The sequence below is a fragment of the Nocardia sp. NPDC058658 genome (genome assembly GCF_042716665.1).
In the GTDB taxonomy this organism is placed as follows: Bacteria; Actinomycetota; Actinomycetes; order Mycobacteriales; family Mycobacteriaceae; genus Nocardia.
Window position 1 is genome coordinate 1 of sequence record NZ_JBHXRR010000018.1, and the last position, 55,817, is coordinate 55,817.

General features: G+C 66.0%; 57 protein-coding genes (1 of these 57 running past the window's edge). 25 read left to right on the top strand and 32 right to left on the bottom strand.

Annotated features, from left to right (window positions below):
* The first annotated feature begins 512 nt into the window (after positions 1–512).
* Genes ACFWUP_RS22265 through ACFWUP_RS22280 form a run of 4 tightly spaced genes read left to right on the top strand, consistent with a single transcriptional unit; the run spans position 513 to position 3,493 of the window.
* Positions 513–1,178: a hypothetical protein gene (locus tag ACFWUP_RS22265; RefSeq protein ID WP_379237205.1), complete on the top strand. Its 666-nt coding sequence runs from the start codon at positions 513–515 to the stop codon at positions 1,176–1,178.
* Positions 1,175–2,386 (top strand): L-2-hydroxyglutarate oxidase, encoded by a 1,212-nt coding sequence (gene lhgO, locus ACFWUP_RS22270; RefSeq protein ID WP_379237207.1) that lies wholly within the window; start codon positions 1,175–1,177, stop codon positions 2,384–2,386. Before ACFWUP_RS22265 ends, lhgO begins: the two co-directional genes overlap by 4 nt.
* Positions 2,387–2,433: 47 nt before the next feature.
* The gene (locus ACFWUP_RS22275) at positions 2,434–2,913 is read left to right on the top strand and encodes an SRPBCC family protein (protein WP_379237209.1); all 480 of its coding nucleotides are present in this window, start codon (positions 2,434–2,436) and stop codon (positions 2,911–2,913) included.
* A 10-nt stretch (positions 2,914–2,923) separates the two neighbouring features.
* Positions 2,924–3,493, top strand: coding sequence for a ribonuclease H (locus tag ACFWUP_RS22280; protein WP_379237211.1), 570 nt, complete (start codon positions 2,924–2,926; stop codon positions 3,491–3,493).
* 87 nt (positions 3,494–3,580) lie between these two features.
* On the opposite strand, the gene ACFWUP_RS22285 is transcribed toward ACFWUP_RS22280, so the two are convergent.
* The 10 genes from ACFWUP_RS22285 to ACFWUP_RS22330 form a co-directional block, all read right to left on the bottom strand.
* Entirely contained in the window at positions 3,581–4,246 is a 666-nt protein-coding gene (locus ACFWUP_RS22285; RefSeq protein ID WP_379237213.1) for a hypothetical protein, read from the bottom strand.
* A gap of 70 nt (positions 4,247–4,316) precedes the next feature.
* Positions 4,317–5,138 carry a hypothetical protein gene (locus ACFWUP_RS22290; RefSeq protein ID WP_379237215.1) on the bottom strand — a complete coding sequence of 274 codons (822 nt, stop codon included), beginning with the start codon at positions 5,136–5,138 and terminating at the stop codon, positions 4,317–4,319.
* 145 nt (positions 5,139–5,283) lie between these two features.
* Positions 5,284–6,453, bottom strand: a complete 1,170-nt coding sequence (locus ACFWUP_RS22295; RefSeq protein WP_379237217.1) for an MlaD family protein — start codon at positions 6,451–6,453, stop codon at positions 5,284–5,286.
* The gene (locus ACFWUP_RS22300; RefSeq protein WP_379237219.1) at positions 6,450–7,544 is read right to left on the bottom strand and encodes an MCE family protein; all 1,095 of its coding nucleotides are present in this window, start codon (positions 7,542–7,544) and stop codon (positions 6,450–6,452) included. The genes ACFWUP_RS22295 and ACFWUP_RS22300 overlap by 4 nt, the downstream gene beginning before the upstream one ends.
* A gap of 5 nt (positions 7,545–7,549) precedes the next feature.
* Positions 7,550–8,635 (bottom strand): MCE family protein, encoded by a 1,086-nt coding sequence (locus tag ACFWUP_RS22305; protein ID WP_379237221.1) that lies wholly within the window; start codon positions 8,633–8,635, stop codon positions 7,550–7,552.
* Positions 8,632–9,627, bottom strand: a complete 996-nt coding sequence (locus ACFWUP_RS22310) for an MCE family protein (RefSeq protein WP_379237223.1) — start codon at positions 9,625–9,627, stop codon at positions 8,632–8,634. Before ACFWUP_RS22310 ends, ACFWUP_RS22305 begins: the two co-directional genes overlap by 4 nt.
* On the bottom strand, positions 9,627–10,652 hold the full coding sequence (locus ACFWUP_RS22315) for an MCE family protein (protein WP_379237225.1): 1,026 nt from the start codon (positions 10,650–10,652) through the stop codon (positions 9,627–9,629). The genes ACFWUP_RS22310 and ACFWUP_RS22315 overlap by 1 nt, the downstream gene beginning before the upstream one ends.
* Positions 10,649–12,139, bottom strand: a complete 1,491-nt coding sequence (locus ACFWUP_RS22320; protein ID WP_379237227.1) for an MCE family protein — start codon at positions 12,137–12,139, stop codon at positions 10,649–10,651. The genes ACFWUP_RS22315 and ACFWUP_RS22320 overlap by 4 nt, the downstream gene beginning before the upstream one ends.
* Positions 12,140–12,145: 6 nt before the next feature.
* On the bottom strand, positions 12,146–13,009 hold the full coding sequence (locus tag ACFWUP_RS22325) for an MlaE family ABC transporter permease (RefSeq protein WP_379237229.1): 864 nt from the start codon (positions 13,007–13,009) through the stop codon (positions 12,146–12,148).
* Positions 13,010–13,012: 3 nt separating this feature from the next.
* Positions 13,013–13,867 (bottom strand): MlaE family ABC transporter permease, encoded by an 855-nt coding sequence (locus tag ACFWUP_RS22330; protein ID WP_379237231.1) that lies wholly within the window; start codon positions 13,865–13,867, stop codon positions 13,013–13,015.
* A gap of 488 nt (positions 13,868–14,355) precedes the next feature.
* On the opposite strand from ACFWUP_RS22330, the gene ACFWUP_RS22335 reads away from it, so the two are divergent.
* Positions 14,356–15,024 (top strand): S1 family peptidase, encoded by a 669-nt coding sequence (locus ACFWUP_RS22335; RefSeq protein ID WP_379237233.1) that lies wholly within the window; start codon positions 14,356–14,358, stop codon positions 15,022–15,024.
* A 58-nt stretch (positions 15,025–15,082) separates the two neighbouring features.
* Here the strand turns inward: ACFWUP_RS22335 and ACFWUP_RS22340 are convergent, their stop codons facing one another.
* Positions 15,083–15,712 carry a hypothetical protein gene (locus ACFWUP_RS22340; RefSeq protein WP_379237235.1) on the bottom strand — a complete coding sequence of 210 codons (630 nt, stop codon included), beginning with the start codon at positions 15,710–15,712 and terminating at the stop codon, positions 15,083–15,085.
* Positions 15,713–15,820: 108 nt separating this feature from the next.
* On the opposite strand from ACFWUP_RS22340, the gene ACFWUP_RS22345 reads away from it, so the two are divergent.
* From ACFWUP_RS22345 to ACFWUP_RS22375, 7 genes are all read left to right on the top strand, one after another.
* Entirely contained in the window at positions 15,821–17,023 is a 1,203-nt protein-coding gene (locus tag ACFWUP_RS22345; RefSeq protein WP_379237237.1) for a serine hydrolase domain-containing protein, read from the top strand.
* Between the two features lie 32 nt (positions 17,024–17,055).
* Positions 17,056–18,384 (top strand): cytochrome P450, encoded by a 1,329-nt coding sequence (locus tag ACFWUP_RS22350; protein WP_379237239.1) that lies wholly within the window; start codon positions 17,056–17,058, stop codon positions 18,382–18,384.
* Between the two features lie 351 nt (positions 18,385–18,735).
* Positions 18,736–19,611, top strand: coding sequence for an Ig-like domain-containing protein (locus ACFWUP_RS22355; protein ID WP_379237241.1), 876 nt, complete (start codon positions 18,736–18,738; stop codon positions 19,609–19,611).
* Between the two features lie 144 nt (positions 19,612–19,755).
* Complete coding sequence (locus ACFWUP_RS22360; RefSeq protein ID WP_379237420.1) at positions 19,756–20,667, top strand: carbohydrate ABC transporter permease; 912 nt, start codon at positions 19,756–19,758, stop codon at positions 20,665–20,667.
* Positions 20,664–21,530: a carbohydrate ABC transporter permease gene (locus ACFWUP_RS22365; protein ID WP_379237243.1), complete on the top strand. Its 867-nt coding sequence runs from the start codon at positions 20,664–20,666 to the stop codon at positions 21,528–21,530. The genes ACFWUP_RS22360 and ACFWUP_RS22365 overlap by 4 nt, the downstream gene beginning before the upstream one ends.
* A gap of 21 nt (positions 21,531–21,551) precedes the next feature.
* Entirely contained in the window at positions 21,552–22,880 is a 1,329-nt protein-coding gene (locus ACFWUP_RS22370) for an ABC transporter substrate-binding protein (RefSeq protein ID WP_379237245.1), read from the top strand.
* A 64-nt stretch (positions 22,881–22,944) separates the two neighbouring features.
* Positions 22,945–24,021 carry an ABC transporter ATP-binding protein gene (locus tag ACFWUP_RS22375; RefSeq protein WP_379237247.1) on the top strand — a complete coding sequence of 359 codons (1,077 nt, stop codon included), beginning with the start codon at positions 22,945–22,947 and terminating at the stop codon, positions 24,019–24,021.
* Between the two features lie 55 nt (positions 24,022–24,076).
* Here ACFWUP_RS22375 and ACFWUP_RS22380 read toward each other — a convergent pair whose 3' ends face one another.
* Both ACFWUP_RS22380 and ACFWUP_RS22385 read right to left on the bottom strand, forming a co-directional pair.
* On the bottom strand, positions 24,077–24,376 hold the full coding sequence (locus ACFWUP_RS22380; protein ID WP_379237249.1) for a type II toxin-antitoxin system PemK/MazF family toxin: 300 nt from the start codon (positions 24,374–24,376) through the stop codon (positions 24,077–24,079).
* Entirely contained in the window at positions 24,373–24,609 is a 237-nt protein-coding gene (locus ACFWUP_RS22385) for an antitoxin (RefSeq protein WP_379237251.1), read from the bottom strand. Before ACFWUP_RS22385 ends, ACFWUP_RS22380 begins: the two co-directional genes overlap by 4 nt.
* A 102-nt stretch (positions 24,610–24,711) precedes the next feature.
* Here ACFWUP_RS22385 and ACFWUP_RS22390 point away from each other — a divergent pair, with 102 nt between their 5' ends.
* Together ACFWUP_RS22390 and ACFWUP_RS22395 are read left to right on the top strand one after the other, a co-directional pair.
* Positions 24,712–24,951 (top strand): CopG family transcriptional regulator, encoded by a 240-nt coding sequence (locus ACFWUP_RS22390; RefSeq protein ID WP_379237253.1) that lies wholly within the window; start codon positions 24,712–24,714, stop codon positions 24,949–24,951.
* Complete coding sequence (locus ACFWUP_RS22395) at positions 24,948–25,379, top strand: type II toxin-antitoxin system VapC family toxin (protein ID WP_379237255.1); 432 nt, start codon at positions 24,948–24,950, stop codon at positions 25,377–25,379. The genes ACFWUP_RS22390 and ACFWUP_RS22395 overlap by 4 nt, the downstream gene beginning before the upstream one ends.
* Before the next feature lie 46 nt (positions 25,380–25,425).
* On the opposite strand, the gene ACFWUP_RS22400 is transcribed toward ACFWUP_RS22395, so the two are convergent.
* Genes ACFWUP_RS22400 through ACFWUP_RS22410 form a run of 3 tightly spaced genes read right to left on the bottom strand, consistent with a single transcriptional unit; the run spans position 25,426 to position 31,609 of the window.
* Positions 25,426–28,878: a DEAD/DEAH box helicase family protein gene (locus ACFWUP_RS22400; protein ID WP_379237257.1), complete on the bottom strand. Its 3,453-nt coding sequence runs from the start codon at positions 28,876–28,878 to the stop codon at positions 25,426–25,428.
* A 5-nt stretch (positions 28,879–28,883) separates the two neighbouring features.
* Positions 28,884–30,080 (bottom strand): restriction endonuclease subunit S, encoded by a 1,197-nt coding sequence (locus ACFWUP_RS22405; protein WP_379237259.1) that lies wholly within the window; start codon positions 30,078–30,080, stop codon positions 28,884–28,886.
* Complete coding sequence (locus ACFWUP_RS22410) at positions 30,077–31,609, bottom strand: N-6 DNA methylase (protein WP_379237261.1); 1,533 nt, start codon at positions 31,607–31,609, stop codon at positions 30,077–30,079. The genes ACFWUP_RS22405 and ACFWUP_RS22410 overlap by 4 nt, the downstream gene beginning before the upstream one ends.
* Positions 31,610–31,963: 354 nt before the next feature.
* Here ACFWUP_RS22410 and ACFWUP_RS22415 point away from each other — a divergent pair, with 354 nt between their 5' ends.
* Positions 31,964–32,953, top strand: coding sequence for an Rpn family recombination-promoting nuclease/putative transposase (locus tag ACFWUP_RS22415; protein ID WP_379237263.1), 990 nt, complete (start codon positions 31,964–31,966; stop codon positions 32,951–32,953).
* Between the two features lie 258 nt (positions 32,954–33,211).
* On the opposite strand, the gene ACFWUP_RS22420 is transcribed toward ACFWUP_RS22415, so the two are convergent.
* The gene (locus ACFWUP_RS22420) at positions 33,212–33,388 is read right to left on the bottom strand and encodes a hypothetical protein (RefSeq protein ID WP_379237265.1); all 177 of its coding nucleotides are present in this window, start codon (positions 33,386–33,388) and stop codon (positions 33,212–33,214) included.
* A gap of 7 nt (positions 33,389–33,395) precedes the next feature.
* On the opposite strand from ACFWUP_RS22420, the gene ACFWUP_RS22425 reads away from it, so the two are divergent.
* Entirely contained in the window at positions 33,396–33,698 is a 303-nt protein-coding gene (locus ACFWUP_RS22425; protein ID WP_379237267.1) for a DUF433 domain-containing protein, read from the top strand.
* A 20-nt stretch (positions 33,699–33,718) separates the two neighbouring features.
* Entirely contained in the window at positions 33,719–34,045 is a 327-nt protein-coding gene (locus tag ACFWUP_RS22430) for a hypothetical protein (protein WP_379237269.1), read from the top strand.
* 210 nt (positions 34,046–34,255) lie between these two features.
* Here the strand turns inward: ACFWUP_RS22430 and ACFWUP_RS22435 are convergent, their stop codons facing one another.
* The 3 genes from ACFWUP_RS22435 to ACFWUP_RS22445 form a co-directional block, all read right to left on the bottom strand.
* Positions 34,256–35,434, bottom strand: coding sequence for a Fic family protein (locus tag ACFWUP_RS22435; RefSeq protein WP_379237271.1), 1,179 nt, complete (start codon positions 35,432–35,434; stop codon positions 34,256–34,258).
* A 129-nt stretch (positions 35,435–35,563) separates the two neighbouring features.
* Entirely contained in the window at positions 35,564–36,316 is a 753-nt protein-coding gene (locus tag ACFWUP_RS22440; RefSeq protein ID WP_379237273.1) for an MBL fold metallo-hydrolase, read from the bottom strand.
* Between the two features lie 71 nt (positions 36,317–36,387).
* Positions 36,388–38,403, bottom strand: coding sequence for a M13 family metallopeptidase (locus ACFWUP_RS22445; RefSeq protein WP_379237275.1), 2,016 nt, complete (start codon positions 38,401–38,403; stop codon positions 36,388–36,390).
* Between the two features lie 73 nt (positions 38,404–38,476).
* On the opposite strand from ACFWUP_RS22445, the gene ACFWUP_RS22450 reads away from it, so the two are divergent.
* Positions 38,477–38,716: an antitoxin gene (locus ACFWUP_RS22450; RefSeq protein WP_379237277.1), complete on the top strand. Its 240-nt coding sequence runs from the start codon at positions 38,477–38,479 to the stop codon at positions 38,714–38,716.
* On the top strand, positions 38,700–39,113 hold the full coding sequence (locus tag ACFWUP_RS22455) for a type II toxin-antitoxin system VapC family toxin (protein WP_379237279.1): 414 nt from the start codon (positions 38,700–38,702) through the stop codon (positions 39,111–39,113). The genes ACFWUP_RS22450 and ACFWUP_RS22455 overlap by 17 nt, the downstream gene beginning before the upstream one ends.
* 74 nt (positions 39,114–39,187) lie before the next feature.
* Here the strand turns inward: ACFWUP_RS22455 and ACFWUP_RS22460 are convergent, their stop codons facing one another.
* Both ACFWUP_RS22460 and ACFWUP_RS22465 read right to left on the bottom strand, forming a co-directional pair.
* Positions 39,188–39,553, bottom strand: coding sequence for a DUF397 domain-containing protein (locus ACFWUP_RS22460; RefSeq protein WP_379237281.1), 366 nt, complete (start codon positions 39,551–39,553; stop codon positions 39,188–39,190).
* Positions 39,554–39,563: 10 nt separating this feature from the next.
* Positions 39,564–40,418, bottom strand: a complete 855-nt coding sequence (locus ACFWUP_RS22465) for a helix-turn-helix domain-containing protein (protein WP_379237283.1) — start codon at positions 40,416–40,418, stop codon at positions 39,564–39,566.
* Between the two features lie 221 nt (positions 40,419–40,639).
* On the opposite strand from ACFWUP_RS22465, the gene ACFWUP_RS22470 reads away from it, so the two are divergent.
* A complete protein-coding gene (locus ACFWUP_RS22470; RefSeq protein ID WP_379237285.1) occupies positions 40,640–41,170 on the top strand; it encodes a hypothetical protein in 531 nt (176 codons plus the stop codon).
* 4 nt (positions 41,171–41,174) lie between these two features.
* Here the strand turns inward: ACFWUP_RS22470 and ACFWUP_RS22475 are convergent, their stop codons facing one another.
* Positions 41,175–41,894 carry a pirin family protein gene (locus tag ACFWUP_RS22475; protein WP_379237422.1) on the bottom strand — a complete coding sequence of 240 codons (720 nt, stop codon included), beginning with the start codon at positions 41,892–41,894 and terminating at the stop codon, positions 41,175–41,177.
* 155 nt (positions 41,895–42,049) lie between these two features.
* Between ACFWUP_RS22475 and ACFWUP_RS22480 the strand changes: the two genes are divergently transcribed.
* Complete coding sequence (locus ACFWUP_RS22480; protein ID WP_379237424.1) at positions 42,050–43,363, top strand: MFS transporter; 1,314 nt, start codon at positions 42,050–42,052, stop codon at positions 43,361–43,363.
* On the opposite strand, the gene ACFWUP_RS22485 is transcribed toward ACFWUP_RS22480, so the two are convergent.
* On the bottom strand, positions 43,332–43,559 hold the full coding sequence (locus ACFWUP_RS22485; RefSeq protein WP_379237286.1) for a hypothetical protein: 228 nt from the start codon (positions 43,557–43,559) through the stop codon (positions 43,332–43,334). The two genes, ACFWUP_RS22480 and ACFWUP_RS22485, sit on opposite strands and share 32 nt — an antisense overlap.
* 92 nt (positions 43,560–43,651) lie before the next feature.
* Between ACFWUP_RS22485 and ACFWUP_RS22490 the strand changes: the two genes are divergently transcribed.
* Positions 43,652–45,166, top strand: coding sequence for a DUF4185 domain-containing protein (locus ACFWUP_RS22490; RefSeq protein WP_379237287.1), 1,515 nt, complete (start codon positions 43,652–43,654; stop codon positions 45,164–45,166).
* Here ACFWUP_RS22490 and ACFWUP_RS22495 read toward each other — a convergent pair.
* From ACFWUP_RS22495 to ACFWUP_RS22525, 7 genes are all read right to left on the bottom strand, one after another.
* Complete coding sequence (locus tag ACFWUP_RS22495) at positions 45,135–46,013, bottom strand: biotin-dependent carboxyltransferase family protein (protein ID WP_379237288.1); 879 nt, start codon at positions 46,011–46,013, stop codon at positions 45,135–45,137. The two genes, ACFWUP_RS22490 and ACFWUP_RS22495, sit on opposite strands and share 32 nt — an antisense overlap.
* A gap of 70 nt (positions 46,014–46,083) precedes the next feature.
* Positions 46,084–46,758 carry an allophanate hydrolase subunit 1 gene (locus ACFWUP_RS22500; protein ID WP_379237290.1) on the bottom strand — a complete coding sequence of 225 codons (675 nt, stop codon included), beginning with the start codon at positions 46,756–46,758 and terminating at the stop codon, positions 46,084–46,086.
* A gap of 15 nt (positions 46,759–46,773) precedes the next feature.
* A complete protein-coding gene (locus ACFWUP_RS22505) occupies positions 46,774–47,523 on the bottom strand; it encodes a LamB/YcsF family protein (RefSeq protein WP_379237292.1) in 750 nt (249 codons plus the stop codon).
* 98 nt (positions 47,524–47,621) lie between these two features.
* Positions 47,622–48,839: a sulfate/molybdate ABC transporter ATP-binding protein gene (locus ACFWUP_RS22510; RefSeq protein WP_379237294.1), complete on the bottom strand. Its 1,218-nt coding sequence runs from the start codon at positions 48,837–48,839 to the stop codon at positions 47,622–47,624.
* Positions 48,840–48,985: 146 nt separating this feature from the next.
* Entirely contained in the window at positions 48,986–49,813 is an 828-nt protein-coding gene (locus ACFWUP_RS22515) for an ABC transporter permease (RefSeq protein ID WP_379237296.1), read from the bottom strand.
* 153 nt (positions 49,814–49,966) lie between these two features.
* Complete coding sequence (gene modA / locus ACFWUP_RS22520) at positions 49,967–50,710, bottom strand: molybdate ABC transporter substrate-binding protein (RefSeq protein ID WP_379237298.1); 744 nt, start codon at positions 50,708–50,710, stop codon at positions 49,967–49,969.
* Positions 50,707–51,105, bottom strand: coding sequence for a molybdopterin-binding protein (locus ACFWUP_RS22525; RefSeq protein ID WP_379237300.1), 399 nt, complete (start codon positions 51,103–51,105; stop codon positions 50,707–50,709). The genes modA and ACFWUP_RS22525 overlap by 4 nt, the downstream gene beginning before the upstream one ends.
* Before the next feature lie 138 nt (positions 51,106–51,243).
* On the opposite strand from ACFWUP_RS22525, the gene ACFWUP_RS22530 reads away from it, so the two are divergent.
* Entirely contained in the window at positions 51,244–52,059 is an 816-nt protein-coding gene (locus ACFWUP_RS22530) for a hypothetical protein (protein WP_379237302.1), read from the top strand.
* A 60-nt stretch (positions 52,060–52,119) separates the two neighbouring features.
* Here ACFWUP_RS22530 and ACFWUP_RS22535 read toward each other — a convergent pair whose 3' ends face one another.
* Positions 52,120–53,583, bottom strand: coding sequence for a CCA tRNA nucleotidyltransferase (locus ACFWUP_RS22535; RefSeq protein ID WP_379237304.1), 1,464 nt, complete (start codon positions 53,581–53,583; stop codon positions 52,120–52,122).
* Positions 53,584–53,994: 411 nt separating this feature from the next.
* Between ACFWUP_RS22535 and ACFWUP_RS22540 the strand changes: the two genes are divergently transcribed.
* Entirely contained in the window at positions 53,995–54,450 is a 456-nt protein-coding gene (locus ACFWUP_RS22540; RefSeq protein WP_379237306.1) for an NUDIX hydrolase, read from the top strand.
* Positions 54,451–54,494: 44 nt separating this feature from the next.
* Positions 54,495–55,817, top strand: the 5' portion of a protein-coding gene (locus ACFWUP_RS22545) for a DUF6049 family protein (RefSeq protein WP_379237308.1). It continues 1,131 nt past the right edge of the window; 1,323 of the gene's 2,454 nt are visible here — the first part of the coding sequence; it begins with the start codon at positions 54,495–54,497; its stop codon lies beyond the right edge, outside the window.

Genomic DNA, 55,817 nt, shown 5'->3' on the forward strand with positions numbered 1-55,817 from the left:
CCGTTGCGTCGAGGCGCAGCCTCTAGCAACGGCGGCTAACTCGCGGCCCCCAGGGGGCCGCGCTCGAGCGCGCCAGCGCTCCAATAAACACAGCCCCAAACCATCTGGGACAACTCAAACCCCGAAGCTCTGCCAGACATCCCGCCCGCAGCTACCAAACCCCGAAGCTCTACAAACAACCACCCCGAACAGGCGAGCGCCCTTCCCTGAGCGCCATCCGAGCCGACTGCCCCGGACTTCATTGGCCGGGGGTAAGACCGCCGTGGCAGTCGTGAATGACGCTCGCCTGCTCCCATCAAGTACCCGTTACCCAGTGTGAGAAACACTCGAGCGCGCGAAAACCCACTCCCACTAGGAGTGATGCGGCGTCGTTTCATATGTGGTTCTGATCTCAGCCGCGCGAAGCTGTCACCGCGCGCGGTACTCGGTACCGTGGGTATCAGCACGTGGCTTTCAACGATGCGGGCCCGTTCATCTCGGGTATACCCACAGCCACAGAAGGGAACCGCATCGTGACCGCACATCGACCTGCTCAGATCGTGCGCCTGTCCGCGATCGTCTTCTCCGGTGCCGCCAGCCTCTGCCTCACCGTGGCCGCGGGCGCCTACATCGTCAATCACATGCCCGAACTCGCGCCGCGACCCGCGCCGGCCGTCACCGAACCCGCCGCCGCGCCGAATCCCGGCCACCCGCGTACCTTCTCGATCGACGACTCCGCACCGCACCACGGCGTGGAGTTGGCCATGTCCTTCGGGACACCGACGCTCACCGCCGAACGCGCCGAACCCGCCGCGACGCGCACCCCGATCACCGCGCAGCAGTCCGGTGTCGGTGCGCGACCGGACAATTCGCCGCTGGCGGGCCGGCTCGGGATCGGCGGCACCTATGTCGGTGCGCAGGTGGCACCGGCGCCCACCGATACCGTCGCGTTCACGGTCGACACCAATCTCGTGACGGTGGCGGCGAAATACCTGGGCCTGACCCCTGATCCGGCCGCGGTGACCGCCTTGCACACCGAATTCGACTCGCGCCGTGGACAACTGGTGTTCGAGCTGTCGGACCCCGGCCTCGGCCGCCATACGCTGCGCGTCGACGCGCCCGCGCACACCGGGGCTCCCCGCACCGAGCCCGCTCCGGAGTCGCTGCCCGACCGGCCGCCGACTACCGTCGGCGTGTGACTCCCACCTCGAACCGCACCTACGACTTCTGTGTGATCGGCGGCGGCATCGTCGGCGTCGCCACCGCGCACCGGTTGCTGACCCGGCATCCCGGCGCGAGTCTGGTGCTCATCGAGAAGGAGTCAACGCTCGGCGCGCATCAGACCGGGCACAACAGCGGCGTCATCCACTCCGGGATCTATTACCCCCCGGATAGTTTGAAGGCGCGGCTGTGCCGGGCGGGCGCGCAATGGACGAAGGAATTCGCTGCCGCCCATGACATTCCGTTCCGCGAGTGCGGAAAGTTGCTGGTGGCCACCGACTCCGCCGAACACCAACGAATGCTGGCGCTCTACGAGCGGTCGATCGCCAACGGGGTCGAGGTCGAGGCGATCGACGCGGCCGAGCTGAAGCGGCGAGAGCCCCGGATCACCGGTGTCGGAGCGCTTTTCGTGCCTGCCACCGGCATCATCGACTACACGCTGGTCGCCGCGGAGCTGGCCGCGCAGATCCGGTCGATGGGCGGGGAGATCCTGCTCGACACGCCGGTCGACGCGATTACCGAAAATGTCTCAGCCGTCACGGTTTCGGGTCCGCGAGGCGCCGTCACCGCCGACACCCTGATCGTGTGCGCGGGACTGCAGGCCGACCGGATGGCTCGTAAAGCGGGAATCGACACCGACTTTCGCATCGTCCCGTTCCGTGGCGAGTACTACCGGCTGCCCGCCGAACGGTCGGATCTGGTGCGCACGCTGATCTATCCGGTACCCGACCCCGCGCTGCCGTTTCTCGGCGTCCACCTCAGTCCCACCATCGACGGCGAACTCACCGTCGGCCCGAACGCCGTGCTCGGACTCTCCCGCGAGGGCTACCGCAAGGGCAGCGTGAACCGGCGCGACGCCATCGACGTGCTGAGCTTCGCCGGCGTGCGCCGGGTAGCCCGCGACCATCTCGCCACCGGCATCCGCGAGCTCCGCAACTCGGTGTTCAAGCGGGGATACCTCGCCGAATGCCGCAAATACTGCCCCGAACTGACCACCGCGGACCTGCTCCCACACCGCGCGGGAATCCGGGCGCAGGCGGTCCTTCGCGACGGAACCCTTGTCCACGACTTTCTGATCGAACGCACGCCGCGCTCGATCCACGTGCTCAACGCGCCATCACCGGCCGCCACCTCGGCGATGCCGATCGCGGAGTACCTGGTCGAACAACTCTATTCCGCTAAATAAACAGGATATCTATAGTACTTTTGGCCCATCCGGATCAGGGAGGGCCGATGGGCCACATCAGGTTTGCCAGTGACGTCGGCGCACCACCCGACGCCGCCTTCGCCTACGCCGCGGATTTCCAGCACGGACCGCAGTGGATGTTCGGCGTCACCGACGTCGCCCCGCTCGGCGACCCGGATCAGGGCCTCGGCGCCGCCTTCGCGGTGAAAGTCCGGTTGTTCCGGGTGATTCCGCTGCGCTCCGCAGTGGAGATCACCGAATATCGGCGCAATGCCGTGATCGGGTATACCCTGCGTGGGCGGGTATGCGGAACCGTTACCCTGCGTTTCGATCCACTCGGCTACGAACGGTCGGTGCTGACCTCCGAAGCCGACTATCCGCCACCACGCGGCATGTTCGCCCGCCTGTGCCACCGCCTCGGCCTCGCCGACGCGGCCGCGAGATCGGCACTGCGTGCGACGGAATCGCGGTTGCGAAGGGAGATAGAGGCATTCCACGGTACCGATCTTGTCGGCCGCATCGCCTAGGGTGGCGGTCATGATCATCGTGAGCACCGACGGGTCCTGCCTGCGCAACCCTGGTGGTGCCATCGGCTGGGCGTGGGTGAATCATGCCGGGCCCGCCGACAGCGGTGGCGCGGCCAGCGGCACCAACCAGATCGCCGAGCTGCGCGGGGTACTCGAAGCCATCCTCGCCCACCCCGGCGCCGAACCGATGCTCATCGAGAGCGACTCCCAGTACGCCATCAAATGCGCCTCGGAATGGATCACCAGCTGGCGGCGCAACGGCTGGCGCACCTCCACCGGCGGTGCGGTGAAGAACGTCGAGATCATCAAGCAGATCGACCGCGCCATCACCGGCCGCGAAGGACCGGTGCGTTTCCGCTGGGTGCGCGGCCATGTGGGCAACTACTTCAACGAACAGGCCGACAAACTCGCGGGCGAGGCCGCGCGGGCGGTCCGCGAGAACCCGGAGCTCGGGCGCGAGGCAGTGCCCGTCGAGCCCGAACCGGCGAGGCCACGGCGCCCCGCCCCCACGAACACGGTCTCCACAGGGAAGTCGGTCGCAACAGAGGCGCCGGTGGCAGGGACTCTTACCCTGTTCTGAGCGTTTTGCGACCGGAGTGGGACCGCACAACGAAACGCCGCGGGCGATGAATCTGCCCGCGGCGTTTCGGTTGTCTCTGTCAGCGGATCAGTTTCCCGGGGCGGGGGCCGGGGCCTGCTCCGGGGCCGGGGCGGGCTGACCGCCGAGTGCGCCTCCGGTGAGATCGCCACTGTAGTCGAGCAGCGGTGAGTCCAGCCTGTTCACCAGCCATTTGTCGCCGGTACGCACGAGGCTCATCTCGATCGGGAACATCATCCGTTGCGGCTCGGTCTGGGTGATGTTGATGCGGGACTGGGTCATGGTGACCATGGCCTTCGCCTCGTCGGTGTTGCCCGACATGTACGCGCACTGCACGTCTTCACCGGTCGAGGAGATCTGTGCCTGCACCATGGCGACCCGGAGCTCTTCGCTGGCGACGCTGAACTCCTTCAGGAACTCACCGGTGGCGCCGGCCTTCATCGCCGCGATGTAGCCGTCGAGGTCCTTGGCGTAGTCGTAGTTGACCAGGACGGCGGCGTAATCGCAGGCGGCCTTGGTCGAGTCCGCGATGGCGTCGAGTTTCTCGGCCTTGCTGCTGTTCTGCAGGAAGAACACCACGGCCGCGGCGATCGCGCCGACCGCGATCACACCCGCCACACCCGCGGCGATCCAGCCGGTCGGGCCCGAGGCGGCGGCCGGAGCCTGCGCCTCGGGTCCCACCGAATCGGGCTGGTCGGCGCCATCGGATTCGAGCTGGGCATCGTCGCTGGTCATCGAATCAACCCCGTTCTCTCCCGGTGACTATCGCACCGATTCCGATGTGCCGGTCATGACGCGATCAGATTCAGTTGCCGGGCGCCGGGGCGGGCGCGGGCACCTGGGTGCCGGGGTCGGTCGGTGCGACGCTGCCCAGCGGGCTGCCCATGCCGAGACGATCGAGAATCGGCGACTTCATCATCGACACCAGCCACTTGTCGTCGACCCGGTCGACGGTGATCTTCACCGGGAAGATCATCGGCCGGGTTTCGGTGGAGAGCTTGTTGCCCTGGTACTGGATCCAGGTGCCCTGGACCATCACCTGATCTTCGGTGCTGGAGAGCGGGGAACACTCGAGGTCCTCGATCGTGGACTTCGCGCCGATCTCGACCATGGCCGCACGCAGGCCGTCGGCACCGGCGCGGAAGTTGGTCTGCAGCTCGCCGGTGGTCTTGGCCTCGACCTCGGTGAAGTACGGCTCCAGCTGACCGGTGCCGTCGAACACCGACACCGTGCGCACGAAATCGCAGGCCGCGGCGGTGGCTTCCTTGGTGTCGTCGATCTTCTCGCCCCGCTGCGCCCACAGCACGACGAACACGGCAAGGGCCGTTCCGAGTGCCACCGCGGCGACGCCGGCGGCGGCAGCGGCGAACCACGGCCCACGCGAACCGGCCGGCTTCGCCTCGGCAGCGGCAGGAGCGGCGACAGCGGCAGGAGCCTTCTCGGTGGCCTTCTCGATCTTCACGGTCTGCTCGGCGTCCGTGGACTTCGTCGTGACGACCGCGGCCTTCACCGTGGCATCGACGTCTTCGCTCTTCGGGGCCGGATCGGGCGAGGGCGTACTGTTCGTCGCTTCCACGTCCTCGGGCGTGGGCTTCGTCGAATCGTTCGCGGTGTCGTCCGTTGCCATGAAAATCAAATCCTTGTTTCTGTTTCGCGCGGCTGCGCTTCGATGGGCGTGACGGTAGCTCCGGTCACACTCCGTGTGCGCCCGGTCACTACTGCATGGTAGGCCGGGCGCCCACGGTACCGTCTCGGCGGCTCGGTCGCTGCGCTCAGTTGACCGGCTTCAACGTGCGCTCGTTCGGGTCCACGCCGGGCGGCATGAACGAACCGTTGTCCGGCACGTTCGGTCGTGGCGCGTTGGCCGCGCCACGAATCTGCTGGCCGGGGGGCGGGTTGGTGCAGTAGTTCCACTTCGGGAACGTACCGTCCTGTACCTGCCAGAAGGGCTCCGGCTTGGTGTCGTACTTGCACACCGGACGCGGCCAGATGTCGATCATCGCGTGGAACTCGCCGTCGTAGGCCGGGATACCGAAAGCGCCGATACCGTGGCCGAGCGACGGGAACAGCAGCCGCAGCGCGGGCGCGCGAAGGGTGGCGGCACGTGTGATCGCGGTCATGTTGGTCGCGATCGAGGTGATCGGATCGCGGTTCTCGTCGAGTACCGCGCCGAGGGCCTGGAACTGCTGGGGCGCCACCTGCAGAACCTGCTGGAGTTCACCGTCGGCCTTGTTGAACTGGTCGAGCAGCGAACCCGAATTGCGGGTGAGCGTCTGCAGGTCGGGCTGGGCGTGCGAGGTGGTCTCCATGATCACCTGCAGGTTCTTGATCAGGTTCACCGTCTGCGGCAGCAGGTTGTGCAGGCCCGCGACGGCGATGCTCGTGCCCTCGACCAGGGCCCGCAGCTGGTCGGGACCGGCGCTCAACGCGATGTCGAGCTGATCGAGAATGACCTTGAACTGCTTCGGGTCCACCTGCGAGACCAGCAGGGTGGTGTCGTCGAGCACCTCCCACACCGGGGTGGGCGTGCGCACCTTGCCGTCGTTGTAGTCGATGACGGCGCCGTTCTTCAGGAACGGGGCACTGTCGGTGTTGGGCTTGAAGTCCACGAACTGCTCGCCCGCGGCCGAGAGCGCCTGCACCGTGACGAGCGTGTCCTGCGGAACCTGGAACCGGCGATCGATCTTGGCCACCGCGGCGATCGACCCGCCACTGTCGATGATCTTGATCGAGCTGACCTGACCGATGCGGTAACCCCGCATCGTCACGTCGTTGCCCTCCTGCAGACCGCCGGAGCGGTCGAGCTTCACGGTGACCTCGTAGTGACGCTGCAAGGGGTTGTACCGCATGACGTCGATCGCCAGGTAGGTGGCACCGAACAGGAACACCAGCACCAACGTGCAGTTCGCCAGCAGGAGCTTGTGTTTGAACAGCTTGTTCATCGGTGGCCTCCCAGCCGGCCCTGAACGACCAGCAGCACCTGGACGAAGCTGCCGACGAAATCGTTCGCGTCTTGCATATTGGGCAGCCGGGCAGTACCCGGCGCGGTGATCAGCGGAATGTCGAGGTTGGTCACATTCGCGTACGGAATCAGACCTTTGCCCTTCATGGTCTGCTCGACACCAGGGCGGAGAATGGCCAGCTGATCGAGCAGGTAGCCCAGGCGATCCCCGGTCGAGGAGATCTGGCTGGTCAGGCTCGTGACGCTGTCGAGCAGGGTTCCGAGCTGATCGGTGTTGGTCCTGGCGTAGTCACCGAGTGCCTCGGAGGTGTACGAGAGCCGGGCCAGCATATCGGTGAGCGCGTTGGTGTTCTCCGCGATCGCGCCGATGGCGGTGGGCAACGTGTCCGCGACCTGGCCCAGTTCGCCACGCTTGGCGCTGATCGTGCCCGCCAGGGTGCTGAACTCGGTGAGCACCGAGTCGATCTGGGCGCTGTTGGCATTGAGGTCGCCGAGCACACCGGTGAGTTGCGTTGTCAGGTGGCCCAATTCGCCGCCGTGCCCACCGAGGATGGACCCGAGTTCGGTGCCGAGCCTGCTCAGGCTGGCAAGACCGCCACCGTTGAACAGCATCGTCACCGACAGCAGCAACTGCTCGACGGTCGCACCCGCGGAAGTGAACTGACGGGTGATGGTCTCGCCATCGCTCATCATCCCACCGCTGGGATTGGTCGGCTTGACCACCGCGACGAACACGTCACCCAGGGGCGTGGCCTGCCGGAGCTCGGCCACACTGCCCTTGGGCAGCTCGATGTCCTCGCGGATCTGCATGTCGATCACGGCCTGGAAGTTCTTGGTCGAGATCTTGGAAACCACTCCGATATCGGAGCCACCGATCTTGACCTTGGCCTGGTTGGGCAGGTTGAGGGCGTTCTCGAATTCGGCGTGCAGCGTGTAGGTCTCACCGCCGACACCCGGCTCGGGCAGCGGCAGGCTCTCCACGGTCAGCCCGCAGCTGGAGACGGCCAACGTCACGGTGGTCAGCGCCGCCGCGGCCAGCACCGCCTTGGCGCGGCGAGTCTTTCGATTCATCGACATCATTTCGTCAGTCCAAGCATCGCGGCGGTCAACCCATAGTCCGGACCGAAGTCCTGCATCTTTCCGGTGCGGCAGCCCTCGCCGCGCATCTGAATCCGTTCGCAGAAGGTGATCACCAACTCGCTCGACACCGACTCACCGATCAGCGCGTGCAGTCGCACGTAGCGGCCGTTGCGGTCCACCGCGTTGCTGAGGTTCTGCATCGTCATCGGCAGCACGTCGACGATCTCGGTGAGGCTGCGCGAGTTCGACCGCAGCTGCTGGGTCACGTTGGTGAGACCCGACAGCGTCACCGCCAGGTCGGAACTCTTGTTGCCCAACGTGGTCGACGTGTTCGCCAGCACCGCGTTGAGGTTGTCGAGGGTGGCCTGCAGGCCGGGGGCCTGCTCGTTGAGCATCCCGGTCATCTGGGTGACCTGGTTGCTGAAATCGCGCACCGACTGGTCGTTCTCGGCCAGCATCGTGGTCAGCTCGTTGAGCTGGATGATGATGTTGGCGATCGCGTCCTTGTTGTCGGTACCGACCTTCAGCGCCACCGAGAGCGCACCGAGGGTGTCGCGGATCTTCTCGCCGTTGCCGTTGAGAATCGGGTAGAGCGCGCGGCCCGACAGCGGACCGAGGCCCTCCTGGCCCGGCTCGGGACCGAGTGCCTTGGCGAAGTTGTCGATCGTCTCGATCATCTTCTCGAGCTCGATCGGGGTGTGGGTGCGCTGTTCGGGCAGATGGCTACCCGACTTCAGCGTGTCGCCACCGGTGAAGGGCGGGGTCAGCTCGATGTGGCGATCGGTGACGACCGACGGCGAGATGATGGCCGCCTCGACATTCGACGGCACCTCGACCCCGGCGTCGACGGTCATGTGCACCTCGGAGTACAGACCCTTCGGCACGATCTTGTCGACCGTGCCGACCTTGATGCCGAGGACCATCACATCGTTGCCCTCGTACATGCCCGCCGCGCTGAGGAAGTCGGCGGTGATCTTGGTCTGCGAACTGAACGGCCCCGGCAGCGAGCAGCTGCCCAATGCGAGCACTGCGGCACCCGCGACGATCGATCGCGCTACGCGCGTACGGATTCTCGCGTTCATTGGCATCCTTCAACGAGGTTCACGGCACACAGCCAGTTGTCGGGGAACAGCCACGGCAGCGCCAGGTTCGCGTACGGACCGTCACCGGTCGCGTTGCCGAGGTAGCGCGCGGTCGGGGCGCCGACCGACAACAGGATGTCGAGGTTTTCCTTGTTCTTCTGCAGGCCTTCCGACATCGTCTTCAGATTGTCGATCGTCTGCGAGAGCTGGTTGTTGTCGTCGAGGCCGAGCTCGTGCAGCTGACGGGTCAGCGAGGCGACACCGTCGAGCAGCTGACGCAGCAGCTCCTGACGCTGCATCACCCGGCTGGCGATGGCCTCACCCTGGGTGATCACCAGCAGTACGCTGTTGCGGTTCTCGCCGAGGATCGTGGTGACCTGGCTGAGATCCTTGAGCAGCTGATCGACCTCGCCACGACGGCGTTCGATCACCTTCGACACCGCGCCGACGCTGTCGAGCGCCTGGGCGACGAGTTCGGGCGAACCGCTCAGCTGCGAGTTCACCGCGTTCAGCGACGCCGCGAGCTGCTTGGTGTCGAGCTGCTGGAACTCCGGGGTACCGCGCTGGATGACGTCGGCGAGGTCGTAGGGGACCGTCGTGTTCGCGATCGCGATGCGGTCGCCCTTCAGGTCCTCACCGTCGCCGGGGTCGAGCTCGACGTAGCGAGCACCGAGCAGCGTCGCCATCTTGATGGTGGCGTGCGCGTTCTTCTTGAGGTCGACGTCGCCGTCGATGTTCATCTCGAGGACGACCTTGTCGCCGTCGATGCGCGCACCGCTCACCGTGCCGACACCGACGCCCGAGACCGCTACCCGGTCACCGGATTTGATGCCGGCGGCCTGCTTGAACTCGGCCTCGATCGACTGCTTGCCGATGCCGAGAACGGTGAAGATACTCGCCACCGCGACCAGCACCGCGGCCAGCGCGGCGCCGACGACGCCGAGCCAGAAGTTTCGGTTGCCATTGAACCGCTGTCGAAGTTTATTGACCATTATCTGCACACCGCCGACTGCTTGTTTCCGCCGATCTGACTGAAAATGCCGCGAGGGAAGAGCACTCCGTAGAGCGAGAGATCCATCCGACAGAACCCTGAATTGGCGTACGCGCCCTCCGAGGTGACCCGGCCGAAGCCCGCTGCCACCGCGGGCAGGTCGATCGCAGCGCGGTCGAGCCGGTCACCGTTGGCGATGAGCAGGCTCGTCGCCGAGACCGTCGCGTTCTGGGTCTCGATCAGCTTCGGCTGCATCGCCGCGAGCAGGTCGACCACCGAGGAGGTGTTGGTCGCGAGCGTCTGCACCGAGTTCTGCAGCGACTGACCCTGCGAGTACAGCCCGCCGATCAGCGCCCTGGTCTGGGTGACCAGGGTTTCCAGCTGATCACCACGCTTGGCGAGGCCGGTCATCACCGCGGACAGGTTGACGATCACCTCCGAGAGGATCCCGTCGCGCCGCTGGAAGTCGGTGGCCAGCTGCGCGGCCTGGATGATGAACGCCGACAACGAGACTCCGTCGCCCTGGAGTGCCTGGATCAGACTCTCCGACATGGCGTTGACCTGTGCGGGCTCGAGCGCCTGGAACATCGGCTGGAAACCGTTGAGCAGGGCCGAGACATCGAAGGAGGGCTCGGTGTTCGTCAGTGGGATGGTCGCTCCCGACCGCAGCTGCTCGGTATTACCGTCCTTGCCCGGCTCCAGCGCCACATAGCGCTGGCCGATCAGGTTCTGGTAGCGGACAAGCGCTTTGGTGTTGCCGTAGACGTTTTGGTCGGACTGCACGATCAACGACACCTTGGCGTTGTTGCTGTCGTCGAGCTCGATCTTCTCGATTTTGCCGACGCGCACACCCGCCATCCTGACGTCATCGCCCGATCGCAAGCCGAGCACATCGGTGAAGATGGCGGTGTACTTGCGGGTATCGCCGGGGACGGTGCGGGCGAGGGTGTTCCACACGACCACCGTCACCAGGATCGATACCAGCGCGAAGATGCTGAACCCGATCAGCGGTTTCCTGATGCTCATCGATCGACCTTGTCTTCGGTCACTGTCAACGTCGAATCCTTGGTGATCGGGCCGAATACCAGGTACTCGGCCACGGTCGGCTGGCGGCCGAGCATGGCCGCGATCGCGGCATTACCGGTGTAGGAGATCGGCTTGGCGTTCGGCGTGGTTGCGGCGGGCGCGGCGGCTGCCGGCTTGGTGGCGGCGGCCGGTCCGGTCGCCGACGCCGGCGCGGTCAGCCCGGGGATCGCGGGCAGGCCCGGGATCGAGGGCAGGCCCGCGATGGGGCCCGGCTGCGCCGGTTCGGCGGTCGGGGTGAAGCCGGGCAGCGTGAGGCCTGGGATATTCAGGCCCGGAATCGACACCAGCGGTGCGAGACCGGCGGCCGAATCCAACGCCCGGGGGCGGAGGTTCTCGGGCAGCTCGGGCAGGATCGGCTCGGTGGGCGCCGTGGCGCAGTTCGGGCCTGCCATCTCGCCGTAGCGCGGGCAGTCGGCGGCGGTGTAGGGGATGTAGGGCGTGCCGAGCGTGAGGCCCGCGTTCCACACCTGCTGGCGCTTCGGTCCCCAGGTGAACGTCGTGTTCAGCGCCGCGACCGCGGTGGCCATCTCGTTGACCGACTTGCTGACACCCACCGGGTCGTAGGCCAGCGCGCCGAAGGCGATCGCACCGTCGGTGGTGATCTGCTTGCCCGCGTCACCGTTGAGCATGAACAGGTCGTCGAGGCGGGCGCTGGTGGCCGAGGTCCCGGCGATCACGTCGATCAGACCCTGCCGGTTGGCGGCGATGGTGTTGGAGGTCTGCACCGACTTGCCGAGGACGTCGAGCAGTTCGGGCGCCGACTCGTTGAGCGCGTGCGCCGCGGTGGAGAAGTTGTTCAGGATCCCGTTCAGGTTCGGGCCCGCCTCGGAGACTTCGGTGACCCACTGGTCGAGCCGCTGGATCGTCGAACCCGGCACGCGGCCGGTGCCGTCGAGTGCCTGGGTGAGGGTGCCGAGGACGCGACCGAACTGCACCGGGTCGATCTCGTCGAGGATGTCGCGCACCGAGGTGAGCGTGTCCTGCAGCGCGATCGTGCCCTTGCTGCGGTCCTCCTCGATGACCGAGCCTTCCTTCAGGTGGTTGCCGTCGGCGCCGTTGTAGACCAACTCCACCGAGGTCACGGCGAACAGGTTGCTCGGCACGACGCGTGCGGTGACGTTGGCCGGAATGCCGTCGGCGAACTCGGGGGTGAGGTTGATCCGCACGTTCTGGACCGCGCCCTGCTGCTGCACGTCGACACCGTCGACCGTGCCGACCAGCATGCCGCGGAACTTCACGTCCGCTTCCGATGGCAGGCCGTCGCCGGTGGTGCCGAGCTTGGCGACCACCTGGGTCTTCGGGATGAAATAGCCTTCGTAGCGGGCCATCAGGAACGCCAGAATCACGGCGAACACGATCACGCCCGCCGCGCCGGCGATGTAGAGCTGTTTCATGGTGGGCCCACGCCCACTCGGATCGATGATCATCGCGCCTTACCCCGAAATCCTGATACCGGGGTTGAGGCCCCAGATCGCCAATGTCATGAACAGGTCAGCGAAGACGACCAGGATGATGCACATCTTGATCGCGCGGCCCGCGGCCACACCGACGCCCTCGGGTCCACCCGAGGCGAAGAATCCGTAGTAGCACTGGATGAACGTGGTGATCATGACGAACACGACTGCCTTGAGCAGCGAGTACAGCACGTCGGTCGGGACCAGGAATTGGTAGAAGTAGTGCGAGTAGGTACCCGATGCGGTACCGCCGATCAGGCCGACGGTGAACGCGCAGGACAGGTAGGCCATCGCCAGGCCGAGGCAGTACAGCGGCACGATCGCCATGACCGCGGCCATCATCCGGGTGCTGACCAGGTAGGGCAGCGGACGGATGGCGACCGATTCGAGCGCGTCGATCTCCTCGGAGATGCGCATCGCGCCGAGCTGTGCGGTGAATCGACAGCCCGCCTGGGCCGCGAAGGCCAGTGCCGCCAGCAGCGGGCCGAGCTCGCGGGTGGTGGCGAAGGCCGAGATCGCGCCGGTGATCGGGCTCAGACCGAGCAGGTTCAGCGAGGTGTAGCCCTGGATGGCGACCGTCATGCCACCGAAGGCACTGATGATCAGGATGACGCCGATGGTGCCACCACCGACGACGATGTTGCCGTTACCCCAGGTGACGTCGGAGAGCAGACGCCAGATCTCCTTCGGGTACTGCTTGAACGCCAGCGGGATCGAGCCCACCGAACGAAGGAAGAAGAAAACCTGGTGACCCAGGCGCGCGAGCATGCCGCCGGGCGCGGAGCCCGCTTTCTTCAGGACACGAATCGGCCGCAGCAGCGGCGGTGTGTATGTAGATGACATGGCTCAGACCACCTGTGGGGGAAAGACTGCGGAGTAGATCTGGGTGATCGCCAGGTTGACGCCGAGCAACATCACCATGGAACTGACCACCGCGGAGTTCACCGCGTTGGCGACGCCGCCGGGGCCGCCGCGAGCGTTCAGACCGCAGTCGCAGGCGATGATCGCGGCGATCAGACCGAAGATCAGCGACTTGAGCAGCGCCACTCCGAGGTCACGAGTGACCGCGAACGAGGCGAAGGTGCTCATGTAGGAGCCGGGGGTACCCGCCTGGGCGAAGATGTTGAACATGTAGCCGGTGATGAAGCCGACGAAGACCACGAAGCCGCACAGCAGCACACTGACGATCATCGCGGCACCGAGCCGGGGGGCGACCAGCCTGCGCAGCGGATCGACGCCCATCACCTTCATCGCGTCGATCTCTTCTCGGATCGTGCGCGAGCCGAGGTCGGCGCAGACGGCCGAACCGACCGCGCCCGCGATCATGATCGAGGTGACCAGCGGCGCGCCCTGCTGGATGATGCCGAGCCCGTTGGCGGCGCCGATGAACGAGGTGGCGCCGACTTGTCCGGCGACCGCGCCGACCTGGATCGAGACGATGACCGCGATCGGGATGGCGACGAGCAGCGTCGGAGCGGCGGCGACGTTGGACATGAACGCGCACTGACGAACGAATTCGTCGAAGGGGAAGCGCCGGCGGAAGATCGCGACGATCAACTCCGTGATCGCTTCGATACCCATCGTGATCTGTCGTCCGAAGGTCTCCAGCGACTTCTTCGGGTGGTCGTCCCAAAGGCCCTTCGTCCAGTTGGCAGCCTCGCTGACTCGTGAACGTGTGGGCGGACTCTCGGTCGACTGCACTGCATTACCCCTCTCGACGCCGGGCCCTCAACGCCCCGGCGACTTGTTTGCTTGACGCACCTTACTACGGAGTAGCGCAGAACACACCACCGACATGTGAGCGCTGTCATAGATAGAGGTCACTGGATTGATCGGCTATGAGTCCTGCCACGCCGGACCCTACAGCCCGTAATTCCGATGGTCCGAGGATTACGCGCGAAGGTCTTTTCCCACATGGTTTCCCAGTACCGGCGGTCGCGGTAAAGAAATATTGCGGAAGTTTGTCATTCATAACGAAGTCCTCGCTGAATTATCCGAACAGATCACGCGAGTAACACGAACGACGCGCCGCGAGTTCATTTCAATAGAGAATCGCTATGACCGGCACGGGCGAGAGTTCGGCCGGCGCCGCAGCAAACGCACCGGTCCGGGGGCGCGCCCGGGACCGAATACAGGCACGATAGACAGACCGTATTGATATCGTGCGAACTTCCGACATCTGGAGGGACATGTTCAGCAAACTCGCCAAGGCGGCCGGAGCCGCCTTCGCTGTCGCGCTCGGTGCAGCTCTGCTCGGCACCGGCGCGGCCACCGCGCAAGCAGGCCCCCCGGTGATCGGCGGCGGCTCCGGCATCGTGATCGACAACGCGTTCGAGTGCACCGTCACCACCGTCGGCCACGACGGAGCGGGCAGGCTGGTCGGTCTCACCGCGGGCCACTGCGGCGACGCGGGCGCCACGGTCAGCGCGGAGGTGGATCGCGGCTACGGCGAGATCGGCCGTTTCGCGTACAGCAATCACGAACTCGACTACGCGGTCATCGAGTTCACGCCGGGCCGGATCATCCCGGTCAACCGGATCGGCAACGTGAGCATCACCGGCGTCGGCGGGCCAGCGCAGTTCCCGACGATCGTCTGCAAGGAAGGCCGCACCACCGGCAACACCTGCGGCATCACCTGGGGCGATGTGTTCCAGACCAATACCGAGACCTGGTCGCAGATGTGCGTGGTCGAGGGCGATTCCGGCGCGCCGGTCGTGGTCGGGTCGACGCTGGTCGGCATGGTGAACGCCTACCTGGCGGTGGCCTGCTTCGGGCCCGAGGTCGGGACGAACATGAACTCGATCATGGACGACATCAACGCCCGCAACGGCGTCGGCGCGGGTTTCCACCCGATCTAGTCGATACATCTTCGATGTCGAGCGGGTCGCGTGGATGTCCACGCGGCCCGCTGTTCGTTTACAGGCTCTCCACGCAGACGACCACGCGGCGCTGTTCGTACTTGAAGCCGGAGTCGGCGGTGTCGGGGCAGTCGTCGACGCTGGTGGAGCTCTTGTTGATGGTGATCACCCGGACCGGTTCGGTGCCGCCCTCGCCGCAGTCGATGCGCTTGGGATCGGAGCCGCCGGTGTCCATGCAGCCGCCGACGACCCAGTCGATGTCGAGGCACAGCGCGCCGGTCTCGATGCCGTTGAGTGTCTCGGCGTAGAAGTTGTCGCGGTCGCTCACACAGCCGCTGCTGGTCTTGGCCTTGCCGATGACCTTGTAGTTCGACGAGCGGCTGCCGCACGCGGCCTTCTCGATGGTCGCGTCGTCGACGGTGCCGCCGAGCGCGACGCAGTCACCGATATTGGCCTGGAAGTCGGTTTTGCCGCCCTTGCTGGAGGTCGGCGCGGGCCTGCTGGTGGTGGGTTTGCCCGTCGACTTGCCCGGCTTGGTGGTCGGCGTCGCGCTGCTGGTCGCGGGGACGACGTCGATCGCCGGCTGGGCGTAGCCGTCGATGGTGCCACCGCAACCGGTCGAAACGAACGCGGTGACGGTGATGGCGATCGCGCCGACGAGTCGACCGATCCGCAAATCTGCAAACACCTATTGTGAATACACCACTCGAGGCACCTCCGTCGACTCCAGCCCGGCGGGTTTGTTACTGCGCTACCCTCGGGTTCCCCCTCGATCGTGTATCAGGAGGTATCGGCGATGTTGGAAGCTCCGGCCGACGATTTCGCGGCGCCACGGCAGATGGTGGTCGATCCGCGTTTCATCCGGCTCGCCGATCACTTCTTCGGCATGTTCACCCAGCCGAGTCGCGGTGGCGGTGCGCTGGCCATATACCTGCACGGCGTCCCTGTCGTCGATATCTGGGCGGGTTGGGCGGCCAAGGATCAGCGCTGGACCGGCGAGAACATCGCGCTCACCTTCTCCACCGGCAAGGGTGTCGCCGCCACCGTGCTGCACCGGGTGGCCGAACAGGGGCTGATCGATTACGACACGCCGGTGGCCGGGTACTGGCCGGAGTTCGGCGCGCACGGCAAGGACGACATCACCGTGCGTGACGTGCTGTCCCATCGCGCGGGCCTGCACCGGGTGCGCGGCCTTGTGCCGGGTCGCGAGGGCATTCTCGACTACGAGGCGGTGGTGACCGCGCTCGCCGAGAGCCCCGCCGACCCGCGCCGCATCCGTAGTTCGGGCTATCACGCGATCACCTTCGGCTGGCTGGTCGCCGAGATCGTGCAGCGGGTGACCGGCGATCCGTTCACCGAGGTGTTGCGCCGAGAAGTGGCGCGGCCCTTGGGAATCGACGAGTTCTGGTTCCAGGTTCCGCCGGGTGAGCGGCATCGGATCGCGAAGATCTTCCCGCATCTGGCGCCGCCGGGCATCCGCTGGAACACCGCGTCGTCGGTGCTGTCGTGGGTGCGGCCCGCGCGCGGGCTGGCCGAGGCGGGGATGCCGGAGAGTTTCGACGAGCTGGTCCGCGATCCGCGGGTGCACGATGCGGTGATGCCCGGCTGGAACGGCGTGTTCTCGGCCCGCGCGCTGGCCAGGATGTACGGGGCGCTCGCCAACGACGGCCAGGTCGGCGACGTGCGGTTCCTGCGCCCGGAGACGATCGAGGCGATCAACCGCACCCAGCAGACCAGCAGCCGCGATTACGTCCTCGGCTTGCCGTTGCGCTTCACCCTCGGCTACCACCGGCCGGTCCTGATGACCAAGCAGCAGCCACGAAATGCGTTCGGCCACTACGGCGTCGGCGGTTCGGGCGCCTACGCCGATCCCGATCTCGGTATGTCGATCGCGTTCGTCACCAATCGCCTCGGCGGTGCGGTGACGGCCCTCGGCGACGCCCGCCTTGCCAAGCTGGCGGCGATGGCACAGGGGACTGTGCGATCGCTACGGTCGTGAACCGTTCACGGCCGCGGTCCGTAGTAGTGGATATGAACCCTGCGCCCACCACCCCACGCTGGTCGTTGCTGCACGGGCTGGCCGCGGGTCGGGATTTCGAGGGCTACCTGCGACGACGGGCCGCGCGCAGTGATCCGTTCGCGGTCGGATTCCCCGGCTTTCCGTCGGTGTTGTTCACCGGAACGGCCGAGGGGGCGCGTGAGCTGTTCCGTGCGCCGGTGGCGTTGCTCGAGCCGCCGCGGCCCAATCCGATCGAGCCGATGGTCGGGGCCGCGTCGCTGATCCTCAGTTCCGGGACCAGGCATCGAACCGATCGCGCGATGGTGGCGCCCGCGCTGCACGCCGCGCGGGTTCGCCTGTTGGGCAAGGTGATTCGCGATGCCACCCTGCACGAGATCCACAGTGGCACAGCCGGTCCCTGGCAACTGGGTACCAGGATCGATTCGCTCGCCGCCGCGCGCACCATCACCCAGCGGGTCATTCTCGCCGCGATCTTCGGCTCCGATCTCGATCGTGAAGCCGAATACGGCGATGTCGTCGGGGATTTCCTCGCCGCGTTCACCACCCCGCTCATGGTGGCACCCGTATTGCGCCGGGGCGCAGGCGGTTTCGGTCCGTGGGCGCGATTCACCGCAGCGCGCGAACGGCTCGACAATCTGCTCATGGCCGACATCGCCGAACGCCGCCGCACCGGCCCGGCCGACGGCGACCTGCTCGACCTGCTGCTGGCCACCCGCTACGACGACGGCTCCGCCCTCACCGACACCGAACTGTGCGAACAACTGCGCACCCTGCTCGTCGCGGGTCACGAAACCACCGCGACCACCCTCACCTGGGCGCTCTACCACCTGCACCGCGAACCCGGCCTGCTCACCCGATTACTCGCCGAACTCCCCACCGCGGGCGACGACCCCGCCGAGCAGGCGCGTCTGCCGCTGCTCGACGCCGTCTGCCAGGAAACCCTGCGCCTGCATCCACCGGTGCCGATCGTGTTGCGCACCGTGACCGAGCCCTTGCGCTGGCGCGGGGTCGACGTGGCGGCGGGCGACACCATCGGTCTTGCCGTGGGCGTGCTGCACAGCCAGCCGTCGACCTGGCCCGCGCCGCAGTTGTTCCATCCGGACCGCTTCCTCGAGCGCAAGGTCACCCCGTTCGAGTTCGCGCCGTTCGGCGGCGGGCACCGGCGCTGCATCGGGGCGACGCTGGCCGATTACGAGCTGCGGATCGTGCTGGCGACCCTGCTGACCGAGGTCCGGTTGACCCTCGACCCCGCGCTGGCACTCGGCCGGCGACCGCGCACCGTGCCGCGCAATCTCGCGACCGCGCCGGATCGAGCGATCCACTTCACACGCACCGGGTGATCTGCCTCACCAGAGGTTTGAGACTCACACCGATGTGCTTCCCGCCTGCTCGCGCGCACCGTCATCGACTCGCCGCTGTGAGCGCGGCGTTTGACGAAAGCCGAAGAATCACAGGGCGTTATGTGACCCACTGCACAGAGTTGCGGAGCTGTTATCACCGCGCAACGTGGCTGGCACCTTGTCGGTGGGTGCGGGTAGTAATGGAGGGTCAGGGTCGGGGAATCGTTACCTCGCAGAGACCCGTCGCGGCCTCTGCGTGCAGAGAAGACAAGCGTAAATGAGCACGCGTCACTGAGTAGATCTCGCACCGCCCACAGGCGGGGAGCGAGAGATGGAATGGACGAGAAACCTATGCACCACGAAGCAAATATGCGGCAATCGCACTGGCTCCGCCGGGGTCTGCTGCTGTCGGCGGCGATCGCGGCGACCGGTGCGTTGCTGGCAGGCACCGCGCAGGCGCAGCCGCAGCTGCCGTTCGTCGGCGGCGGTTCCAGCCAGCCCGCGGTGAACGAGCCCGCGCAGCAGGCGCCCTTCGCGCCGCCGAACATCAACATCGCCGACGGCGAGACCGTCGGCGTCGCGCAGCCGATCGCGATCACCTTCAAGGAGCCGGTCGAGGACCGCGCGGCCGCCGAGCGGGCCATCAAGGTCACCTCGAGCACGAACGCGCCGGGCCACTTCTACTGGACCTCGAGCAAGCAGGTCCGCTGGAAGCCCACCGAGTTCTGGCCTGCCAACACCGACGTGACCGTGGTCGCCGGCGGCACCACCAGTTCGTTCCACATCGGTGACGCGCTGGTCGCCACCGTCGACGACGCCACCAAGATGATCGTCGTGACCCGCAACGGTGAGGTCGTCCGGGAAATGCCGACCTCGCTCGGCAAGCCCGGCTACGAGACCCCCAACGGCACCTACATCGTGGGCGAGCGGCTCGAGAAGATGACGATGGACTCCTCCACCTACGGCGTCCCGGTCACCGATCCCGAGGGCTACAAGCTCGAGGTCGAATACGCGACCCGGCTGTCCAACAGCGGCATCTTCCTGCACGCGGCCCCGTGGTCGGTCGGCCAGCAGGGCTACTCCAATGCCAGCCACGGCTGCCTCAATGTGAGCACCGAGGACGGCAAGTGGTTCCTGGAGAACACCCGTCGTGGTGACGCCGTGATCGTCACCGGTACACAGGGTGGCACCCTCAGCTCCGGCGACGGCCTGGGCGACTGGAACTAAACGCCTGAACAAAAGCCGAACAATACGATCATTTCTGTTCGTATTGTTCGGTTTTTTGCTGTACTCGCCAGTGTGTGCCCGATGTTCAGAAAGTCGGCGGGCTGGGTTAACCAACAGTTCGCCGTGCACCGTAAAGCTGCCGCGGTGCGAAAGAGTCCAGAGCGGGTACTCCCCGGGAGAAGCCGTCCGTGGCAGGATTACGCGCTGTTCGTAGTGCTCGTGGTGCCGAACCTGGCGCTGCTCACCCTGTTCGTTTACCGGCCGCTTGCCGACAACATCCGGCTGTCGTTCACCGACTGGAACATCGCTGAGCCAGTGGCGAATTCGGTGGGTTTCGACAACTACATCGAATGGTGGCAGCGCGACGACTCATGGAAGGTCGTCAGCAATACGGTGATCTTCACCGTGGCGGCCGTCGTGGTGAGTATGGCGCTCGGCCTCGCGCTGGCGATGTTGCTCGACCGAAAACTGTTCGGGCGCAATGTTGTTCGCTCCGCGATTTTCGCGCCGTTCGTGATTTCGGGCGCGGCGATCGGGGTGGCTTTCCAATTCGTCTTCGATCCGAGTTTCGGTCTGGTACAAGACGTTCTGCACCGGCTCGGCGTCGACAATGTGCCCGATTTCTATCAGGACCCGGAATGGGCCCTGTTCATGGTGACACTCACTTACATCTGGAAGAACCTCGGCTACGCCTTCGTGATCTATCTGGCCGCGCTGCAGGGCGTGCGAGCCGAATTGCTCGAAGCGGCCGAAATGGACGGCGCGAGCAGCTGGACCCGATTCACGAAAGTCCTTCTGCCGCAGCTGCGTCCGACCACCTTCTTCCTGTCGATCACGGTGTTGCTCAACTCGCTGCAGGTCTTCGACATCATCAATGTGATGACGCGCGGCGGACCGCTCGGCAACGGCACCACCACGATGGTGTTCCAGGTGTACGAGGAGTCGTTCCGCAACTTCCGGGCCGGCTACGGCGCCACCGTGGCCACGATCATGTTCGTGGTGCTGCTGGTGGTCACGTTGATCCAGGTGCGCGTGATGGACCGAGGCGAACGATGAAACATGTAGGCCCACAGACCCTTTCGTACCAGCGCCGCGAACGCGCGGTGACCCTGCTCGGCTACGCGGCGATGGTGTGCGTGCTGATCATCGTCGGGGTCCCGCTGTTCTGGATGCTGATCACCTCGCTCAAGGACCGCTCCGAGATCTACACCCAGCCCGCGGTCTACTGGCCGTCGAGCTGGCATCCGGAGAACTACAGCCACGCCACCACCACGGTGCCGTTCTGGACCTTCCTGCGGAACTCGATCATCGTCACCGGCATCGTCTCGGCGGTGAAGTTCGCGCTCGGGGTGTTCAGCGCGTACGGGCTGGTGTTCCTGCGGTTCCCCGGCAAGAACATCGTGTTCCTGGTGATCATCGCGGCGTTGATGGTGCCCAACCAGATCACCGTGATCTCCAACTACGCGTTCATCGCCCAGCTCGGCTGGCGAAACACCTTCCAGGGCATCATCATTCCGCTCTGCGGCGTCGCCTTCGGCACCTTCCTCATGCGCAACCACTTCCTGTCGCTGCCCGCCGAGGTGATCGAGGCCGCCCGGATGGACGGCGCGAACTGGTGGCGGCTGCTCACCCGCGTGGTGCTGCCCATGTCGGGGCCGACGATGGTGGCGTTCGCGGTGGTGACGCTGGTCAACGAGTGGAACGAGTACCTCTGGCCGTTCCTGATGGCCGATTCCGCCGAGGTCGCCACGCTGCCGGTGGGCCTGACCCTGCTGCAGAACACCGAGAACCCCAGCGTCACCAACTGGGGGCCGGTGATGGCGGGCACCGTACTCACCATGCTGCCGATCCTCATCGTCTTCCTCGCCCTGCAACGTCACATGATCAAGGGCCTCACCTCCGGTGCGGTCAAGGGCTGATTTCTCGAACAGGAGCTCCACGTGTCCACTTCACGATTCCCGGCGCTGAGTCGTCGCGGCTTCCTCGGCCTATCCGGTGGTGCCGCAGCAGCTTTGGCGCTCACCGCCTGCGCGGGCACCGGCGGCGGATCCGGTGATTCCGGTGACGCCGACACCATCACCTTCTGGTCCAACCACCCCGGCACCTCCAAGGAGCTGGAACTGGAGCTGATCAACCGCTTCCAGGCGAAACACCCCGAACTGAAGGTGAACCTGGTCGACGCGGGCAAGAACTACGAGGAGGTGGCGCAGAAGTTCAATGCCGCGCTGACCGGTGGTGAACTGCCCGATGTCGTTGTGCTGTCGGATGTCTGGTGGTTCAACTACGCGCTGAGCAAGGCGATCGAACCCCTCGACGGACACTTCGGTGCCGCCGGGGTGAAGCTCGACGACTACGTCGACTCGCTCGCCGCCGACTACCTGTTCGACGGCAAGCACTACGCGCTGCCATATGCCCGCTCGACGCCGCTGTTCTACTACAACAAGGACGTCTGGGCGAAGGCCGGTCTGCCGGACCGCGGCCCGAACTCCTGGCAGGAATTCGACGAGTGGGGTCCCAAGATCCAGTCCGTGGTCGGCGGCGACAAGTTCGCCCACGCTTGGGGTGACGCCAAGAACTACCTGGGCTGGACCTTCCAGGGCCCGAACTGGACCTTCGGCGGCGCCTACTCCGACCAGTGGAAGCTGAAGTTCACCGACCCGGGTTCGATCGCCGCGGCCAACTACCTGCGCGAATCCATCAACGTGAAGAAGTACGCCGCCATCCGCCCGCAGATCGCGGTCGACTTCGGCACCGGCGTGGCTGCCTCCACCATCGCCTCCACCGGCGACCTCAAGGGCATCCTCAAGAACTCCACCGGCAAGTTCGAGCTCGGCACCGCCTTCCTGCCGCACCCGAACGGTCCCGGCGTCACCACCGGCGGCGCCGGCCTTGCGGTTCCCGCGCGGATCTCGGACGCGCGAAAGGTGAACGCGCTCAAGTTCATCGAGTTCATCACCAACGCCACCAACACGGCGTACTTCACCCAGAACACGGGCTACATGCCGGTACGCAAGTCGGCCGTGACCGACCCTTCCGAGATCGACTTCCTGGCGAAGAACCCGAACTCCAAGGTCGCCATCGACCAGCTCTCGGTCGCGAAGTCGCAGGACTACGCCCGGGTGTTCGTGCCCGGCGCCGACCAGATCATCGGTACCGGCTACGAGCAGATCGGCCTCCAGAACGCCGATCCGGCAACGGTACTCGCGAAGGTCGCCGCCGACATCCAGGCGATCATCGACCGGCAGATCACACCCAAGCTGCCCAAGTAGTTCCCTCGCGGGCCGGTGGTGTCGCGCCACCGGCCCGTTCGTCTTTCCTCAGGAGTAATTTCCCATGGCGACAGTGCAGTTCGACGGTGTGACCCACCGCTATCCCGGCGCCGACGCCCCCGCCGTCGACGCACTCGACCTCGACATCGCCGACGGTGAATTCCTCGTGCTGGTCGGGCCTTCCGGCTGCGGCAAGTCGACCAGCCTGCGGATGCTGGCCGGGCTGGAAGCCGTCGAGTCGGGCACGATCCGGATCGGTTCGCGCGATGTGACCGGGCTGCCGCCGCGGGCGCGCGATGTGGCGATGGTGTTCCAGAGCTACGCGCTCTATCCGAACATGACGGTCGCCGAGAACATGGGGTTCGCGCTGCGCAACGCGGGAATGTCGAAGTCCGACACGCTGGTTCGCGTGAAGGAAGCCGCCGCCATGCTCGAACTCGAGCCGCTGCTCGACCGCAAGCCGGCCAAGCTCTCCGGTGGTCAGCGTCAGCGTGTGGCCATGGGGCGCGCCATCGTGCGGCGTCCCCAGGTGTTCTGCATGGACGAGCCGCTGTCCAATCTCGATGCGAAGCTGCGCGTTTCGACCCGCTCGCAGATCGCCGCCCTACAGCAGCGCCTCGGTACCACCACCGTTTACGTCACCCACGACCAGGTCGAGGCGATGACAATGGGCCACCGCGTCGCAGTCCTCCGCGACGGCACGTTGCAGCAGATCGCCTCTCCCCGTGAGCTTTACGACAACCCACTGAACACCTTCGTGGCAGGCTTCATCGGCTCACCCGGCATGAACCTGCTCGAAGCCCCCGTGGTCGACGGCTCAGCTGTTCTCGATGGACTCCGAATTCCCGTGCCCCGCAGCATCTCCGGTGCGCGTGTCGTCCTCGGCATCCGCCCCGAATCCTGGGAAGTCACCACCGACCCCACCGGCATCACCGTCGTCGCCGAACTCCTCGAGGAACTCGGCGCCGAATCCTTCGTCTACACCCACGGCGCAGGCACCGACTGGTCCACCCGCTCCGGCAAAATCGTGGTGCGCGTGGACCGCCGCTTCCAGACCACCCTCGGCGAAACCCTCCACCTGCGTCCTAAGGTCGAGGAGGTCTTCTTCTTCGACGCGGAAACAGACCTGCGGATTCGTTAGGACAGCGGCTCGTTCGGGCGTCGGCCGAGCGACGCGGAGCGAGCTGACGATCAGTTCAGATCAGTTCGAAGGCGGCGCGGATCGCCGCGGTGAGGTCGGGTTCGGCGTCGGTGGGGAGGTAGCCGATGATCCGGCCGAGGGTGGCGGTCGGGATAGTGGTGATGTTGTCGCACGACACCACGCACGCATGATCGAGGCCATGCCTCGGTCCGACCTCCAACTCGGTGGACAGGCCCCGGATCGTACTCGTGATAGGTGCCACGGTGACGCGTGTCAGGTAGGGGCGGACCGCTTCACGGGTGAGCACGAGCACCGGGCGTGTCTTGTCAAGTTTCGCCAGGTGAATCGGCCTCACGCGAGATCATCCATGGGGGTGACCACAGCGTAGGTGGCGAGTTCGTCCATGTCGGCATCGGGTGCCGCGGTGGCGAGGATCGCGGCATCGGCCTCGGCCTGGCGACGCAGCCGGTCGCGCTCCAACGCACGTTCGATGATGACGGCTCTACTCGGGGCGGCACCGCTGGACACGGTGCTGTCCAGGTAATTGACGGTTTCGTCGGACAGACGGACGGAAATCTGGGTACTCATCCCACAATGGTACCCGTTTCGGGATTCGCTTTGGGTGACAATTCCGCAGTGCGGAGCGTTCGCCGACCGATCGCGAAGCGATACGGGTGGTACCCTACGTTCATGAAGAAGACTACGGTCTACCTCCCCGACGAGCTCGATATCAAGCTCGATGCGGCGGCGGCTTCAGCCGGAGTCAGCAAGGCAGAGCTGATCCGGCGAGGAATCGCGGCCGTCGTGGAGCGCACCGCACCCAGAGAAAAGGCACCGCTGCCGCTGTTTCACAGCGGACGCCCGCTCACGCCGGCGGAGATGGACGAGGAGATCTACCAGCAGATCCAGCAGCGCGCGAACCGCCGATGATCATCGTCGCCGATACCTCCGGTCTGCTCGCGGCCTTCGATGCCGACCAGCCCGAGCACGAAGCCGCGCGGGCTGTCATGGACGAGACGCTGTTGATCTCGCCGCTGGTCCTCACCGAACTCGACCATTTGATGCAGCGCAATCACGGGTTCGTCGCCGCGATGCAGGCGAGCGAGGCGCTCCTGAGCCGGATGATCGACGGCGACTATCGCCTCGCTGAGATAAAACATGTCGATTTGTCCACTGCGCAGTCGGTCCGAGCCAAGTACGAAGGTCTGCGGCTGGATCTCGCGGATGCGGTCGGCGTGGCACTCGCGCACAAATACCACACCGACACCATCTTCACGCTCGACCAGCGCGACTTCCGCAATATCGAACCACTCACCCCCGGCAGCAAGGCATTTCGTATCGTGCCCTACGACAACTAGCCGAAGGTCGCCACCTCGGTGGTGCCGGTCGAGTTCCTCGCGGTGGTTACGCCGAGCGGGCGTCGGCAGGGATGGCCGTGGCGCGTAGGTGGCCGAGGATCGCCTCGATTTCGTCCAGGTCGGCTGAGTTGGGGAACAGGGCGTCGGGGCCGTGGGGGTAGCGCTGGCTGAACGGTGGGTCGTAGAGGGAGCCGACCTCGACGATGCCGTTCGTGGCGATCACCTTCACCAGGAGGTCGAGGAAATCGAGCTGATTGGCGGTGAGGGTGCGGCCGGACTGGAATGCGTCGAAGGCGTCGCGTGCTGCCTGTTCCTCCAGACCGGTCAACGATCGCAGGAACAGGCCGAGTTCGCCGTCATTGGCGGCTTTCGCCTCCGCGATGTCGTCGCTGGTGGCGAAGCCCTCGCCGAGGAAGACGGCCTCGAAGTACTGCACATCCATCGAGGTGATCTGGCGGTTGCGCCGTAGCTTCTGCACCGCGACGTGGTCGGCATGGTCGTTGAGGTAGGCGCGGGCCTTGGCTTTGAACCGCTTCTTGTCGCGAAGGCCGGCCAGCGCGGTGAGCTCTTTGAGCGAAAGTTCGCCGAGTTCGTCCTCGAAATCGGTGTAGATCGGGTTGCGCGGGGTGGCTTTGATGTGGACGACGAGCCCGCGTAGACGCCGACGAATGGATTCCAGCATCGGCAAGGTGATGTCTTCCCACCAACTGTCGGTGCAGATGTCGGTGAGGAAGTCGTGCTGCGCGATGACCACCGGAATGTTCTGCAGCTCAGGGCTGAGCAGTTCGTTCGCGACGTCGCGCACCTGCGCGCACAGCTCGGGGTAGCCCGGCTCGCCGGTGAGGTGCGTCAATTGCAGCCGCAGCAGCAGGTAGTCGAACCGCTTGGCCGGTGTCGTGTTGCCACCTTCGACGAGTTCTGTTGGCAGCGGTGCGATCTCGTCCAACTCGGCCTGCTTGTCGATGGTGATCCGCTGCCACGCGGCAGGCTCGCTGAATGCCTCGACCAGGCGCAGGTGCCCGCGCACTTCGATGCTGTCGCGATTCATCGCGGCGACCTGCTGTTGCAGCGTGTGCGCCACCTGCCAGCGCAGATCACCGACGCTGTGCGGTTCGCCTTCGGGAACTTCCGACGGCGCCGCACCCGGGTCGGCGGCTTGGTCGAGAGCGGCGAGCAACGCGACGCGTTGACGAAACACCTTCTCCCGCACCGAGACTGTTGCCCGCCCTTCGATGGTCGGCAGATTCTGGTTGAAGTGCTCGACATTGCGGCCGAGGTCGAACACCACGAACCCGGTCTTGTCCTGCCCCGGCCCGAACAGGTCCTTGCACAGTCGGGTGCCACGGCCGAGCATCTGCCAGAACTTGGTCTTGGATCGCACCGTCTTGGCGAACACCAGGTTCACTACCGCCGGAACATCGATGCCGGTGTCGAGCATATCCACCGAGATCGCCAGATACGGTGCGGCGTTCGGCTTTTCGAAGTCCTCGATGAGGCTTTGCGCATTGTCGGCGTGGCTGGTGATGATGCTGGCGAAGCTGCCGCGACAGTGCGGGTAGAGGATGTCGAAGCGTTCGGCGATCAGCTTGGCGTGCTTGGTGTTTCGCGCGAAAACGATGGTCTTGCCGATGTGCTCACCGCCGGGCACCTTCAGGCCGTAGTCCATCACCGTCTGCAGCATCTTGTCGATGGTGGGGGTGTTGAACACGAACTTGTTGATGGCGTCGGCGGCGACTTCGGTGGGTGGGCCGTCATCGTCGGGGGACCAGTCGATGTCCTCCCACTTCTCCTTCTCCTCCTCGGACAGTTCGTCGTAGCGCATGCCGCGCGTGGGGATGCGCAGCGGCACCTCGATGACCGTGGGCGGCACCAGGTGCTTCTCGGCTACCGCGTCGTCGAGGTCGTAGTAGTCGGTCGGCATGCCGTCTTCGAGGTGGAACAGCTGGTAGGTGTTGTGGTCGATGTCGTCGCGCGGGGTCGCGGTGAGGCCGACCAGCAGCGAATCGAAGTAGGTGAACAGCGCGCCGTACTTCTGGTACACCGACCGGTGCGCCTCGTCGATGATCACCAGGTCGAAATGGCCGGGGCCGAACCGCTTCACCCCCGCCGCGTCGTACTCCTGCGCGAGGCCCATCATCGTCTGATAGGTGCAGACGTAGACCCGACCCGTCTCGTTCTTCTCGGTCAGCAGGTTCACCGGAGGCAGGCCGGGCAGGTGCGCTTTGAACGCGTTCGCGGCCTGATTCACCAGGGCTTGCCGGTCGGCGAGGAAAAGCACCCGCTTCACCCAGTCGGCCTTGGCGAGCAGGTCGACCAGCGCGATGGCGGTGCGGGTCTTGCCGGTGCCGGTGGCCATCACGAGCAGCGCTTGGCGGCGGTTCTGCTTCTCGAACGACTCGCCGATCTTGCGAATCGCCTTGGTCTGATAGGCCCGTTCGACGATCTGCGCGTTGATCGTCTCGGTCGCCAACGGCCTGCGCCCGGCGCGGCGCTGCACGAGCAGGCGCAGTTCGTCCTTGGTGTGGAAGCCGTGGACTTTGCGCGGCGGGTAGAACGCGTCGTCCCAGACCCAGGTTTCGAAACCGTTGGTGTAGTAGATGATCGGTCGTTGACCGGTGGCCTTCTCCAGCGCGTCGGCGTACTGGCGGGCCTGTGCCTTGCCCGCCAGATCGGGATCCTTGGCCGACCGTTTCGCCTCGACCAGGCCGAGCGGCTTGCCGTCGTCGTCCCAGAGCACATAGTCGACGCGACCCTTGCCCGACTTGTTCGGCAGACCGGTGACCGGGTACTCGCGGTCGTCGGCGTGGGTGAGCGTCCACCCGGCCTCGGCGAGCAGGCGGTCGATGTAGAACTCGCGGGTCTGTTCCTCGGTGTAGTCGTGCTCGTCCGGCACGGCCTGATTGGCCTTCTTCGCCGCGGCCACCTGCGCCCGCAAGTGCGCGAGCTCGGCCTCGAGGTCGGCGTTCGCATCCCGCTGCGCGGCCAGTTCGGCGCGCTGCTTGTCGTACTCGGCGAGCACCGCCTGCGCCTCGGCCTGCTTCTTGCGCCGATCCTCGGCGGTGAGCGGACGCGGCACCTTGTCGGCGTTGAACGCCAGGTGCGTCGGCGGCACGTTCAGCGGGTCGGTCGCGTAGTTGCGGGCCAACCAGAACATCACCTGGAACAGTTCCCGCAGCAACGGCAGGGACGTCTTGTCGGTGATCGGCTTGGTCCCGTGCACCCCGTCATTACCGACCTTGCGAATCAGGTCCAACTTGGCCCGCATATCGGTGCCGACGAGCGTGACCATGGTCGGCTCGTTGATCTTGCCCGCGAGATCATCGTGATACGGCTTCTTCAGGGTGGTATCGGCGTCATACAGCCACCCCACCGTCAACTCCACAGTCCTGCGAGCCGCGATACACGCCACGCGCGGATCCGCCACCCCCGCCCGCTCGGCCCGGATCGCCTCAGCGAACAGGGTCGGCCACTCGGCCCGCAGGAACTCGAAGTTGCTCACGAAAGTTACTCCCCCTCTTGACCTTTGGGTTCATCCTTCCACAGCTCGCCCTTGAAGGCACGGGACTGAAGGGAGGAGAAGAGGCCATCGAGTCGCGCAGCCTCGGACTCGTAAGTCCTCGTCATATGTGCAATCGCCTCGATGCGTCGCGCGAACGCCTCCTGGTCCCCGATAGGCGCGACCGGCACCGGAAAGTTTCGCAGTTGAGTTGCGTTGATAGACGCGATGCCAGTTGTCTGTTTTGCGGATTTCAAGAAATATGACTTCCCCCACCGCGAGGAGACAACCCAATTCAGATAAAGAGGAGACACCTTTGCGTCCGGCCTCAATCTAACGCGGAAAATATGATTCTGATGAATGCACGGTGATATCTCCTGATGCCACACCGTGCCCCGGCCAAGTTTGTCCGGGTCTCCACCCTCAGTGAGAACGAGGTCGCCGTCGCGCAGCGTGTACCGCTCGAGTTCCGCCTGGGTGACCGCTATGCGTTTGACGTGCGCCAGTTCCAATCGCTTGTCCTGAACATTCAGGACCGCCAAGTAGGGAACTTCGCGAGTTTCCTGACCGGCCGCGATCTTCCGCCCTTTGGTGATTCCCGAACTCACCTCGGCGCACTCGCCAAGAGTTCGCGTAGCCAGCGAGGCGAGATCACCGAACATGTCGAGGAAGATAGATTGGGCGAGGTCGTCGAGGAGGGCGATGGATTGGCGCCGCTTTGCCCGCAGCTCATCCACCCGATCCAGCACCTCCGCAATCCGCCGCTGCTCACCGATGGGGGGGAGTGGAATCTCGAAGGTCGCGAGTTCAGACGGGCTCAGTCGCGGTAGGTTGGCACCAGCAGATCGCGACGTCGCCAACGAGACAATCGCTGGCTGCCTGAGGTAATGGAGTAGATATCCCTTATCCAGGGATTTACCTGGAAGAATTGGAAGTATGTCCGTACTACATACTCCGTCAAAATCAGGTCGCGCAATCTTTGCGAGGTATGGGCGCAATTTACCAAAGAGAATGTGCTTGTCCGTGAATAGAAACTTCGAGCTCGCAATTCCAGCCACACCGCTTGGCTGCACGGAAATCAATTCGCCTCCGCTGGCGATATTCTCAAGTCCAATATAGGGAACGTCACTAGGGATATCTTCCGAGCTAATCCCTTTCCGCTCAATAGTAGCAACGGAGTCCAGGCGAACTTGGCTGAAATTCATCCGAGCATCCCCTTCAATTCCGACAGCCCCTGCTGAATCTCCCCTTCGATCATCTCCAAATCCTCGATGATCTCCAATGGTGCCCGGTGTTCGATCTCCTCGTGGACTATTTCCTTGTACCGGTTCAGCGAAAGGTCGTACTCCTGCGCGGCGATATCCGCACGCGGCACACAGAAACTCTGCGCCGTGCGCGGGCGATCCTGCTCCGATGCGTTACGTAAAGCGAAGCGGGACAGCACATCCGGCAGGTTGTTCCGGGTGAGATCATCGGAACTCAGCTCGCCGGTCGGCACGGCACCGAGTTTGGCCTCGGGGAGCAACGGTGTGCGCTTGTCGTCGAGACTGAAACCGTCGGCGGTCACCTCGTAGAACCACACCGAATCCGTTCCACCACTGTTGGTTTTGGTGAAGAACAGGATGGCGGTCGAGACTCCGGCGTAGGGCTTGAAGACACCGCTCGGGAGCTTCACCACCGCGTCGAGTTTGTGGTCCTCGACCAGCATCTTACGAAGATCCTTGTGCGCCTTGGTGGATCCGAACAGCACGCCATCGGGCACGATCACGGCCGCGCGCCCGCCGGGCTTGAGCAGGCGCAGGAACAGGGCGAGGAACAGCAGTTCGGTCTTCTTGGTTTTGACGATGCCGAGCAGGTCCTTGGCGGTCGACTCGTAGTCGAGGCTGCCGGCGAACGGCGGGTTCGCCAGGATCATCGAGTACTTGTCCGCTTCACCGGATGCGCTCTCCGCCAACGAGTCTCGGTACCGGATGTCGGGCTGCTCCACGCCGTGCATGAGCATGTTCATGCTGGCGATGCGCAGCATGGTGCGGTCGAAGTCGAAGCCGTGGAACATGCCGCTGTCGTAGTGGGCGCGGACCTCGGGGTTGTAGAGGTCTTCACTGTGGTGCTGGGCGATGTGCTCGGCGGCGCCGACGAGGAAACCGGCGGTGCCGCTGGCGGGGTCGCAGATCTCGTCGTTGGGGCCGGGGTTCATCATCGCGACGATCAGCGAGATGATGTGGCGCGGGGTGCGGAACTGGCCGTTCTGGCCCGCGGTGGCGAGTTTGCCGAGCATGTACTCGTACAGGTCGCCCTTGGTGTCGGTGCCGTCGTTGAGCGGCAGGTCGTTGATCAGGTCAACGACCTTGCCGAGCAGGTTCGGGGTGGGGATGGTGAACCGGGCGTCGCGCATGTGGTGGGCGTAGGTCGACTCGTCGGCGCTGTCGGTGCCGCCGAGGTTGCGCAACCAGGGGAAGATCTCGTCGCCGAACATCGGAAACAGCACGTCAGGGTGCTTGCCGAGCAACTTCGACCAGCGCAAATGATCGAATTCGGCGGTGTAGATCGGCCGCTCGATCGGCTTACCCGTGCGCTGAGCCTTCTTCTCCTTCAGCATCTGCGAGTCGTCGAGCCGCCTCAGGAAGATCAGATAGGTGATCTGCTCGATCACCTCGAGCGGGTTGGAGATCCCGCCCGACCAGAACGCGTCCCAAAGACTGTCGATCTTGCTGCGCAGCTCGCCCGTAATCACCCTCGGAACCCTATCGCACAGGGGGTATGTCAGAACCGCTGATCTCGATGCTCTCTCGGTCAGCCTGACCTGCACGAAGCCCGCACCCCAACAGAGACCGACGCTGAATTCTCTGATTAGCCAATCTGTTACTGTCGCAGCACAAGTCAGGCCCCACGGAAGCTTTCGGCGATTCAGCCACCTTCCCCCGCTTGTGCGCCGCGCGCCCGAGCGAGCACCACCGGCGATGCGCCTCGCCCGGCGGAGGCCGACCGACCGGCGGAGAAGCACCCTCCGGAGCGCATCCAGGCCACACGGTATCGCGGCTCGACCCACCCGACCGACTTGTCACCCGGCGAGACAGGAGCTTCAGCCATGCCGAAAGGTTCGTTCAACACCCACGACATCTACGCCCGCGAGGTCCTCACCCACCCCGCCAACGCCGCCAGCGAACTCCGCGACATCCTCGACCCTGAACTGGTCGCCCACCTCGACCTCGACAACCTGCGCCTGGAATCAACCAACTTCATCACCGAGGACCAGCGCGCCGAATACGGCGACATCCTGTACAAAACCACCCTCAACCAGCGCCCCGCCTACGTCTACATCCTCATCGAGCACCAAACCAAGAACGACCCGCTCATGGGATACCGACTCCTGAGCTACATGGTCCACATCTGGCGCCGCTACCTCGACGACCATCCACGAGCCACCACCCTGCCCGCCATCATCCCGCTCGTCGTCCACAGCTCCCGCAGTCGCCGCCGATGGACAGCACCCACCCAGTTCGCCGACCTCATCAAGGCTGACGACGCCACCCGCGGCCTGCTCGCCAACACCATCCCCCACTTCGAATACCTGGTCGACGACGTCTCGCCGCTGACCATCGACGAACTGCGCGCCCGCCACCTCAACCAACCGCTGATGCTGATGCTGTTCATGCAGAAAGTCGTCGGCCGCAATCCTGACGTCGTCTCCGATATGATGGCCAATGTCGACCTGTTCGAGCAGATCCTGCACGGCCCAGACGGCGCGCGGCTGCTAGCCCAAGCCTTCAACTACCTGTTCACGCTCAAACAAGGCGACCACACCAGTCTGAAACCGCTGACCACCAAACTCGGCCCCAAGGCAGAGGAGATCATCGTGACCATCGCCGAAACCCTCCGCAACGAAGGCCGCACCGAGGGCCGCACCGAGGGCCGCACCGAAGGTGTGTCAGAAACGCTGATCTCGCTGCTCACGCTCAAGTTCGGCACCCTCGAACCCAGCGACCGCGCCCGCATCGAGCACGCCCCCATCGAACAACTCCGCACCTGGTGCGACCGCGTCCTCATCGCCGACTCGGTAGCCGAAGTCCTTCGCTGAACGCGGCCGGAAACTCCACCTCAGTAGGTGGCCGTGTGCTCACTCCATGCGGGCCCGAGTCAGGACAGGCCCGTTGCGGCCCCACCGACGTATGAACCGAAGCTGACTGCCGCGCTCTCGGGTGCGACGCTGCGTCAGCTCGCGCATTGGCGTCGATCGTTCCCCAACCGAGCGCCGGTCCTCACACCCGAAATCTCCGCGAGCCGCCCGATTCTCTACTCATTCAGAGATGTCGTCGCGCTGCGCGCATGCGTTCGACTACGCCAAGAGGCGTCGTTGCAGCGGATCCGCCATGCCCTCGACACTCTCCGCGACGGTCTCGGCGAACGCGATCACCTGTCCCAATATCGGCTGGTCGCCGACCGGGACACCATCTACCTGGCCGAGCCGGACGGCGCGACCGACCTCGTGCTCGCTCGCACGCGAGACTGTCATTCACGAGATGGTCGAAGTCTTGGAACCGTTCTATCGCGATGGGCGGCATATTCCAGCCCTGCTCACACCGCGCACGCACGTATCGGTCGACCCCGCCGTGCGAGGAGGGGAACCGATGATCGAGGGAACGCGCGTGCCATCCGCGGACGTCGCCGCGCTTGTCCGCGATGGTGTGCCACCTGAGCAGATCTGTGATTACTACCCAGCAGTCAGCGCCGAAGCCGCGCGCGATGCCGCAGACTTCGCGGAATACGTCGACAGCTACGACGATCGTCCGACTCGGGCGGTCGCTTCTCGAGACTGCTCCTAGACGAAAATGTGCCACGGCCAATGGCTGACATCATTCGAATTCTTGTGAAGCAGCATGCCATCGACCACGTTCATGACCTGCCCGGCTGGGCTGGTACCAAGGACATCGCCCTCTATGACCGCGCACGTACGGCCGGATTCGATGTCATGGTCACCAATGATTCGAAGCAGATGAAGCGGCCGATGGAGGTACAAGCGATCGCTGCGCTCGAGGAATCGAGCGGGCAACGTCTCATTTCGCTCAACGGCATCGATCCGACCCGCGGCGTTCGCATCCAGGTCCTCGATCCGGCATCGCTTCGGCCACCCCATTGGCCAGACATCAACGCTGATCTCACTGCGAGCTGATTCCGCCCGGCGACGTGTAGTCATCAGAAGTCCCCTTACGCCATCCCGAATGGAGCAGCCGGGGGGCGGTGTCGTAACCATCCCTGCCCGGTTCCCCGCACCGAAACCCCGATTTGCATCCTCGGCCATCACGATTGACCCCACGCCTAGGTGCGCGTACGTGCGAGGCTCACAACGAAGGTGCTCGCAGGAGGCTGGGCGTTGAGCGCGTTAGGAAAGGCCCGCGGCGGTGCGTCGACCGATCGCGGCGTTGAGGGCGCCGAGTTCGGCGAGGATGTCTGTCGCGGCCCAGATGCGGTTTCGTTTGGAGTCGGAGACGACTTCGAGGATGCCCGCGGCGGTGAGGCGGTCCAGGGCACGGTAGGTGGCCGAGTCGGAGGTTGTGGTGATGGCTTTCGCTTCGGTGATCGTGAGGATCGGGTGCTCGAGCAGCTTCGCCAGTAGGGCTTCGTCGGCGGAGCCCGCGCGGGGGCGGGCCCGGTCACGCCAGCCGTCGGGGAGCGCGGTGAGGGCGCGGGCCGAGTCGATCGAGGCCTCGCTCGCGTATACCGCCGCCAGGGCCAGGTAGACGACGAATTCCTCGGCGGCGCCGGTGCGGTAGGCAGCCAACTGGGCGAAATAGCGCGAGGTGTCGGCGAGCATGACCGAGGAGAAGGGGACGGTCACCCGGTCGGTCAGGCCGCGGCGGCGCAGGATGGCGGTCACCAGGGCGCGACCGATCCGGCCGTTGCCGCTGACGAACGGGTGGATCGACACGAACTGGGCGTGCGCGAGCGCGGCCTGCACGAGGATCGGCAGGTCGCCGCGTGCGACGAAGGCCAGCAGGTCGGCCATCAGTTCGGGCACGAGTTCCGGTGGGGGCGGCACATACAGGGCGTTGAGGGGCGTGTAGTCGCTGCCGCCGATCCACGTTTGAACGGTGCGGAAGCGCCCGGCCTTCTCCCACTCCGGGGCGATCAGGACCCGATGCGCGCTGAGCAGACTCGCCTCGGTGATCTGGCCGTTCGCCGCGCTGTCGACCAGGCTCGTCAGCGCGCGCACCGCGCCGACTTGCGAGGCAGCTTCGGGGCGAGCTGTCGCACCACCGAAGGCTTTGCTGAATGCTCGCCAGCCCGCGTCGATGTGCTCGATGCGCGACGATGCGACCGCCTCGCTGCGCAGCAGGAACTCGGGCAGGGGAGTGAGGTTGCCATGGCCGGCTTCCAGATGGGTCACCGCGATCGCGGCTGCTTCGCTCGCCAATGTTGTTCGCCTGGTGGCGAAATCGAGGCGGGCGATGCGCGGGGGGACCGAAACCTCGACGTGGTCGGGCATGGAGCCGACTCGCGGGCCTCGACCGTCACGCGCCGTCCATGGATGCTCTTCGACATGGTGCGGAGGCCAAGTCATCAACGGCCGCGATCAAAAAGTACAGCAACCACGCCACTACTATAGTTTAGGAGCGAAAAGTATAGTAAGTAGCGAGTTAGTTGCGTTTTTGCGCCTAAAGTACAGCAACGGTCCGCCGTTGCGAATCTGTCAATTCAGCACAGTGGCCGCGTGGTCGCGAGCCTGTGCGACTGCCTTGGCTATGCCGAAGGTCCAGATCGGGCCGTGGCCGGGCAGCACCAACGAGGCGTCGACAGGTTCGAGCGCGGTCAGCGCCTCATGGGCTTCGTCGGTCGAGTGGTGGAAGAATCTCGGAAGTAGCTGGGGGCCGACGGTTTTCGAGGTCGGGTGCGCGGTAACCAGGGCGTCGCCGGTGGCTATCGCACCCACGTTCGGCAGGTAGAAGGCGCTGTGGCCTGAGGTGTGGCCAGGGGAGGCGATGGGCGTCGGGTTGCCGGGCAAGTCCAGTGGGCCTTCGGTGGGGAAGGGCTGGATGTGGGGGACCGGGTTCTTGCGGAGGTCGCCGGCGCGAGTGATGCGCAGGGCCCAGCCGACGGTGGGGAGGTCGGTGAGGCGTTTGATGACGTCGAGGGGCGTGGCCGACTCGTGGACTTCGCCCTTGGCGTGGGCCACCTCGAGCGCGCTGGTGTAGGCCGGGATGCCGTACTTCGCCTGGAGGTGGTTGAGGGCGCCGACGTGGTCGAGGTGCGCGTGGGTCAGCAGGACCGCGCGGATGTCTTCGGGGCGGTGGCCGAGGGCTGCGACGGTGGCCTCGATCAGGCCGGCGTCGCCGTACCAACCCGCGTCGATCAGCGTCAGATCGCGGCCTTCGCGGAGCAGGACCATGTTCACATCGGTGCCTGCGATGGTGAAAACCTCGTCGGCTACTTGCTGATAACGCACTGGGCGGACCCCTTCTCGAGCAACGGGTTCCGACCCTACCGGCGATCGGCTCGCCGGCAGGGTCGAGCGCGTCACCAGATCGTCACGCGCTCCGCGGGATCGAGGTACAGCTTGTCGTCGGGGGTCACGTCGAAGGCTTCGTAGAAGCTGTCGATATTGCGGATCACCGCGTTGCAGCGGAACTCCGGCGGGGAGTGCGGGTCGACGGCGAGGCGGCGGACGGCTTCTTCCTGTCGCGCCTTGGTGCGCCAGACCTGGGCCCAGCCGTAGAAGACGCGCTGCAGGCCGGTGAGGCCGTCGATGACCGGGGGTTCCTTGCCGTCGAGCGAGATCTTGTATGCGGCAAGGGCGATGGAGAGACCGCCCAGGTCGCCGATGTTCTCGCCGATGGTGAACTCGCCGTTCACGGTGTGCTCGTCGTCGAGGTCGGCGGGGGAGAGCACGTTGTACTGATCGATCAAAGCCTTTGTGCGCTTACCGAATTCGGCGCGGTCTTCGTCGGTCCACCAGTCCTGCATGTTGCCGTCGCCGTCGTATTTGGCGCCCTGATCGTCGAAACCATGACCGATCTCGTGGCCGATCACCGCGCCGATCCCGCCGTAGTTGGCGGCGTCGTCGGCGTTCATGTCGAAGAACGGCGGCTGCAGGATCGCCGCGGGGAAGACGATCTCGTTCATGCCCGGGTTGTAGTAGGCGTTCACGGTCTGCGGGGTCATGAACCATTCGCCCTTGTCGACCTCGCCGCCCAGTTTGCCCAGGTCACGGTCGTGGTCGGCGGCATGGCCGCGGCGGTAGTTGCCGACCAGATCGGCGGGGTCGATTTCGACGGCGGAGTAGTCGCGCCAGGTGTCGGGGTAGCCGATCTTGGGGGTGAACTTCTCCAGCTTGGTCAGCGCGGCCGCGCGAGTGTCCGGGCTCATCCACTCGAGGTCGGCGATATTGCGGCGGTAGGCCTCCTGCAGGTTGGCCACCAGCTCGACCATGCGCTCCTTGGCCTGCGGCGGAAAGTGCCGTGCCACATACAGTTTGCCGACCGCCTCACCGAGCAGCTCCTGCACCAGCGACACGCCACGCTTCCAGCGCTCGCGGTTCTCCTGCGCGCCGGTGAGGGTGCGGCCGTAGAAGTCGAAGTTCTCCTCGACGATCTCGTCGGTGAGGAAGGCCGCGCGCGCATGCAGCACCTGCCACGCCGCCCAAGCCTGCCAATCCTCTTGCGGCACATCAGCCCAAGCAGTGGCGAAGGCGCGCAGGTAATCGGGCTGGCGCACCACGAGCTCGGCGAACAGATCCTTGCCGTCACGGTCGAGACCGGAGGCGACACCGTCTACCCAAGCGGCCCAGTCGAATTCCGGGTTCTCGGCGACAAGATCATCGAAAGTCGTGAGGTTGTAGCTCTTTTCGGCATCGCGACGCTTGACGACATCCCAATGACCTGCGGCGAGTTTGCGTTCCAGCTCGAACACACGCCGGGCGGCATCGGCCGGGTCGGCGGGAAGCAGCCCTTCCAGCGAGGCGTCGGCGGCGGCGATGGTGAACATCTTGGCGATGTGCGCGACGTACGCCTCGCGGATCTCCGCGAATTCATCGGAGCGGTAATAGGACTCGTCGGGCAGCCCGATCCCCGACTGGGTCGCGTGCACCAGGTACCGAGTGGAGTTCTTGTCGTCGGTATCGACGTAGTAGGCGAGCGCCCCGCGAACACCCGTCCGCTGCAACCGCCCGATCAGCGCGGCGAACGCGCTCGGATCAGCGACCTCGGCGATCGCCCGCAGCTCGTCGGCGACGGGTGCGAACCCGGCCGCCGCGACCACATCGGTCGCCATGAAGCTGGAGAACAGATCCCCGATCTTGCGGGCATCGGCATCATCGGCCGCACCCGACGCACTATCGGTGATGATCGCCTGCACATCGAGCTCGGCTTGGTCGTACAACGTGCGGAAAGCGCCGTCGACAGCCCGATCAGCCGGAATCTCGTATTCGGCCAACCACTGCCCGTTGACATGCGCGAACAGATCGTCCTGCACCCGCACTTCCTGATCACGGAAGGACAGATCAATACCGGAGGGGCTGCTCAGATCGGAAGTCACGCGCTCCAGTATGCCGAAACTTCGCCGACTGACCTCCCTCGCGAGAGCGCTATTTCAGCGCTACAATAGCGCGATGGCGACTATTCAGATCAGAGATCTTCCCGACGAGGACGCGGAGGTCTTCCGACAGCGCGCGGAGGCGGCGGGCATGTCGCTTCAGGCCTATATGCGGCGGGAGCTGATCGCGGCTGCCAGACGTCGCTCGAAGACAGAGGCGATGGCAGCGATCCGGGAAGCCCTGGAACGTGACCCGAACCCCGGTGGCGACCGTGATTCCATCCTGAGCGCCCTCGAGGATGCCCGTGGCGAATGACGAGTACGTCATCGATGCGTCAGCGGCCTCGATTTCGTTGGTTCGCAAAGACGCAGTCGGCAAGGCCGTGGCAAAGCTGATCGAGAACAGCACCTGCCACGCACCACACCTGATCGACGCCGAGGTCGGCAATGTACTGCGACGGCATGAGCGCAAAGGCCTCATCGATACGACGACAGCGGCGATCGGGGTGCGGATGATGGCGACCATGGTCGACCAGCGCTACGCCCTCCATGGCTGGCTTTCCGAAGAAGCGTGGAAACTGCGCCACACGATCACTTTCTACGACGGCCTCTACGCCGCCCTCGCCGCCCGACTCGACATCGTCCTGCTCACCAGCGACGCCAAGCTGAGCAGAGCCCCCGGCCTCCCCTGCCGCATCGAACTGATCGACTGATCCCACTCACCGGCCAGCCTTGCCAGCGGAGCCGACGCTCGGCTCCGCTGGACGCTCCTTCACGCGGTTGGCGCCTACACGCAGGCGAACTCGTCGTCTCGGACGCCGGCTACGAAGGCTTGCCATTCGAGGGCGGTGAAGTGGAGGAGGGTGTCTTCGTGGCGGAGGGTGGTGGAGCCGTCGGGGGAGGTGTGGGCTACGAGGTCGGGGTGGCGGCGGGTGGTGAGGAGGCAGTGCAGGAAGGCGGTCCAGAGGGGGGCGTCCACGGTGATGATGGGCTCGTCCAGGCCTAGGTTCATCGGGTTGCGGCGGAATTTGCTGTCTCGTATCTGGACAGCGTCTCCATCGAAACGAACCTCGACACATTGATTGCCGTTGTTGGAGCGTGACGAGGTGAACCAGCCGTGTTCGGCCGGGCGGCGGCGAGCGGTGGTGGACATACTTCGAATCTTACACGCTTGCATACTCCCTGATCAGGGCGAGAGATTCGGTGCGAGAAAGGGATTGCTCGCGGGCGCGCACGTAGGCGAAGCCCAGATCGCGGACCTGTTCGGCGTCGTCGACGTGACCACCGAAAACGGCGCTCTCGGCCCACGCGAAGGTAGGTAGCTGGTCGCTTGCGAAGTCGAGTAGGTGGAAGCTGGAACCGCCGAGGACGGCACCTTCGGGGGCGCTGAACGGGATCACGCGCACGTCGACGGTGTCGAGTTCGCGGACCAGCGTGACCAGGTGGCGCAACTGCTCGCGCAACACCTCGGTGCCGCCGGTCTGCTGACGCAGCGTGGCCTCGCCGAGCACGGCGGTGAGTTCCAGCGGATCAGGGTCGTGCAATCTTTGCTGACGACGCAGACGTATCGAGACTAATTGGTCCACTTGAACTGGGCGGATCATGACATCCGCGCTGATCAAGGCTCGCGCATACGCCTCGGTCTGCAGCAGGCCGGGCACGATCAAGCTGTCGTAGCTGCGAATACTCTGCGCGCCTGCCTCCATCCCGTACAACCGCTGCAACTCCGGACCGATCAACGCGGCCGACGTCGTCGCCCACCAGCCGCGCTCCTTGCTCGCCTCGAGCAGGGCGAGCAGTTCGTGTCGCTCGTCGGGCGCGACGTCGAGAACGTCGAGAACCGGCTCGATGGTGGTGCGGGTGAGTACCCGCCTGCCCTTCTCCACGTGCGACCAGTTGGCGGGCGTGAACCCGACCCGACGGGCGAAACCTGCCGAGTCGAATCCGCGCTGCTCACGCAGGTCACGTAGACGCAGCACGAGTTCCCACCGCGCGACGGTCGGCGAAACGGGAGCCATGGGCAAATATCGTACGCTGATCGACACGCCAGCTACTGACTATTGTCAGCGCGGTTGTGCGGCTATAGGCTGTGCAGAACGGTCATTTTCGCGCACGTCCTGCCGTTATGAAAAAGTTTCCCGCGCCACCCGGTCGCGATGCTCCACTTCGCACCGAGATTTGCCCCGATAGAGCGAACTCCCAGCTACATCGAACCACCGTCGACGGAGACGAGGTCGTGATGAGCACGTTGCGCACTGATGAGGACAAGGGCGGGTATACGGCCGCCGAGGAATACTCGGCCACCCAGGACGCGCTGGCGCGCTGTCGCCAGTACCGCAAGCACCACGGTCTTTACGGCGTCGTCGACGCGGCGCTGGGCCGGATCGTGCTCGAGATCGGCGCGGTCGGCGCGGTGGTGATGCCGTCGACACTGGGCGAACGGGTCCGCGGACTGCTCGTCACCCGCGGCCTGCGCTGCGGGCCGATCATCGCCCACCCACGCTCCGGCCGCTGGACCTTCCTCACCGGACCGGTCGACAATTCCTACCTCGACACCGAACTGTTCGCCGAACTGTTCCGGGTGTGCGCCTCGGTGGCACTGCCCGGCAGCGACGTGGTGCTGCCCTCGCCCGCCGACGAACGCAGCGGTTACCGCACCTGGATGCAAGCGCCCGACGGCGATTTCCGGCCGGATTTCGCGCAGATCGTGGCCGCTACCAGGACCAATGCCAAGTCGTCGACGCTGTTACGCCAACCCGGTTCGGCCTGAGGTTCTACTGCCCGCCGAGGCGCGCGTGCATCTCCCAGACGAGCACCTCGGCGTCGCCGTGCGGACGGATCAGCTGACCACCGGAACGGGTCAACCGGACGGCGTCGCCCTGGGACAACGTGCCGAGGCCCTCGATGTCGACCTCGCCGCGCGCGACGAAAACATGCAGGTAGGGAGCCTCGGGGAGCGTCACACCGGGGTTGTCGGCCGCCATCCTGGCCACGTGCATGGCCGCGTGCGAGGAATAGATCGCGATGGCGGTGCGGTCGCGATAGCGGGGTAGGCCCGACGCCACCGTCACCAGCTCGCCGCGGGCGAGTTCGTCATCGATCTCGAGCTGCTGGTAACCGGGGTCGACACCGGGCTCGTCGGGGACCACCCACATCTGCACGAAATGCACCGGCTCGTCGTGGGTATTGCCGTCGAGGCGCCACGAATCGTTCTTCTCCGAATGCTGGATGCCGGTGCCCGCGCTCATCCGCTGCGCCAGACCCGGGTAGATCACGCCGTTGTGGCCGAGCGAGTCCTGATGCACGAGGCTGCCGCCGAGCACCCAGGTGACGATCTCCATGTCCCGATGCGGATGGGTGTCGAAGCCCTCGCCGGGCAGCACCACGTCCTCGTTGTTCACCAGCAACAGCCCGTGATGGGTGTTGTCGGGGTCGTAGTGCTCGCCGAAGGAGAACGAATGCTTGGAGTCGAGCCACGGGATCCGCGTCTTCATCCGGTCGCCACCGCGGTGCAGTTCGATCCGCGGCGGTGTCGTCGAGGTGGGCGTCACAAGTCAATTCTGGCACGCTCACGCATTGCCACTAGGGTCGTGGCGTGTCGACTCATCCCCCTGACGGCTCCGATACGGCGGATGAGCAGCCGATCTCGATGCGACAACTCCTGCGCGACAGCCGCGGGATCGTCCGGCGCAACCCGCGGATGCCGAGGCTGGCGGTGCTGCGCCTGGCCGCGCAGTTCGGCGACGGGATGTACCAGGCCGCGCTCTCCGGCGCGATCCTGTTCAATCCGGAACGCGAGACCGACCCGATCGCCATCGCGGCCGGATTCGCGGTGCTGCTGCTGCCGTATTCGGTGCTCGGGCCGTACGCGGGCGCGCTGCTGGATCGGTGGGACCGGCGCAATGTGCTGCTGGTGGCGAGTGTGGCGCGGGCGGTGCTGATCGGGGTCGCCGCGATCGGGTTGTTGTTCGGCATCGGCGAGACACCGCTGCTGGTACTGGCCTTGGCGACGGTGGGGATCAGCCGGTTCGTGCTGGCCGGGGTGTCGGCGGCGTTGCCACGAGTGCTCGAACAGCGCTGGCTGGTGCCGATGAACTCGGTGCTGGCGACGGTGGCCTCGGTGTGCGCCGGGGTCGGCGCGGCGGCGTCGGTTGCGGTGATCGGGCTGACCGGCGGGGGCGACGTGGCCTCGGCGGTCGCGGTGGGGCTGTCGGGGATCGGTTCGCTGGTCGGAATCGTCCTGGCCTACGGATTCCACCGGCACGTGCTCGGGCCCGATCACGGATCGGCCGGGACCGAGAGCACCGTGCACGCCATCGCGGTCGGTCTTCGCACCGGCGCGAAGGCCGTGTGGAATTCGGTGCAGGTGACCACGGCGATGATCGGCATCGGCGCGCACCGCATCGTGTTCGGGATGAACACGCTGATCATGGTGTTGGTGTTGCGTCAGCCTGCCGACGGCGACGAGATGAGCGGCGGACTGGTCGGTTTCGGGGTGGTGATCATGGTCATCGCGGCGGGCATGCTGGTGGCCGCGATCGGCGCGCCCATCCTGATTCCGCGCCTCGGCAGGCCACGCACCGTGCTGCTCGGGCTCACAACAGCGCTGATCGTGCAGCTCATCTTCGTGACACCGATCGCGCTGGCCACCGGCTCGGCCACCGACAACGCGCACCGACTACTGCTGGTGGGCGCGTTCGGGCTCGGCCTCGCCGGTCAGACGATCAAGCTGACCGGCGACGCGAGCATGCAGATCGACATCGACGACGATCAGCGCGGGCAGGTATTCGCCCTGCAGGACACGGTTTTCAACATCTGTTTCGTGGTGGCGATCGCGGTGACCGCGATGGTGATCCCGGCCGACGGACGTTCGATCGGGGTGGTGCTGGCCGGTGCCGGTGTCTACGGGCTCGGCATCGCGGCCATCGCGCTCAATTCCCGTCGAGCCAAGGTGGTTTGCTGAGGGTGCCCTCGGGTTCCTGAGCCAGGACCGTTCGGTAATCGGCGGTCGCCAGCGGGATATCGGGGAAGGCATCGATGCCCGTGTCGTAGTCGATCCACAGCGTGTCGACAAGGCTCGAGTCGGCCAGTTCGTCGTGGCTCGACCAGTGGTGCACGACCGCGTCGCCGGTTCCGAAAACGTACTCGATTTCGTTCACATCTGTTTGGACGCATCGAAACCGCGATCGGTTCCGGTAAGTTCTCACAAGATCACAGGTGTTCCTCGCCGACACCGATTCGAGGGAGCCAGATGCGCGTTTCGCACGGAACTGCCGCCGTGGGAGTGGTGCTGTCGGCCATCCTCGCCGTGCCCGCCCAGGCGAGTCCGCTGCCCTGGCTGCCGCCGCCGGTGAACGTCTGCGGGGAAACAGGATTCGACCCGGTCAACCGGCTGCCCGATCCGGCCGCGCCACCCGCGCCGGTACTGCCGCCCAGTATCGACATCCCGGTCTGGGTGCCGCAGCTGACGCCGGTGCCGATTCCCGATCCGCCACACGATCAGACCCGCGTCGCGCAGGTTCCGCTGCCCGCCGACCCGTGCCGCAATCCGTGTCCGGAAGTCAGGGACACGCCGGAGCCCGAATCCGAAACCACCGACGAGACGACCTCGACCGGATCGGCGGTCGCGTTGCCACGGATCAGGATCAACCCCGAGATCGAGCCCATTCCGATCCCGGTGCCCGGCGAGGAGGGCGAACCCGCGCAGGAAGCGCCCGCGCCGGTGATCCGGCCGGTCGAGCGGGGACCACTGGGCGCGCCGGTCGCGCCCGCGAAGGTGGAGTCCGTGCGACTCGTCGAACAGGTCACCGGGCACGGCTCGAACAACCGGACCGATATGCGCTGGCAGGTCGACGGCACCGACCTCGGATTGTTCTGGGAAACCGAACCGGGCAAGGTCGCCATGGTTTTCGGTGACACCTTCGGCGAGGGCTGGGCCTACGGCGGCGCGGGCGCCGACACCGCCGACTGGCGTTCGAACGTGCTCGCCTACAGCACCGACAAGGACCTGAACGACGGCCTCACCATCGACTCGATGGTGCAGGACAGCGCCTGTCACGCCGCTGAACTGCTGGGCAGCCGCAAGATCAAGAACTGGGAGACCACCACCATCCCGACCTCGGGGTTCGCGCTCGGGAAACGGCAGTTCCTGAGCTACATGTCGGTGAACCACTGGTCGAAGATCCCCGGCATGTGGCTGACCAACTACGGCGGCCTCGCCTACTCCGACGACGGCGGCCAGACCTGGACCAAAGATCAGCACGCCCGCTGGGAGAACATGTTCGGGATCGGGCGATTCCAGGTGGCGGCGATGGTGCCGCACGGCGACTACGTGTACATGTTCGGCACGCCCAACGGGCGGATCGGCGTGATCGGGCTGGCCAGGGTGCGCAAGGACGACGTGCTCAACAAGACCGCCTACCAGTACTGGGTGGACGGCAATTGGGCGCCCGCGGCGGAGAATTCGGCCACGCCGCTGGCGATGGGCACGGCAAGCGAACTGTCGGTGCGGTTCGACGAGGAAAGCCGGCAGTGGCAGATGGTGTACCTCGATTCGGCCGCGAGCCAGATCGTGTTGCGGACCGCGAGTGAACCGCAGGGGGCGTGGACCTCGACGGTGCCGCTGGTCTCCACCGAGATGTATCCGAAGGCGTACGGCGGGTTCATCCACCCCTGGTCGACCGCGAAGGACCTGTACTTCACCATGTCGGCGTGGGACAGCTACAACGTGTATCTCATGCACGCACGCCTGAATCCGCCGGGCTGATCACGAACTTCAGCCGGTCGCCCGGACGTGCCTGGGCGACGCGATCCACATCGGCGTCCAGGACGACCGCGATCACGGGATAGCCGCCCGTGATCGGGTGATCGGCCAGGAACACGACCGGCTGCCCACTCGGCGGCACCTGCACCGACCCCAACGCCACCCCCTCCGACGGCAATTCGCGCGGAACCGAACGCACCAGCGGCGGTCCGTCGGCACGATCGAGGCGCGCGCCGACCCGGTCGGTGTCGGACGAGACGACCCAGGAACCGCGGAACAGCTGATCGGGATCGGTGAACCAGTCGGCGCGCGGGCCGAGACAGGCCCGGACCGTGAGCACTTCCGGCGGCGGCGGGAACGGGGCGAATTCCACGGTCGGGAGGGTGCGCGGCGGGGGACCGACCGGTACCTGCATACCGGCTTCCAGCGGGTCGGGACCGATTCCGGACAGGGTGTCGCGGCTGCGCGAACCCAGCACCTTCGCCACGTCGATGCCGCCGCGCACCGCCACATAACTACGCAGACCGGTGCTCGCCAGGCCCAGTCGCAGCACCTGACCTTCGTCGAGTTCGAGCACGCTGGCATGTCCGACGGGGGTGCCGTCCACCGTGGCGGGAGCGGGGGCGCCGGTGATCGCGACGGTGAGGTGACCGTCGGCGCGCAGGACGAGACCGCCGAGCAGTACCTCGATGGCGGCGAAGTCCTCGGGGTTGCCGACCAGCCGGTTCGCCAGCCGGAACGACCCGCGATCGGCCGCGCCCGCCTGGCCGACGCCGGAATCGAACCAGCCCTGTCGACCCAGGTCCTGCACCGTCGCGAGCGGCCCCACCCGCTCGATAAAGATCAGCATGCGATCTCTCCCCGATTGTGAAGTCGAGGCGGCGCATCATTGAGCAGCCCTTGATTGTCCGCCGAAGCGGCTATTCCTGCGCCACGACGAACCTGATCGCCGAACCAGCCCGCACCAGCGCGGGTGGATCGCGGTCCACCGCCCACATTCGCAGGTCGGTGGTGCCGATCAGCTGCCATCCGCCCGGAGTGCCGCGCGGATAGACCGCCGAGTACCCGCCCGCGAGCGCCACCGAACCGGCCGGAATCGCCGTGCGGGCACGCGTGCGGCGCGGCACAGTGAGCCTGCCGTCGGGCGAGGTGAGATAGCCGAAACCGGGTGCGAAACCGACGAACGCGCACCGCCAGATCGTGCCGGTGTGCGCCGCGATCACCTCCGGAATCGACAGGTCGAGCAACCGGGCCACCTCGGGCAGATCCGCGCCGTCGTACCGGACCGGAATCTCCACGACAGGCTCGGAATCGGGCACTGTTCCACGGGAAACATCCGGCGAATCCGCTTGCGGTGGCTCGTGATCCAGCCGATCGAGCAGCGCGACCAACTCGCGGCGAACCTGCACGCCGTAGCTCACCGAATGCATCGTGACCAGCACGGTTTCCGCCGCGGGCAGCACATCCTCGACACCGGCGATCGCGTGCACGCGCAAAGCCGAGGCCAGACGCTGCACCGGACGCGGGTCGTCGAGGGTGATGAGCATGGCGCGGTCGCCCGCGGGTCGGATCCGCGCGTTCCAATCTGTTTCCATCGTGCCTCCCACCCCTCAGCTGAACGGCTCCACCGGAATTCCGGCTTCGTCGAGCGCCCCCCGAATCCGGCGGGCCATCTCGACGGCCGCCGGAGAGTCGCCGTGTACGCACACACTCGCCGCGGACACGGCGACCGTCCCGGGACCGTCTACGGTACGCGCGGTCCCCGACAGCGCAAGGGTTGTCGCCTGCGCCACCGCGTCATCGGGCGACAGCACCGCCCCGGCAACACCGCGCGGGGCCAACGAACCTGTTGCAGTGTAGGCCCGGTCGGCGAATCCCTCACCGACGAAACGCACACGCTGGGCTGCCCGTTCCATTTCCGTGCCCGCCGGACCGAGCAGCGCCAGCCCCGAACCGGCCTCCGCCACCGCCGCGACCAGGGCTTCAGCGAGCAGACGGTCGCGGGCGGCCGCGTGATAGAGGGCACCGTGCGCTTTCACATAGCGCACCTCGTCGCCGGCAGCTCTGGCGAAAGCCTGGAGGGCGCCGATTTGGTACAGGACCTCGTCGCGCAGATCGGCCGGGGCGATGGCGATATCGCGGCGACCGAAACCGACCAGATCGCGATAACCGACATGGGCGCCGATCCGCACGCCCTTCGCCACCGCCAGCTCGCAGGTGCGGCGCATGATGGTCGGGTCGCCGCCATGGAAGCCACACGCGATGTTCGCGCTGGTCACGATGTCGAGCATGGCGGCATCGTCGCCCATCCGCCACGGGCCGAAACCTTCGCCCAGATCACTGTTCAGGTCCAGCGGCATGCCATGCCCTCCGGTCTACGCGGGTCACTCGCCGGGTAGGTACCCCGGTGAATCGAGCATGAACGCACAGATCCATACCGTTATCACCGGGGCGCTGTTCAGCAGGCGTACACGCGGACCTCGGTGGCCTTCACCGCGAAGAACGCCTCGGTGCCGATGGTGAGGTGGAGTTGGGCGACCGCGGCGGGGGTCAGGTCCGCGCAGAGGCCAGGGGCCTGGGGTGCGTCGCCACGGACTCTGACGATGCCGCCGCGGTCGGTGATCTCGGTGATGTCGACGGTGAAGACGTTGCGTGGGCTGCCGCCCGGTCTCGTGCGGAAGACCGAGACCGCGGCAGGCGCGAAAACTGCCGCGGCGGGGGCGCCGGGGAGGAAGTCGCCGACTACGCAGCCGTCGACACCGAGTTCGTCGACGAGCACGGTGCCGAAGGTGGGGGCCGAATCGCCGGGGTCAGGCGTTGGGGAGCGCGCTTCAACGGTGGGGCCACTGTTTTCCGCCGCAGTGCCGGGCACGACGCCGGTGCCGCGTAGGAGGTTGAGGCCGGCGATGCGGGCGGCGAAGGGGTTGCGGGGGTGCGACATCACCTCGGCGACCGGGCCGGATTCGACGATACGGCCCGCTTCCACGACGACGAGGCGGTCGGCGAGGGTGATGGCGTCGATGATGTCGTGGGTGACCAGGACCGCGCAGCGGGGGTGGGCGCGGGCGGGTTCGTCGCGCAGGACGCGGCGCAGCAGGGTGCGCATGGCCGGGGCTACGTCGACGTCGAGGGCGGACATGGGTTCGTCGAGGAGGAGCAGGTCGGGGTCGACGGCGAGGGCGCGGGCGAGGGCGACGCGTTGGGCTTGTCCGCCGGAGAGGGCGGCGGGGTGGCGGTCCGCGAAGACCGTGGCGTCTACGGCGTTCAGCCAGTTGTCGGCGATCCTTCGGGCGGCTCGAGTGTTCGCGCCTCGGCTGCGTGGGCCGAACGCGACGTTGTCGCGCACGCTGAGGTGCGGGAACAGGAGGGGATCCTGGGCGAGGAGGGAGATTCCGCGTCGATGTGGGGGTAGCGCAACACCTTTGGTGGTGTCGGTGAGAGCGCGATCGCCGAGCCGCACATGGCCCTCGTCGGGGACGATCAGCCCGGCGATCACCTGCAGGAGGCTGGACTTGCCCGCGCCGTTGGGGCCGAGCACGGCGAGAACTTCGCCCGGGGCGACGTCGATCCGCACGTCGAGATCGCGGTCGACGATCCGCGCGGATACCGATAGACCGGTAAGCGGAGTCGACGGCTTGTCGAGCGAGGTCGCGGAATCCGACAGGGCACCGCGCACGCTCGCTGCCCCGACCGCGGAATCCGAGGTCCCGGTCCCGTCTCCCGGTGAATTGGCAGGTCCTCCTTGCGAACCTGATGATGCGCCCGTATCGCTGGCCGTGTCATCAGGTTCGGGCTCGGGAGTCTGCGCGCGGGAATCGTCGGTCACTTCGCACCGCCGATCGCTCGTCGGGTACCGCTGCGCAGTTGGGTGCCGGGGATCGGGCTGGTGCGGCGGTAGGCGAGCAGGACGATCAGGACGGCGACGATGATGAGCACCACCGACAGGGCGACGGCGGCGTCGGGATCGGCTTCGCGCTGGAGGTAGATCTCCAGGGGGAGGGTGCGGGTGCGGCCCTGGAGGCTGCCCGCGAAGGTGAGGGTGGCACCGAATTCGCCGAGGGCGCGGGCGAAGGCGAGAACCGCGCCGGAGATCAGGGCGGGGCGAAGCAGGGGCAGGGTGATCCGCCACCACACGGTGCTCGGACCCGCGCCGAGGGTGGCGGCGATCTGCTCGTATCGACTACCCGCTGTACGCAACGCACCCTCGAGGGTGAGTACCAGAAACGGCAGTGCCACAAAGGTTTGCGCGAGAACCACCGCGGTCGTGCTGAACGCGATCTGGATCCCCGCGGCTTCCAGGTGCTCGCCGAGCAGACCGCGCCGACCGAATGTGTAGAGCAGCGCGATACCACCGACCACCGGCGGTAACACCAAGGGCAACAACACAAGTGCCCGCAGTACCGGCAGCCCACGCCATCGCGCCCGCGCCAGCACCGCCGCCATCGGCACCCCGAACACCAGGCACAACACGGTGCTCGCCGTCGCCGTCCGCAGGCTCAACCACAGTGCGTCCCTTGATGATTCGGCACTGACCAGCTCGACGAACCGCCCCCACTCGACCCCCAACGCCAACGCCGCCAGCGGCAACACCACCAGCGCGAATCCGGCGACAGCGGGCACCAACAGCCAGCGCGGCAGCCCAGCACTCATTCGGCGGCCCTCCGGCCGGTGGCCACCGCCGAACGGCCGCCCACTGCACGGCTACGAACGCTCGTCACCACTGCACCCAACCAGCACGCCTCGCCGCCACACGCGCACAAAACGCGGGGGTTCACTCGCCCGTCCACACATCGGCACCTACGTTCACGGCGCTCCGAAGCCCGCCGCCGCCAGTGCCGCTCGGCCGGTGGGTCCGGTGACCAGTTCGGTGAACTTCTGGGCGGTCGCGGCCTGCTTCGAATCGGCAACTACCGCAATCGGATACGAGTTCACCGCCGCTGCCGCCTCGGGGACGGGCACCACACCCACCTTGTCGCCCGCACCGGCGGCGTCGGTGACGTAGACGAAGCCGGCGTCGGCTTGACCGGAGGTCACCTTGGTGAGGACGTCGGCGACCGAGGACTCCTCGCTCACGGGGCGCAGGGTGGTGCCTGCGGCGTCGGCGACCTTCTTCGTCGCCCGCCCGCACGGGACCTGCGGAGCGCAGACGACCAGGGTGGCATCGGCCAGGTCGTTGATTCCGTTGATGCCCTTGGGGTTTCCCGGTGCGGTGACCAGCGTGAGGACATTGGTAGCGAAAGTCACTGGGGCAGCGGTGATTCGACCACTTTGGACAGCTTTGTCCATAGTCGGCTGATCGGCCGATGCGAAAACATCAGCGGGAGCGCCTGCTTCGAGTTGCGAAGCCAGATCGGACGAGCCCGCGAACGAGAACTGCACGTCCACACCGGGATCGGCCGACTCGAAGTCCTTCTCCAGACCGGTGAACACACTCTTCAGCGAGGCGGCGGCGAACACCGTCAGCGTGGTCTTCTCCGAATCGCCGCTCCCGCAACCACTCACAGCGAGCAGCACCAGCGCGGCACCGAGCGCGACCCGGCGGATCATTCGGCGGCCTTCTCGACCACCACGGTCGTCGCCTTGACGCTCGCCAGCGCGACGCTGCCCGGTTCGAGCCCCAGCTCGCGCACCGCTTCGCTGCTCATCAGCGAGACCACCGTGAAAGGACCACATTGCATCTCCACCTGCGCCATCACCGTGTCGGTCACCACACGGGTGACCAGACCGGGAAACCGATTGCGTGCCGAACTGGCACTACCCACCTGGGTACGTGGCGTGCGCGCCTGGTCGACGGCGTGTTCGGCCAGCTCACGGCCGTCCAGCACCAAGCGGCCCGCGGGGTCCTTGGACGCCGTCAGCGTGCCCGCGTCGATCCAGCGACGCACCGTGTCGTCGCTGACGCCGAGTAGATCGGCCGCTTCCTTGATTCGCAGTTTCGCCACTCGATCAGGATAGTTCCGTAGATTCGGACAGAACAAGAGCGCCTAACCGCAGTTTCGGAAACAGCTGGTCATGAGATCCCATAATCGGGTCACATTTCATGGCCGACGGGGGCGCAGCCAAGTACGCTCGAAGCCATCATGGCCACGTATTTCGATCCGAAGTCCTGGTCACTGGCGGGCGCTGTCGACATGGGCAAACGTCTGCTCGACCCGTCATGGATCGACCAGTGGCTCGGCTTCACCACGTCCTGGGCCGATCCTGTCGCCGACCTCGGTTCCGGCACCGTCACCGCGCTCATGCCCGACGTGCTGATGACCGTGCTCAGCGAGGGCATTCTCAGCCGCTTCGGCGGCCGGGAGATCAGCGCCACACTGCTCGGGCACGACCTCACCGCCACCCTCGACACGTTCAAGGTGCGCAGACGCGGCGCTCACTTCCAGAGCAAAACGGTGCTGTCGAACCTGGTCTGGGACTCACACCCGTTCGACACGGTCACCGTGATCGCGCACGGCGTGCGGCTGATTCCCGGTGTGCCGACCAAGGTTCGGGTGCAGCAGCTCGACATCGAGGGCACCATCGGGATCGGCGCGATGGCCGACTGGGTGGACGCGCAGAACCTGGACTGGCGGGTGCGGCTCGACGAGCGCGGACAGATCGTCGCGACGCATCGGACACGCAAGATGCGGGCGGTCGTCGACGGGCAGGTCTACGACAACCTGCTCACCCTCGATGTCCGCAAGGCCAGTTGGTACGGCATCCGGCTGCCCAAACGGGTGGTGCCCGCGCCCGCGCTGCTGCTGGACGACCTGCCCAACCGGGCCAGCATCTCCTATGCGCACCGGCGCGGTGATGTGGTGAAATTCCGGCTCGAACTGCCAGAGACCACCGGCTCGTTCGACCTCACCCAGATTCGCGACGCCATCATCGCGGGGACCACGCTGATCGTGTTCTGATCAGTTCTGCTGGGCTTTTCCGATGAGAAGGTCCTGATCGCGGCTGCCCAGCCGTTCTGATCAGTTCTGCTGGGCCCACCAATCCTGAAGGGCCGCTTCGGCTTCGCCGCGCGTCATCGGGCCGCGGTCGAGGCGCAGATCTTTGAGGAACTTCCACGCCTTGCCCACCTGCGGACCCGGCGGCAGACCGAGCAGTTCCATGATGGCGTTGCCGTCCAGATCCGGGCGCACGCGCGCCAGATCCTCCTGCTCACGCAGCGCCGCGATCCGCTCCTCGAGCTCGTCGTAGGTCGAACGCAGTGCCGCCGCACGACGCTTGTTGCGCGTGGTGCAGTCGGCGCGCACCAGCTTGTGCAGGCGATCGAGCAGGTCGTCGGCGTCGGTGACGTAGCGACGCACCGCCGAATCGGTCCACTGCCCCTTGCCGTAGCCGTGGAACCGCAGGTGCAGGAACACCAGGCGCGCAACCTCTTCGGTGAACGCCTTCGGGTACTTCAGCGCCCGCATCCGCTTGCGCACCATCTTCGCGCCGACCACCTCGTGATGGTGGAAGCTCACCCCGCCCGCGGGTTCGTTGCGCTTGGTGTCGGGCTTGCCGATGTCGTGCAGCAGCGCGGCCCAGCGCAACACCAGGTCGGGGTCGCCTTCCTCCTGGTCGATCGCCTGCTGCAGCACCGTCAGAGAATGCTGGTACACATCCTTGTGCTGGTGGTGCTCGTCGATCTCGAGCTTCATCGCGGGCACCTCCGGCAGCACACGCTGCGCCAGACCGGTGTCGCACATGAGGTTGATGCCGTCGATCGGGTGGTCGGCGCCGATCAGCTTGTCGAGTTCGGCGCGCACCCGCTCGGCGGTGATCCGGTCGATCTGCTCGGCCATCTCGATGATCGCCGCCCGCACCCGCGGCGCCACTTCGAATCCCAACTGGGCCACGAAGCGTGCGGCCCGCAGCATCCGCAGCGGGTCGTCGTCGAACGAATCCTGCGGCAGCGCAGGCGTATCGAGCACACCGTCGAGCAGCGCGTCGATCCCGTTGAGCGGATCCACGAATTCCAGCGACCCGTCGGCGGCGATCTTGACCGCCATCGCGTTCACCGTGAAATCACGACGCACCAGATCACCGTCGAGGGTGTCGCCGAAGGTCACCTCGGGATTGCGCGAGACCCGATCGTAGGTATCGGCCCGGAAAGTGGTGATCTCGAGCTGCTGATCATCCTTGGCCGCACTGACCGTCCCGAAAGCGAGCCCGCCGGTATCCCACAGATGATCGGCCCACCCGCGCATCATCTCCTGCACGACCTCCGGCCGCGCATCGGTCGTGAAATCCAGGTCATTGCCCAGCCGCCCGAGCACCGCATCCCGCACACTGCCACCGACGAGATAAAGACTGTGCCCCCGCTCGGCGAACATCGCCCCCAACGGCGCCAAAACATCATTGAGCTGCCCCAAAGTCACCGCCGCCCCCGCCAGCAGGCGAGCACGACGATCCGCCACAGCATCAGGGACAACATCAGGGGAAACCACACAGGCACTTTACCGACCCCGTCGAATCGATTTGCCGCAGTCCGCCCCAGGTCTCTCCCTATCGCCCTCCCAGCCCCGCACGACCCGACCCCGAGGAGGGTCCCGCCGCGCAGCGGCGGTAGCGGCCCGGCCGCGAGTTAGCCGCCGTTGCGACGAGGCGAAGCCTCCAGCAACGGTGGCTAACTCGCGGCCCCCAGGGGGCCGCGCTCGAGCGCGCCAGCGCTCCAACAACCACAGCCTCAAACCCCCTGGGACTACCGAACAACAATTCCCGGCCCCGCCCCCTCACTCGCGCCCGCACTCAATCTGCCCAGCTAAGCTGGCGGAGTGTCTCCTCCGGCCGATCGCGCGAACAGTCGACGCCGCCAGCCGCGGCGGCGCGGTTCGGCGAACAATGCCGGAAAACCCCGCATGCGTACCGTCCGGGAAACCTCGGCGGGTGGCCTGGTCGTCGAAGGTCTGGACGGTCCGAAGGAAAAGCGCACCGCTGCGCTGATCGGGCGTACCGATAGGCGAGGCCGACTTCTGTGGTCGCTGCCCAAAGGGCATATCGAAGCGGGCGAGACCTCCGAGCAGACCGCCATCCGCGAGGTCGCCGAGGAGACCGGGATCGACGGGGAAGTGGTCGCCGAACTCGGCAGCATCGATTACTGGTTCGTCACCGAGGGCAGACGGGTACACAAGACCGTGCACCATTTCCTGCTGCGGTGTCTGGGCGGTGAGCTGTCCGATGCCGACGTCGAAGTCACCCAGGTTGCGTGGGTTCCGTTGAGCGAGTTGGATTCCCGTTTGGCCTACGCCGACGAACGCAGGTTGGCCGAGGTGGCGAATCGATTGATCGACCGGATGGAGACCGGCAAGCGATGACGGGTGGACTACGCATTGTGATGCGATGCGCGCGCACACCACCTGTGGACAGCTCATTGGTACTGATCCGGCTGATCACGGCGGTCCTGACCATCTTGGGTTCGATGACGCTGCTGCCCGCGGTCGCGCACGCTCAAACGGACGAGTCGGGAACGCCGAAGTTTCTCAAGCTGACCCTGGACGCGGTGTCGCCGGGCACCGTCACCACCGGCAGCGACCCCAAGCTGACCGTGTCGGGCACGGTCACCAATATCGGCGACCGGGTCGTCGACGATGTGAGCGTGCGGATCCAGCGGGCGGCCGCGGTGGATTCGCCGAGCGGGCTGCGCAGTTCGCTGCGGCTGGACCAGGTGAACTACGAGGTCACCGGCCCGTTCCAGGATGTGGCGCCGCAACTGAATCCCGGTCAGCGCAAACAGTTCTCGGTGAGTATCGCGTTGCGCGCCGGCTCGGAGGCCTCGCTCGGGCTCACCGATCCCGGGGTGTATCCGCTGCTGCTCAACGTCAACGGCGAACCCGCCTACGGCACCCAGGCCCGCCTCGACGACGCGCGTTTCCTGCTCCCGGTGCTCGGGCTGCCCGGTACCGACGGTGAGCCGCCGGTGGGCGCGCCGCCGGAAGCATCGCCCGTCGCGACCACGATGATCTGGCCGCTGGCCGACCGCCCGCGCATGGTCGCGGGCAAACCCGGCGCGGTGAACGGCCAGGCCGAACTGCTCGACGACGAACTCGCGGCCTCGGTCGGCAAGGGCGGACGGCTCGAACAGCTCGTTGCGGCACTGGAATCGGTGGTGCCCGCGCCGGGCAAGGACAAAGGCGTGGCCGGGTCGGTGTGTATCGCCGTCGATCCCGACCTGGTCTCGACCGTGCAGACCATGACGCGCGGCTACCGGGTGCTCGCGAGCCCGTCGGATCCGGGCGGCGCGACCAGGGAAGGGGCAGGGGCGGCGAACGCGCAGGCCTGGCTCGACCGGTTGCGCGTGCTGGCGGGGTCGATGTGCACGGTGGCGTTGCCGTTCGCGCAGGTCGACCTGTCGGCGGTGGCCGCGGTGAACGATCCCGACCTGTCGGCGCGGGCCCTGCTCGCACCCGCCGACGTGGTGGACTCGATTCTCGGCACGCAGTCGTTGCGCGGGGTGAGCCTGCCCGATTCGGGCAGCATCGACGATCCGGCCGGGCGGCTGTTGCGAACGCACGGGTACGGGACGGCGGTGCTCGCGAGTACGGCGGTGTCGGGGGACGGGGCGTCCGCCGACACCGACAACGCGCTCACCACCGCGCCGACCACGCTCGCGCCCGGTGTTGTCGTCGGTGGGGAGCAGGCGGCGCCCGATGTTGTCCGGGTGCCTGGTGTGAACGTCGAACCG

What these genes read in the sequence shown, in the direction of transcription:
- ACFWUP_RS22280 (WP_379237211.1), top strand. Translation starts at nt 2,924, where the DNA reads ATGATCATCGTGAGCACCGACGGGTCCTGCCTGCGCAACCCTGGTGGT.
- ACFWUP_RS22310 (WP_379237223.1), bottom strand. Translation starts at nt 9,627, where the DNA reads ATGGTCAATAAACTTCGACAGCGGTTCAATGGCAACCGAAACTTCTGG.
- ACFWUP_RS22460 (WP_379237281.1), bottom strand. Translation starts at nt 39,553, where the DNA reads ATGTCCACCACCGCTCGCCGCCGCCCGGCCGAACACGGCTGGTTCACC.
- ACFWUP_RS22355 (WP_379237241.1), top strand. Translation starts at nt 18,736, where the DNA reads ATGCACCACGAAGCAAATATGCGGCAATCGCACTGGCTCCGCCGGGGT.
- ACFWUP_RS22365 (WP_379237243.1), top strand. Translation starts at nt 20,664, where the DNA reads ATGAAACATGTAGGCCCACAGACCCTTTCGTACCAGCGCCGCGAACGC.
- ACFWUP_RS22450 (WP_379237277.1), top strand. Translation starts at nt 38,477, where the DNA reads ATGGCGACTATTCAGATCAGAGATCTTCCCGACGAGGACGCGGAGGTC.
- ACFWUP_RS22320 (WP_379237227.1), bottom strand. Translation starts at nt 12,139, where the DNA reads ATGATCATCGATCCGAGTGGGCGTGGGCCCACCATGAAACAGCTCTAC.
- ACFWUP_RS22480 (WP_379237424.1), top strand. Translation starts at nt 42,050, where the DNA reads ATGCGACAACTCCTGCGCGACAGCCGCGGGATCGTCCGGCGCAACCCG.
- ACFWUP_RS22350 (WP_379237239.1), top strand. Translation starts at nt 17,056, where the DNA reads ATGAACCCTGCGCCCACCACCCCACGCTGGTCGTTGCTGCACGGGCTG.
- ACFWUP_RS22475 (WP_379237422.1), bottom strand. Translation starts at nt 41,894, where the DNA reads ATGAAGACGCGGATCCCGTGGCTCGACTCCAAGCATTCGTTCTCCTTC.
- ACFWUP_RS22425 (WP_379237267.1), top strand. Translation starts at nt 33,396, where the DNA reads ATGGTCGAAGTCTTGGAACCGTTCTATCGCGATGGGCGGCATATTCCA.
- modA (WP_379237298.1), bottom strand. Translation starts at nt 50,710, where the DNA reads ATGATCCGCCGGGTCGCGCTCGGTGCCGCGCTGGTGCTGCTCGCTGTG.
- ACFWUP_RS22305 (WP_379237221.1), bottom strand. Translation starts at nt 8,635, where the DNA reads ATGAACGCGAGAATCCGTACGCGCGTAGCGCGATCGATCGTCGCGGGT.
- ACFWUP_RS22455 (WP_379237279.1), top strand. Translation starts at nt 38,700, where the DNA reads ATGCCCGTGGCGAATGACGAGTACGTCATCGATGCGTCAGCGGCCTCG.
- ACFWUP_RS22295 (WP_379237217.1), bottom strand. Translation starts at nt 6,453, where the DNA reads ATGAACAAGCTGTTCAAACACAAGCTCCTGCTGGCGAACTGCACGTTG.
- ACFWUP_RS22325 (WP_379237229.1), bottom strand. Translation starts at nt 13,009, where the DNA reads ATGTCATCTACATACACACCGCCGCTGCTGCGGCCGATTCGTGTCCTG.
- ACFWUP_RS22375 (WP_379237247.1), top strand. Translation starts at nt 22,945, where the DNA reads ATGGCGACAGTGCAGTTCGACGGTGTGACCCACCGCTATCCCGGCGCC.
- ACFWUP_RS22495 (WP_379237288.1), bottom strand. Translation starts at nt 46,013, where the DNA reads ATGCTGATCTTTATCGAGCGGGTGGGGCCGCTCGCGACGGTGCAGGAC.
- ACFWUP_RS22390 (WP_379237253.1), top strand. Translation starts at nt 24,712, where the DNA reads ATGAAGAAGACTACGGTCTACCTCCCCGACGAGCTCGATATCAAGCTC.
- ACFWUP_RS22335 (WP_379237233.1), top strand. Translation starts at nt 14,356, where the DNA reads ATGTTCAGCAAACTCGCCAAGGCGGCCGGAGCCGCCTTCGCTGTCGCG.
- ACFWUP_RS22315 (WP_379237225.1), bottom strand. Translation starts at nt 10,652, where the DNA reads ATGAGCATCAGGAAACCGCTGATCGGGTTCAGCATCTTCGCGCTGGTA.
- ACFWUP_RS22505 (WP_379237292.1), bottom strand. Translation starts at nt 47,523, where the DNA reads ATGCCGCTGGACCTGAACAGTGATCTGGGCGAAGGTTTCGGCCCGTGG.
- ACFWUP_RS22435 (WP_379237271.1), bottom strand. Translation starts at nt 35,434, where the DNA reads ATGACTTGGCCTCCGCACCATGTCGAAGAGCATCCATGGACGGCGCGT.
- ACFWUP_RS22385 (WP_379237251.1), bottom strand. Translation starts at nt 24,609, where the DNA reads ATGAGTACCCAGATTTCCGTCCGTCTGTCCGACGAAACCGTCAATTAC.
- ACFWUP_RS22470 (WP_379237285.1), top strand. Translation starts at nt 40,640, where the DNA reads ATGAGCACGTTGCGCACTGATGAGGACAAGGGCGGGTATACGGCCGCC.
- ACFWUP_RS22415 (WP_379237263.1), top strand. Translation starts at nt 31,964, where the DNA reads ATGCCGAAAGGTTCGTTCAACACCCACGACATCTACGCCCGCGAGGTC.
- ACFWUP_RS22405 (WP_379237259.1), bottom strand. Translation starts at nt 30,080, where the DNA reads ATGAATTTCAGCCAAGTTCGCCTGGACTCCGTTGCTACTATTGAGCGG.
- ACFWUP_RS22300 (WP_379237219.1), bottom strand. Translation starts at nt 7,544, where the DNA reads ATGAATCGAAAGACTCGCCGCGCCAAGGCGGTGCTGGCCGCGGCGGCG.
- ACFWUP_RS22540 (WP_379237306.1), top strand. Translation starts at nt 53,995, where the DNA reads ATGCGTACCGTCCGGGAAACCTCGGCGGGTGGCCTGGTCGTCGAAGGT.
- ACFWUP_RS22430 (WP_379237269.1), top strand. Translation starts at nt 33,719, where the DNA reads ATGGCTGACATCATTCGAATTCTTGTGAAGCAGCATGCCATCGACCAC.
- ACFWUP_RS22515 (WP_379237296.1), bottom strand. Translation starts at nt 49,813, where the DNA reads ATGAGTGCTGGGCTGCCGCGCTGGCTGTTGGTGCCCGCTGTCGCCGGA.
- ACFWUP_RS22290 (WP_379237215.1), bottom strand. Translation starts at nt 5,138, where the DNA reads ATGGCAACGGACGACACCGCGAACGATTCGACGAAGCCCACGCCCGAG.
- ACFWUP_RS22490 (WP_379237287.1), top strand. Translation starts at nt 43,652, where the DNA reads ATGCGCGTTTCGCACGGAACTGCCGCCGTGGGAGTGGTGCTGTCGGCC.
- ACFWUP_RS22395 (WP_379237255.1), top strand. Translation starts at nt 24,948, where the DNA reads ATGATCATCGTCGCCGATACCTCCGGTCTGCTCGCGGCCTTCGATGCC.
- ACFWUP_RS22530 (WP_379237302.1), top strand. Translation starts at nt 51,244, where the DNA reads ATGGCCACGTATTTCGATCCGAAGTCCTGGTCACTGGCGGGCGCTGTC.
- ACFWUP_RS22465 (WP_379237283.1), bottom strand. Translation starts at nt 40,418, where the DNA reads ATGGCTCCCGTTTCGCCGACCGTCGCGCGGTGGGAACTCGTGCTGCGT.
- ACFWUP_RS22285 (WP_379237213.1), bottom strand. Translation starts at nt 4,246, where the DNA reads ATGACCAGCGACGATGCCCAGCTCGAATCCGATGGCGCCGACCAGCCC.
- ACFWUP_RS22275 (WP_379237209.1), top strand. Translation starts at nt 2,434, where the DNA reads ATGGGCCACATCAGGTTTGCCAGTGACGTCGGCGCACCACCCGACGCC.
- ACFWUP_RS22500 (WP_379237290.1), bottom strand. Translation starts at nt 46,758, where the DNA reads ATGGAAACAGATTGGAACGCGCGGATCCGACCCGCGGGCGACCGCGCC.
- ACFWUP_RS22420 (WP_379237265.1), bottom strand. Translation starts at nt 33,388, where the DNA reads ATGACAGTCTCGCGTGCGAGCGAGCACGAGGTCGGTCGCGCCGTCCGG.
- ACFWUP_RS22345 (WP_379237237.1), top strand. Translation starts at nt 15,821, where the DNA reads ATGTTGGAAGCTCCGGCCGACGATTTCGCGGCGCCACGGCAGATGGTG.